The sequence below is a fragment of the Paenibacillus sp. 1001270B_150601_E10 genome (assembly GCF_015558675.1).
GTDB lineage: Bacteria > Bacillota > Bacilli > Paenibacillales > Paenibacillaceae > Paenibacillus_B.
In genome coordinates this window covers 147,384-203,149 of record NZ_JADMOL010000003.1, presented here as the reverse complement: position 1 = coordinate 203,149, position 55,766 = coordinate 147,384, and the positions used below count along the sequence as shown (strand labels likewise).

The following is a 55,766-nucleotide window of genomic DNA, read 5'->3' as shown; positions in this document are numbered from 1 at the left end:
TCCCATATCGAGATGGGCTCTGTGTGCTTCGTGTGAGGAAGCTTAATCACGTTGATAGGCTTAGAGTTAAAAGATGGGGACTTCATGGTGTTCATGCAGCTACCTCCCGTTAGGCTTATCATTACGCCTTCATTGTATAAGGAACGGGAGGCATCGTCTTTAAACAATTAAGCTCAGCTTTTGTACAATCAGGACATTTTGTTGGGGAATTGTTCTTTGCCTGATCGACCCTCGGCGAACTGGGAGCGCCGGAATTTTGCTGGAGACACACCAAGCTTCTGCGTGAAGATGCGAGTAAAGTAATGGACGGACTGAAAGCCGCACCGAGAGGCGATTTCTTTAATCGGCAAATTCTCATGAAGGAGCAGATGAGAAGCGAGCTGCACCCGTCTCTCCTGGATATAGTGAACAAAGGATTGACTCATATGCTCTTGGAACAGTCTTGTCAGGTGTCGAGACGAGATATGCAGGTGATTGGCTACCATCATAAGCGTCAGCTCTGCACTCAGGTTGTCATCAATAAACAGCTTTGCTTGCCTAAGCAGCATATTCTCTTCAAGCGGCTTGTCCGTTGTCTCATTGGCTTTCACAGCAGGACTTGAACCATGCAGCGCAAGGAATGAAAGAACGAGGGACATCGCAGCATGCTCCAAGATTGCAGGCCATGCAGGCTTCGTATCGTGAAACAGGGACAGCAGCGTATTCCATAGATGCCCAGTAGGCTGATGATTAACTTCATAGACGACAGGAGCACCATTGTCGATGAGCGCTCGGAAGGCTTGGGTAATCTTATGGCTAGTAGCCTCTTCATGAACCTCAAAGGCAACGTAGCATAAGGTGAGTCCTGTTTGGCTGCGAATCTGATGCCATGCTCCTGGCAAAGATAAGAACGAGGTTCCTTTGCATAGCGGATAAGAGACACCCTCTTCAATATAAAGACCTTCTCCATCCATGACATAACAGGCTTCGAAGAAGGAGTGGCGGTGCATTGAATTGTCATAGTGCTTCGGCATAAAGCCCCAATAGAGAATGGGGAAGCACAAATCAGGCGCTTTTAGCAGGGTGAGCTCGCGATTGCATATTTGATTGGCGCGACGAAAGCTTGCTTGATTCGTCATCTCAGGTCCTCCTACAGGTCATGCAAAGTTTATGAATAGCCATAAAAAAATCATGGCATGGATTTGTTGGTTTTCAAGTGATAAACCATATTAATCGTATTGTAGCGCATTCATCGCCATGTGCAAAATTTGTAAAACATTTCAAAAATTATTTCATGAGTTTACCAACTGCTCGCATGGAGAGAATAGTATCATCTCGGCGTGAGATGGGGTTCACAGCCTTGTCACATAGGGCGTGTAATGTTTATATTTTGTCACAGTTATAACATGTGAGCTGTGGGAAAATGGAAGTAGAAAGGGTATACAAACCATTTCACATAGATCGCACGGAGGGGAAGAAGATGCCAACGATGGAAGAACAAACTACTCAATGGAAGGAACAGGTTGTGGACCATTTAGAAATTCGTAAGGCTGCTTATCAACTGCTGGTTGATTTTCTGGGTGACACGCCTGCGCTAGAGAGTTTGGTTTCGTGGCGCAATCATCCGGAGCTTACAAGATTGTCTGAATTGTCTCAAGGCGCAAGACGGTTAAGAGAAGAGCTGAAGTCGATCGCCAATCAAGATCTTTATGATGAGTTTTCTTCGCTGCGTGAGGAGTATAAGCGTTTGTTCAGCAGAGGCGGGGAACTACCTGTAACACCATGCGAGACGATGTATCGTGCTTCTGAGCAAATGCTGCCGAAGTCCTACGCAGAGGAAGTGCGCGAGAAGTATGCGGATTTCAGCTTGTATTTTAAGAAAATGCATGGCGAACCCGATGATCATATTGCAGTTGAGCTGGAATTTATGGCGGTGCTTATCGAGAAGATGCTCGGCACCGTGATGACAGAAGAGCGTTATCAGCGTTATATCAATGGTCAGCGGGAATTTGTCCTGAAGCACTTAAAGCGCTGGGCGCTTAAGTTTGGCCAGGATCTTGAGTTGCATGCCGATCATCCGATCTATAAAGCGCTTGGCGTTATGCTGCAGGATTTCCTGACGAAGGAAGCGGAATGGGCAGAGAATCGGAATAGCCCTGAAATGAAACAGCTGCTTCAATAATAAGCTTTTATCAACAATGGATGACATTGATATGATTGTGCCTACAACTTCATCACAGCCACTCCTTGAAGCTCGGGAATCATTCCACTATGCTTAAGGGGTGGCTGTTGTTTTTGTATTCAACAGTTATTGGGAGTATCAGATAGAATAAACAAGGCATGAGCATAAGAGAAAACCATGAGAGCAGGAGTGAGAGCGATGAAGACAGAGAGGCAGAAGATGATAGCAGGAGAGCTCTATAACTCAGCAGATGCAGAGCTTGTTCAAGATCGGCTGCGTGCTAGAAAGCTGACGCGATTGTACAATCAAACCACAGAGGTAGATGATGAACAGCGTGCAGCGCTGCTAAAGGATCTGTTTGGTTCTGTTGGCGAGCATTATTACATAGAGCCTACTTTCAAGTGCGATTACGGCTACAATATTTACGTTGGCAATTATTTTTACGCCAACTTCGATTGTGTCATTCTTGATGTAAGTGAAGTACATATTGGAGATAACTGCTTTATGGCTCCAGGGGTGCATATTTACACGGCTGCACATCCATTGGACCCGAAGGAGCGCAACACCCAGATGATCGACGGACAGCTCGGAACGATGGAACTAGGGAAGCCTGTTCGCATCGGCAACAATGTGTGGATTGGCGGAAGAGCGGTCATTAATCCAGGCGTGACCATCGGAGATAATGTGGTCATTGCTTCAGGCGCAGTTGTCACGAAGGATGTGCCAAACAACGTGGTTGTAGGTGGCAATCCTGCACGAATAATTAAAGATCTGGATTTGTAAACATAAAGGGCTGGGTCTTCCTTCACGGAAAGCGAGGATAGACCAGCCCTTATTTTGTCAGCTTGAGTTTACGGCTTGCGGCTTATTGGATCAACATGAAAACAATCCAATTAAAATGCAAGATGATGTGCTGTTTTTGAAGACATTCTACTGCTCGACTTTCTCGACTTCAAATACTGGAACGACCAGAATGCTGTCATTGAGCTGGACGTCTGTATATTGATTCATTTTACCAGTTACCGTAACGGTTCCGACAGCTTGAGGAGATAGTCCCACCAATCCGATATATTGTCCTTCTTGGATCTCAGCAAACGCGATCTGATCGTTGAAGGCTGTGATATGAACCGTCATTCGAACAGTCTCGCCGATATGCTGAGTCAACTCCTCCGGCTTGATCTCTGCGATTCTCTTCTCATAACCCAAAAACTCAAAGCGCTGACCGACTAAACGATAATCGGCAACCGCATCTACATCCTCGTTTCCTTGCGGATGATACAGCTTAATATGATCGCTGCTTACTACCTCATACCGATCTCCTTCGAGGTCGAACAGCGTTTGAAGCTTATTGCCTACTGTCTCGAATCCGATAAATCGTCCGTTACGGCTAGCGGAGTCTGCTTCTGCAACCAGTACATCAGAAGTAAATCCGATTTGCTGTGGGGCTAGCTTAAGGCTTTGAATCGTTGAAGGAAGAGATTCGCTCGTATAGCGTTTAACTTGATCCTTGCCATCCCACACGGCTAAGACGATGCGACTGCCAAATTGAACCCCAACAGCGTACACCGTACCGCCAAAGCCGTTCTTTCCTCCAATGACATGCTCATAGGTTGCGTTGCTATCACCCTGCTGAAGCAAGCGAAGAGGGTCTGAGGCGGCTTGCTCCAGCTCAGCCTGCTTGATCTTCTCCTTCATATCGGTATATGCAGAGAGACTCTTGTAGATCTTCATCGCCTCGTCATAATCCCCTGCTTGAACGAGTCGATCTCCTTTGCGAATCCAGCTCCTCATTTGGCTGTCAATGGACGACTTTACTTTTGTTGTGTCTAACCCGAGGCTGCTCATATACTGCTCGTATCGTTTGGCAAGCGCAATATAGACTTCATATTGATCCTGCTCGACTGCCTTAGTAAGCAGCTGCTGAACAATCTCATCTGTCTTCTGAAGCACCCATGGCGCATCAAAAGGAAGAGCATCGTATTCTGCCTTCATCGCTCGTGTCGACACAAGCAGCGCTTCGGTATTGCCAGCGGCCCCCAGCTGTGCCAGCTTGCGTTCGTCATAGTCTTTGAACTGCTCTGTCAGCAGAGCTGTCTTTTTCTTCTGCCCGCCGTAAATATAGTCTGGAATTTCGATCAGGCTTTGCTTGAATGATTCATCCTCATATTGCTTCTCCTCCAAATTGCTAGCCATCTGACTGGCAAAGTGTTCGCGGAATGTGTTCCAGTTCTGGATAATCATTGGCGACAGCTGCAGACGCTCAGAAATCTCGCGGTATTCCTTTTCAAAGGGATGCCCTTGTCCGATGTATGGTCCTCGGAATTGCTGAAGCTCATCGACAACTTGCTTGTAGGAAGCGAAGTCCAGCTGCTCTGCAGCTCTCTTTGCTTCACGTTGAATGCGGTCCAAGGTTTCCCTTATTTCCCGAATCGGAGCAAGCTCTTGAAGACGATTCGCAATGTCTTGTTCCCGGTAATGAATCCAGCGATTGCGGTTGATCTTCTCATACCACTCCTCAGCCTCAATCCACTGCTTGTCGGCATAGAATTGTTCAGCTTTTTTATACCCTTCGATCTTCTCTGCAATATAATAGCCCTTGAATCCAATCAATACCAGCAGGATCAGGCATAGTCCAAGCAGGATATTTCGAAGGTTTATGATGCGAATGAACGTCATATTCATAGTCCTTTGCTACCGGATTGAAAGTCAGCGTCCCATTGATATCGTTCCTTATAGATGCGGAATACCTCGTCTGCCAGGTGCCCCCATTCGGCAGAAGGGGAAAGAGACAGCATGTTGTACAAGCGCAGGAAGCGGTCCTTAGGGAGATATCTGGCATATCTTGCAATGAAATTGGGGTTACTCGCCACATAAGGCTTCATGCGGACGGCAGCGCCGACAACATGAGAGAGAATTTGCTCACCCTGTTCCATTTCAAGTACTTCGATCTCATACTTGGATACGTACTTGATCGCACGCTCCTTGATCGCACTACGCTTGACCTTGGCGAGCTCCCCAATCAGCTCCGCCAGCATCGGCTCAAAGTGCCGGAGCATAAGCGGCTCCAGCTCAATCTCCATATCCTTTCGAAGGATGAAGGTATTAAGCAGGGCAACTTGCTGGATGCGAATCATTTCGCTGCGCTGAAGCGTGCTGATTTCTCTGAGCATCTCATAGGTTCGGACAGGCTCGGTCTTCCAGAGCTCGATGGCTTGCTCCCAATTGCGGAAGACGCCTTCTACGATGCGCTCTTCGTCCCGCGCGATCAGCTTGCCAAGCTCTTTCATGGCATAGAAGTGCTTTACTCTTTGCTGGATAAGCACATAGACGGCAACTGCAGCGATGCCGGCTGCAGCAGCGAGACTCATCTGAAGGAACGTCTGCCCGAATAGGACGCCGGCTAGGGCAATCAAGATTAAAAGGAGCACATGCACCGCTGTCGCACGATTCGCTTGCTGAGCGGCCTTCTCTTCAATCGAGATGAGGCGCTCTTTGCCGCAATGCGGGCAGGGCTCGTCTGGAATCATCGTATATTGTCGGCAATGGTTGCAAACTTTTAACTTCTGATAACGATGAGTCGTCTTATGATAGGAATGGAGCGTAACCGGCTGCTTCTTGTTCATCTTCCGTCGTCCTCCCGGTTAAGCGCGCGCAGAAGCTGCTGATCCATATCATCAGGCAGCGGCGTTTTTTTGTGGATGGTGAAGGCTTGTATTGCGAGATAGCCTAAAAATAGCAACATTATTCCGATGCAAACGTACGTAATCATAGCAATATCCTTTCTTACCTTTTGAATGGAGTATGATAGATTTAACTTGAATTGAGTGATCTGCTATTAAAAACGATGAATCTTATTCACGTTATCTCTCGTATATCCAAGCAATCGACATTATTTTAAGCTTTCTATAAGGTTCTTGTCATAGAATGTAATCATGTTTCTGTTTTATAATAGAAATGGCAGAATGTGTAAAGTTGCGTAAATCTCTATAAGGCTTTATACCTAAACTATAATAGAATCAACACCACTTTACAGAATCTTGTAGGGTTCGACAAGTACATTAAGAATTAGAGCTATTATCTCAGATTAGATAAAAGGAGTACAACCAATGGCAAATCGAATCACTCGAAGCATACATTTACCTTTAACCATCCTATGGATTGCTGCACTCCTGCTGTTACCCTTGGCAGAACAACTTCCTAAGTCGTATGCAGCAGCTCAAGCGCAGGATGCCAACATCGATGCCATGCTCGTGCTTGACGTCAGCAATTCGATGAGTACAAGCGACGTGAACAAGATCGGCAATGAGGCCATGAAGATGTTCATCGACATGCTGTCCCCAACAGGAGATAAGGTCGGGGTAATTGCTTATACCGATAAGATTGAACGGGAGAAAGCACTATTAGAGATGAACCAGCCTCAAGACAAGGAGGCCCTCAAGACGTTCATCGATGACTTGAACCGTGGACCTTACACGGATATTGCCGTCGGTCTGAATGAGGCTGTTAAGGTGCTTGAGCAGGGGACAACTTCCGGCCATGAGCCGATGATCGTTCTTTTTGCAGACGGCAACAACTATCTGAACAGCAAGGGCAGCCGCACGCAGGAGCAATCCGATAAAGAGCTGAATGAGGCGGTTGAGATTGCGAAGAAGATTGGCGCTCCAATCTATACGGTGGGGCTTAATGCCGATGGACAGCTTAATGCCTCCATACTGGAGGATCTGTCTAACCGTACGGGGGGGAAATCCTTCGTGACTTCCTCTGCTGAGGATCTTCCTCGGATCTTAAGCGAGATCTTTGCAAGCCATCAGAAGCTGAAGGTCGTGCCTGTCGATACGATTACGGCAAACGGCGACTATCAGGACGTTGTGATCGATGTTCCAAATGGCAATGTAAAGGAAGCCAATATCTCATTAATGTCCAGCCAGCCCGTTGATGTCCGTCTGAAAGATCCGACAGGAAAAGAGGTTGCCGTCCCTTCAAACGACGTGCTGCTTTCGCGTTCGAAGAGCTATTCCCTAGTGAAGCTGCTGCAGCCTGCAGAAGGAAAATGGACGCTTCAAGTAAAGGGCGTACCAAAGGATAAAATTGATATCAGTCTCGTATTCAACTATGACCTGGCTCTCGTCCTAGAAGATATCCCTTCCAAGAGCTTAAAGCCAGGCGATAAGGTAGACATCAAGGCGTATCTTGCGAGCAATGGTGCGAAGCTGCCGAGCGACGAGCTGTATCCTGAAATGAATGCGGTATTGAAGGTGAAGGATCTGGATACCGGAGATACGTCAGAAGTGAAGCTTGATCTGAAAGGCGATCACTTCGGCGGCACATTCAAGATCGCCGACAAGCATGACTATGAGCTGGTTGTGCGGGCTGAAGGAGACAGCTTCTACCGGGAGACCGCACCAGTGACGGTGAGCGGCAAGTCAGGGGCAGGCAGCGAATCAGCAGCATTAGAGGAGCCGTCAGTGCCAACGTGGGTATGGATTGCAGCAGGCATTGCGCTAGTCCTGCTTGCTGTTGCAGGATTCTTTATTTTTGCAGCTGTTAAAAAGGCAAATCGCGGCTTCGTCGGACAGATGGTCATCGAGATTCGCGACGACAATACAGGGGAGAAATCTTCTCCGCAGTATAGGAAGCTGACCGCCTTCCGCGGCAAGTTCAATCTGCATCAGCTGCTTCAGCTCGCACCTGAGATGAAGGAGACAGAAGGCATTGTGTTCACGCCGGGAAGCGAGGATCGAGTTGTCCTGCATAACAGCTCTCCTGTCGTCGTTGAAAAGTCCGGTCGTGCGGTAGATGCAAGCCGTGGCCATGAACTGAAGAGCGGTGATCGGCTCACGATTCCGTTAACAAATGTAGATAAGACGATTACACTTGAATATCTCAAATAAGAGGAGTGCAGCAAAATGAAACCAATCGTAAGAGAGCATATCCAGCAGCTGGACGTCTCCCTCGGCGGAGGGATTGTCAGCGAGAAGATACGGGTAGACACCATAGATAATCCGATTCTAATCATCGGACTGGGCGGTACGGGGATTGACGCTTTGCTTCGTCTCAAATACCAGATCAATCGACGCTTCAAACTGCCAGAGGACCCGTTGTCCAAGAAAAAGTTGGAGAAGCCTGACAATGTAGAATTCCTTGCCTTCGAAACGAACGAACAGGACAAAGGCAAGCGATATAAAGGGATCGGGCTTGACCCGATCAATGAATTCGTGCTGCTCTCGAATGCAGAGATCGGCGGACTGCTACAGAACCGCCGCATCCTCGAGCCTTATATTACCGACTGGCTCTCGCCTGAGCTGAGCATTACAGACGGAATGAACGGTGCAGCCGGGGTTCGCCAAGCAGGGCGCTTGCTGCTCTTCACGAAGATCAATCAGGTTGTTCAAGCGATCGACAAGAAGATCAAGACGCTGTCGGTCGGTACAAACAAGAAGCTGATGGTATTCCTGCTGACCGGGTTGTCCGGTGGTACGGGCAGCGGCTGCTTCCTGGACATTTCCTACATTGTGCGAGGGATTATTGAGCGTGATTACGGCTCTGCAGGTATCGATCGCGTAAACATTCTTGGCTATCTGTTTACGCCGGACGTGAACCTGTCAAACAAGTCGCTCAGCGAGCATACGCGTGAGTATATCAAGAAGAACGGTTACGCAGCGCTCAAAGAGCTTGACTACTGGATGAACGTCGATAGCCGCGGGGAACGTTTCCAGCAGCGCTACGGCAATATCCTTACGGTTAATTCGCCGCTTCCACCGTTCAATCTATGCCATCTGATTTCGGCTACGAATACAGAAGGCAAGCTGCTTGAAAGCGCGTATGACTACTGCATGAACGTGACGGCAGAGAACATTACGAACTTTATGGCAAGCGAAGAGAAGCAATCAGGCGAGGAATTCGCGATTCATGATTACATCAGCAATATTCGTACGAACATCGCACAGATGAATAAGATGTATCCAGCCAATTATGAATACAACATCATTGGTGCATCTTCTGCCGTTCTTCCGATCGAGGAGATGACCACTTATCTTGGCTATCGCTTATTCAACAAGATGGAGAAGATGTTCGTCAAGGCACCATCCCAAGAGGACGTCGAGAAGTTTGTTCGCAAGCTTGGGCTGGATCTGGACACGATGATTAAGACCTTTGAATCCCGCGTGCCTGAGCCGCTGCCGGGCTATGAGAACAGCGAACGTTTATCCTACAGCAATGTTGTCAAGATGCAAGTCGTGAATATGGATACGGAACTTGAGCAGGGCTTCCTGACACGCGCCCGCGAGGAATACATCAAGATGAAGAAGCAGCTTCCTGGCGAAATCATGGACCAATTCGCCGATCAGCTTCGTCGGATGTTCCTGCATCCAGAACAGGGGCCGTTCTATGTATCCCGCATGATCTATACGGAGAAGGGTTTCTGTATTCTAAAAATGCTGCTCTCCTATATCGAGACGCTGCGTGAGAGCCTTCATCGTATTCCGCGAGATATTGAAGCGGCTGCTGATCAAGCCGAACAGCGCCTCGGGGATGCGAAGAGCGCCTTTGTTTCGAAGGATAAGAAGAAGAACTTCTACATCGAAGCAAAGATCAACGAATACTGGCTGCGTGCAGATGTGGAGCGCACCGAGCAGATGATCGAGTTCTATGAGGATCTGTACCAGCTCCTGAACAGCGAGAACAACCGCATTTATAGCGTATTTACGGAGATTCTAAATGCACTAAACAGCATCTTCGAGAAAAACGGCGATATCCTTATTAATGGGGATGAGCAGCTTGATCATAAAGGCAACAAGACGTACTACTGGAACATTGTCAGCGTTCCGGATGTAGCGAAGGTGATCTCCAAGGTCATGGAGCAGAGGGAAGTCGATGATCTCATTCGCGACTTTACGCTTGAGCTCTTGAACCACTCGAACCAGTGGGTGAAAGAACAGGAGATCGATATCGTAAGCTCTATTTCCGAATTCTTGACTGAGAAGTTCGGTGACCTGATTACGCAATCGATGGAAGAGTTCCTCATTATGAAATATGGCGATGAGGAGCCACTTGAGAAGTTTGTTGAACGCAAGATCGCAAGCAAGCTTGATGACGAGGCAGTGGCTGTGTTCCATCTAAGCAATAGCGCTGGCAACCTGCACTTCCCATCATGGGGATTCGTATCGGTGCCAGTACAGGCGCCAAGCATTCTGAAAGGCATCAAGAACTACCAGAACAATGCGATCGGCAAGTCCAACTTTACGATCAAGGAAAGCCAAGTCAAGAACCGGATCTTCTGGCTCAATACGAAGAATGGTGTGCCGCTCTTTGTGTATACGCCGCTTAAAGTGTATGAGGAGAGCTATGAGCGCACGATTCTGGATAAGGAAGGCATTGGACGCCATTTGGTTCAGACCGAGCGTGATAATTGGACATACCTGCCTTCTCCAATCCCAGAGAAGTCCTGGGGGGATACGTATCAGAACGAGCGTGTTCAGCGCTACAATGAGCGTGTGCGCGATGAATTCAATAAGGCGCTGCAGTGGAAAGTGGTTGTAGAAAAGCACATCGATGAGAATACAAGCAATCGCTATGCGCTGACAACCACAAAGGCATTTGACCTGGATTCCTTCTTAGCAGGGTATGATCTCTCCCTTCAAACGGCTAAGCCGAATCTCGGGGAAGTGAAGCGCGCTGTCATGGATATGAAGCGCATGCTGGCAGAAGGGCTGGAGCCTGTCTCAACGAAAGACATCTTTGGCAGCATCAATGAAGATATGGCCAAAGAGAACCTGATCCGTACACCGAAGAGCATTGATCGCATGCGTGAGGAGTTAAGCAAGTATGAAGCGATCGCAGCGAAAGTAGCCGAGCTTGAGCAGGTGCTCAGCCTGCATCAGGATGAAGAAAAGGTGCTGGATCAATTTATCGAGGCCTTGTACACCGGAACGATCACGAAGAAGGGCGCTCTCTTCGTCTACGACCGAGACGAAGAGGAGGAAGCATGGGAGCCGTTTGCGAACGTGATGAAGAGCCGCGACTTCGTCGAGTATGAAGTGTTCCAAGTATTCCGCGGCCTTGATGAGAAGCGCCGCAGCACCTTGATGCGCAAGGCGAATCGCCGCGATACGGAGATGACTGCCTCCGAGGATGTATCTGCGCTTCTTGATCGTCTAGGCGAAATGTACGAGGTATTCCTCGAAGCTCGCGATCGTTTGGAATATGAGAAGATCGAGCTGGAATATGGCGAAGATGCGTATCGTTTCTATAAAGAGGTTACCTCCAAACTCCATGCTATTCGCAGAAAGTTGAGATAAGATGAGAACGCTACTGGAACGATTCGCAGCACAATATGCATATGAGGAAGACAAGCTAACCGGGCACGATGATGACCAGAGCAGCATTCATTACCCATCGGTCTATCTTTTTGTTGGTGATAAGACGGAGACTCTCATTCAGCCGATGATGGACATTCATCATCGGCTGTGGGAGAACAGTGCAGGTGTTATGTATGTGCATGTCGGTACGAAAAGAAATGCCGACGGCCGATCTCCTTCCAGCCCGAGCCATTCAACATCCCGTCATGCTAATGGATATTCTGGCATGTTAGGAGAGGCAAGTGCAGAGGAGCAGGATCGAACGACTAGGATTGCTTTGCAGGTGGAAGCCGAGCAGGGTCAGAGCAAGACCTATCGGCATGACTTGTATCAAGAGCTGAAGCGGGATGCCAAGCATCTCTATCAGCTGAATCGAGAATTGCGTCTCGTTAGTATGAACATAGCGGAATATGGGAGATTGTATGCATCCTTTGATCGCATCCATCTCCATGTCATTACGCGGGTCGATGACCCGCTTAATGTGTTCCTGCCAGAGCTATCGATCTTAGCCAACACGATATTTGGACAATCCTTCAAATCGGTTCAAATGGATCTGCATGTGCTCATTCGAGAGCGCGAGCAGATTGATTCCTTTGGGTACACGAGCGCGGTAGGCATGGCCTTTTTGCGAGAGCTGGAGCTGATGCAAAGTCCAAATTATTCCTTCAAGGCGAATCTTCATATGACCGAGGATGGCATCGCTATCCCAGTGAGTCATGAGGGAAGATCGCTGTTCGATCTCGTCTATGTGCTGTCTGATAAGGACGAGCGTGGGATCTCGCTTGGTAATGACGCGGAGGATGATGCGGAACTGATCTCTCATATTGGCTTGCTGAAAAATCGCAAGCTCCGCGAGGAAGGATTAGATGTAAGCAGCGGTGTTGGACAGTACAATAATACATCCTTTAAAAACAACTTGATGAACGAATCGGGAGAGCAGGGCTATGTGTCAGCTGGGTTCTCTAAAGTGAAGCGTCCGAATGTCTCCATTGCTTTGACCGTACTTTATCATTTCTTCTGCGGGCTTGAGGCTAGAATGTCAAGACCACTGGATGGTAGTGTAAGGGAAAAGCTGGCGTTGCTTGGCGTTGATACGACGCTTTCGTCCTCGCCTATTCTCGAAGCACTCCCAGGTCCTGAAAGTCTTGAACATATGAACAGCATGATGACTCATCCCGTAAGCTTTGGAGCATTGAAGCGCATGTCGCTTGCGGAAGCGGAAGAGGCTCTATTTGGACAAGGCTGCGAGATGTACTTTCAAGACAATATAGCGCGTGAGGCACAGCGCCTCCTGACACAGTACGATGCTTCTGCCGAGCTTAAGCGAATGCAAGCAGCAAGGCTTGCGGCCGAGCCGGATATCAGCTTCTACCATCTCTATGGTTGGACGGACGAGCATCATGATGCAGAGAGTGTGATGAAGGAACTGCAAAGCTTGCGCTACAAGACGAGCAAGGAGCTTGATGATGCCAGAGCAGGGCTTGACCAGCTGTATGCCATGCGCGTAGAGGATTTGTCCTTCCAGCGACTGCCGCTTATGGACAAGCACAATGTGCGAAGCTTCATTAGAGCGTTCTTTGATACGGTATATGTCAAAAAGCTTGAAATCGTCAGGCTGGAAACCGAGCTTGCGCTGCTGCGAGACTATGAACATGCCTTGATTCGCCTCCATGAGGAGTACAAGCATCAAGTGAAGCAGATGGAGCTTCTTCGACTTACAATCAAGGAGCGAGCCATCTGGAGCATTCGTCAGGCGGACGATTATATTGGCCAGAACTTGATGGAGTATTATGAGAAGGTTACGGCTGCCGTGATGGAGGAGATTGAGAAGAAGCGCGGACCACAAGCTTTCTTTGATGAACGTTTGATGGGTAATGTAACGCTGCTTCTGCAGTCAGGAACAGAAGCCTTGCTGGAGCGCCTGATGCTGGTGTGCAGAAGGGAGATTCTAACCCAAGCTCCATTCAAGCTTACCTTTGAAGAGGAGCTTCTCCAGCGTGCGAACGTTGCGGTTGACTATGATAATCGAGAAGTGCTCGCCAAGGATGATCTGTTCAAAAAGCTGTATCGCACTCTGGAAGATCATGCTGGCATTCGAATCCGTCTGCTAGACTATACCCATGAGCATCGTTATGAGGAAAAGTATTTCTTTGGCGATACGGAGAGCGAATTTGTACGGTTCGCCTTGCATGCGGATGAGACAAGCCGCATTTATAAGCTTGGCGCTGTACACGAGAATCGAAAGAGCGGAGTAGAAAAGCTCAATCTGATGGGCGGCTTCCAGCTTTCCGACCTGTTGTTCTACCGCAACGGCAAAGTTTATTATGATTCCTACGAGGAGCACGGGTATCAGCTTCACGGAGTTGAGCCAGAGGAGCTGCCTCGGCTTAGGTAGAACGTAAACAACCTGTTAGAATCCATATAGATAGACATTTTTATACTTGTTCAAGGGGAGAAAGGAGGCGAGCTTATGCAGCGGAAAATCAATGGTCTTCTTGTGCTGTTCAGCTTGCTTGGTGGGGCGTTAGGATTTGTGCTTGGAGAGATTCTCCTTCATCAGCTAGAAGGCAAGACACCTCACATATTAAATATAGGCTTGTATTTTGGGGTATTAGCTCTATGCATCGGGCTTGGCTGCTTGTTAGCGGAGATGATCTCACCCAAGCTTAATGGTGCGTCGTGGCGCCAGATGTATATGGGCACTTCGTGGAAGCTATGGATTCCAGCGACGCTTGTACTCCTTCTAGTCGTTGGAGCAGCGCTGGAATTTCTCTATGAAGTCGACATGGGAAGCCAGCGTCAAGTTAGAAATATTGTGTTTGTCATCGATAATTCAGGCAGCATGCAGCAGACAGATCCAGATAATGCCCGATATGCGGCGGCAAAGAGTCTGATCGGACAAATGGATTCCGCAAAGCAGGTATCTGTCGTTGCATTTGGCAATGAGGCTGAAGTGATTCAGCCCTTCGTCAAGGTTAGCGATCAGGACGCTAAGCTAGCTATCTATGAAAAAATCGATAGTCTCGCACCTACAGATGATGGAACCAACATTGAAGGAGCGCTTAATCAAGCGATGCAGCTCATCCGAGAGGAAAGCACCAAAGGCACGCTAGTGATCCTGCTATCGGACGGTGTTAGCGATGTGAATGTGGATAAGACGCTTCGCGACTACATCGATCAACATATTGCCATTCATACAGTGGGATTAAGTTTAGTGGATCCATCGGGCACGCAGCTGCTCGAAACCATTGCGAATCGCACGAATGGCCAATATTACGACGTGGAAGAGGCGAAGGATATCTCGCTTGTCTTCCAGCAGATCTATAATACGGTCGGCGATCGTACGCTCTTAACAGAGAGAACCGGGTCGCTTGAAGGCAGCAGCCTCTACATGATTATGCGCATCCTCGCGATCACGATCATTGGAGCAGCAATCGGGATAGCACTTGGCATCGTTTTCGATAACCGATATCTGGCGAAAAGCTTTGCCATAGGCGGAGCAGCCGCAGGGCTTCTTGCTGGCTGTGTGCTGGAGTTTGGGCTGTCCGGCTCAACATGGCTCGATGGCATCGTACGTCTCATCGCAGCTCTAATCCTGGCGCTCGTGACGACCCTATTTACGCTCATCGTTCCAATCCAGGAGCATGGAGCAAGATCCTATTCTCGCTCGTCACGCCCTGTCCGTACAGATGCTGGTCAAGCCTTTGATCAGCCAAAGTCTGATCGGACTAGCAGAGGATTCAACAAGTAGGGGGCGCATGAAGATGAGAATAGACGACCAAGATACACCATCCCGTTTGATTCGAGGGCTGACAGGCCAAGTCAAGGATAACCGCTGTACACTCCAATGGCTGTGGCCGGCGGAGGTGCAGGCTGTATATATTCATAAGACAAGAGCGGACTCTCCTGATGTGGAGCCGCAGTCTGCTCAGGGCATGAAGCTCTACACGAAGGATGAGTATAAAGCCAATAACGGCTATCATGATCGACTCGATGAGATCGGCGCGATTCGCTATACGGTATATGTCACAGAGCAGCTTCATGGAGAGGCCGTGCTGTATCGACAGACCGACGGCAGCAATCAGCATACCGTTCGGGGAGCGAAGGCGAAGATTTACTATTCGATTCAATATAAGTCAGGCTTATTCAAAAAGCATAAGACGGTCCACATCCAAGTCATGAGCGAGGTTCCGCTTGCCAAAGAAATTCTTTGCTATGTGAAAAAACAAGGCGGGCCTCCCGCTCGTGTAGAGGATGGTACGGTATATCCCTTTGTTGAGGACTTTGCGCCGGGACGTACCGTGCTTCCAGCAATAGAGATTGGGAAGGACGAGATGATTCGTCTCTTCTTTACAGATGGCCGCCATTACGGACAGCTCTATGAGATGATACCGGAATAAGGAGGGATTATGGTGGGACTTTTTGATCTGTTCAAACGAAAGAAGGATGAGGCGCCTAAGCCTTTATTTTACGATATTGTATGTCCATACTGCTTCAATAAGTTCTCTCCAGAGGAGGTCGTATTCCGTGCGGCCCACTCACGGGAAGATGATGAGGATTATGCGCTGCAAGAGGACGAGGCGCTAAACCGATATCGCGATCGGTTTGGCTTGGATACGGTGTATGAGATGGAAGCCGTTCTTTATCCTCAGGACATACCTGAGGAGCATCGTATTTACTCCGATCATGTGCTTGTTGCGCTTCACGATCGCTATGGGGTGACAACAAGGAAGCGCCTTTGCCCGCATTGCCACAATGAGCTTCCTGTTACGGCAGGCAAGGTGCCAAGCAATATCATTTCCATTGTAGGGGCTTCACAGGTAGGGAAGTCTGTCTACATGACGTCGCTTATTCATACGCTCCAGCATATGACTGCGGATCGATTCGATGCAGCCTGCATGCCGCTTACGACGGAGATCAGCCGCAAGTTCCGCACGATGTATGAGGAGCCTTTATTCGAACGCGGAGATCTGCTCGCATCGACCCAGAAGGAGAAGATGCAGGAGCCATTTATATTCCAATTTGTATTCCGGGATGAATCCAAGCCGCCGCTTACGCTTGTCTTCTTTGATGTAGCGGGCGAAGGCATGGTGGATCAGGACTATCTAGGTCTTCATGGACAGCATATTAAAAACTCTGCTGGTATCTTATTTATGATTGATCCCGTGCAGATCCGTTCCATTCGTGAGAAGATTCGTATCAAGTATGGCGATCAGCCTGGCGAATGGACGCCTCAATATGATGAGCCGCGTGATGTTGTACTTACGCTCTTTGGCGACTTTATTGCCTATGAGGATAACGGCAAGACGGATATTCCAACGGCTGTTGTGCTCACAAAGAGCGATATGCTGAACTTCCTGAAGGAAGAAGACGGCGATTATATTAAACCAAACAGCAACATTTTCAACAATGTTGTGCATGAAAAGTATTTTAACTTAAGTGAGTTTGAAAATATTGATGGCGAGGTTCGACGGTTTATTGAGAAGGTGGATCGGCCATTCAAAGGAACGATGGACGTATACTTCTCCAATGCAGCGTACTTTGCGGTATCTGCGCTTGGCAGTAATCCGGTGAACCAGAAGCTTCAAGGTGTTGTGAGTCCGATTCGTGTTGATGAGCCGTTCATCTGGCTTCTATACCAGCTTCAGTATATTGAGGGGAGAGATTGATCATGCGCCCATCATCCTCAGCATGGATTGAACAGCAGATGTATACAAGAGAGCGGCGCGGTATCTTCCGATCCAATGAAGGTTACGATACGATTGCGATATCCAAGGGACTGGACCCTAATTTTGTGAAAAAGGTGCTGCATCCGTTCTGCGTGTACGATGCGCCTGCGGAGCTTACGGCTGCAGGCGAGAAGGACGGCAGCCAATACCCGGAATCGATTCACCTGTATCATACGGAACAGGGAGCCTTTATCCTTGGCCGCAGCATCTATCAGGTTCAAGACTTTACCGGTCTTCGCAGCGCCTTCTTTACCCATCATTACGTGGTTCCGCCAGAGCGGAGCGAGGAAGCTGTCACAGATTATCGCAGGTGGCTTCATGCTGCGTATGCGGATCACTATGATGTAGAAGAAGGAACAGGGCTTCCTCAGCTAAGCGAGATTCCGACTCGTCAAGTGACACAGATCGAACCTGTGGAGCTGTTGTCCGCATTGAAGATGGACGAGCGGATGTACAAACAGCTGCTGTTTGCCATTATGAATGCTGCGACAGGACGGAAGAAGGTATACGTAGCCTTGGATGTTCCGATTCAGGACATCTCTAAGAGCGCAGCCTTGCTGCTCGAGCTCGTGTATCAAAGCCTTCCTTATGCTTATCGACGCATGCTTGGGTATATGACCTACAGCAAAGAGCCGGAGAGCAAGAAAGGCATTCATATCATGTTCGTCGAGAAAGGAAGCCTTCGTTCGAATGATCGCAATATCGAACGGGAATTCACCTTCGACCTGGTAACAGGAAAAACGACGAACCTGGATATTGAACTCGAGAATCAGCCTTATCTCGACTTTGCTTGGAAGCATCTGACGGATCCAGATGGAATGGACACCTTCTATCGATATGCAGACCAACTGCTGGCAGGTACCGACCTGCATAAGCAGATTGCGATCCTTAGCTACCATGAGCTGTGCATCTTCTATCAGCTGGAGCAAGGGGAGCAGCATCATTATATGGAGCACAAGCTTCCGATTCTCCGAGCATTGCTTGCTCATATGAGCCAAGGGGAGATGACCCCTACCAAGCAGCGCTTACATACGCTTTTCCTTAAGCTGCTCGACAGTGAATTGGAGGAGGTAAAGCGTGGGGGACAGCCAGAGCCCGAGCTGCTGGATTGCTTTAAGGACTATTGGAATCTAGCTGACGCCTACGAGCGCGGCAAGACACAGCTCGTGCCGCTGTTTATCCATTCCATCCATCAGGCGATGGTGAGCGGAGATCAAGCTAGGGCAGATCGATATTACCATGTGTTAGTGAGTCATCAGGCGTTAAGCTTGGCGTTTTTTGACACGGTATTGAACCGCGGCCTGTCAGAGACCTTATTTGATCCGTATGTGACGAAGCAGTTCCATGACGCCCCGCGAGCTGGAGATGTGATCGACTTCGTATGTGAATGGGGGAGCAAGCATAACCAAGTGCTTAAGCTGGCTTCCTTCCGCACCTTGGCGCAGGATGCCGTTCTTCAGAAGCTCCGCAAGGAAGCTGAGCCGCTTAAGATTGCAAATGCGATTCTGGAGCAGCTCCATCGACTGCCACGAAGCCGTGCCGAGGAAATCGAGCTTGCTGAATCTGAGCTTATGGACACGCTCATCTATGCCGTGAACTGCTTCTTGCTCTTTGAGTCTGATCTTCATACGATCAAGAAAGCAGATCTGCTTCAGATCGGATTCTTGAAGCAGCCCAAGCAGTTCCTGCAGTGGGTTCGCCGCTTTGAGGACGACATCCAGTCTAAGGCAGAGAAGATGGTGGCTTTGCATGAATGGCTCAGCACGGCTTCACCAGACGTGAATATCTTTGATCGCTTGTCCCAGGAGGAGCTGGAGGATGCCCAGCGAATTGGTCAGCGCTTGCTCTCGCAGGAGCTTGGCGAGGCCCAATTCCCAAGGATGGTCCTTGCCTTCTATCGCGATACGGAGTCAAGACAGGTTGAGTATGGGGCTCTGCTCCAATACCTGCACCAGCACGCAAATAATAAAGAGATGATCTACGACTTCTTCCGTTGGTCGGAGCAGCATCACGACTTCGTGCGTTCGAAGAAGCCGTCTCCTGCCTATGCAGCTGCGCTTGTTCATTATTTTAAAAAATACGATAGGGATGCATTTAAACACAGAGCGTACCGCAAGCATTATTTTGAAGCGGGTACAGCTTTGACGCCCGTGTATAATAAAGCAAAGGCGGAACTGTCTTCTCCACTGATGAGAATGCTGTCTCGCAATAAGAAGGCATTATGGAGTCTGGGCTTTATTGTGGTCATTGTCGCAGGAGCGATATTTACCCTTCAAGCAACGGGTATTATGGGTGGTGGAACAGAAGCAAAGCCGCCAGCTGAGGAAGAGATCAACAAGCCTGTAAACGTGAAGCCAGAACCTGAGCTGTCTGCGACGCCAGTAACGGCAGCCGTTATCCGTACGCCAGTGGATGGAGCCGAGAAAGAAGTCACAGCACTCACGTTTTCCTTTTCAAGCAAGTCAGAAGCAGACGGATTTATTCCAGAATCGATTATTGTGAATCCAGGTCCTGCACAGGAGACCTTATCGATATTGAAGCGCGAGCCATCTTTGAATCAGGCCGATCCTAAGGATACGGATGCCAATCAAACGGATGGAACCGAGGATAAGAATGATCCTTCCGATCAGACAGAGGCACCTGATACAACGGGGACGCAAGATGTGACAAGCAGCGAAGAATCCCAAAACGACACTAATCGCACGGACACAGAGTCACCGCAAGATAAAGAGAATGTGGAGACAGGACCTTTTATCGTTAGACTGCTCTTGACAGACAAGACAGAGCTCAAGGCAGGGACAGTCATTCAAGCACAGAATAAAAAATATACCATTAAGGACCAAGCTTAGTCTGTTCAATGGAATCGTATTGTAGCAGTCATACTGTACAATTTGTATCGGAGAATTTCCGATTTATCAGGAACGCTTTCACCTTCATCGGTGTGGAGGCGTTTCTGTTATTTTCATACAGATATGTCGAAGGGAAGTCGCTTCAAATGAGGGTCTAATGGGTATTAAACCCTTAAGCTCCAGTAAAACCGCATCAAAAAGCCATATGGCTTTGGTAATAGAATCAACATTCGGGCAAGGATATATACGAACCGAAAAACAAGCAAGGACGCTATATAAAGAGAACGCGCGTCTATACAATACAGTTCAACACATGGTTTGAACAACCTCACAGTCACAAAGTTCTAGGGGAGAGAGGAAAACAATTATGAGAAGAGCGGTCCAAGTTAGCATCTTTGTTATCTTGCTCTTGTTTCTCGGTTACTACGTAAACGATACGTTTGGCAAGTCTATTACCGGAGTCTTAAGTGTGATGACGAGCCTTGCTGTGGTTACGATTGCAATCATTATTTTTATGGAAAATAGGCACCCATCCAGCACAATGGCATGGATGCTTGTCCTTGCCCTCGTGCCAGTGGCAGGCTTTATTTTCTATATTTTATTCGGTCAGAACTACTACAAGCGTCGGTCCTTCGATAAGAAGAAGCGGCGCGACAAGTTCAGCTACGCTTTTGTAAGCAAGGAGCAAGTGCCGGTTCATCCCGAGCTTGCATCCTATACCGATGATCAGCATTTAATGTTTCAACTCACTCAGCGTATGAGCCGTTGTCCGGTGACCTTCAACTCGGAAACGGTGGTGCTCACGAATGGTCAGGAGACGTTCTCTGCGCTGTTAAACGAACTGAAAAAAGCAAAGCATCATATTCATATGGAATATTACATTTACCGCGATGATGAGATTGGCAGAGACATTCAGCGCATTTTGATTGATAAAGCCCGCGCTGGGGTTGAAGTTCGCTTTATGTATGATGCCGTAGGGAGCCTTCACTTGAAAAAGCCGTTTCTAGAGGAGATGCGGAACGCAGGCGTGAAGGTTGCTGCATTTGGTCCTGTGAAGCTTCGTATGTTCTCTAACCGGGTCAATTACCGCAATCATCGTAAAATTGTCATTGTCGATGGTTCCATCGCCTTCATGGGTGGACTTAATGTCGGAGATGAATATTTAAGCCGGAGTAAAACGTATGGCTTTTGGCGAGATACACATATGCTTGTTCGCGGGGAGGCCGTTCAGACTCTGCAAATGATCTTTTTGCAGGATTGGCGCTACCTGACTAAGGAGCATGTGATTGGCTCACGTTACTTTGTAAGCATTGCGCCTGACCGCGAGCATAAGGGCGCTGTACAGATGATTCCAAGCGGCCCTGATCAAGAGTTTCAGACGATGAAAAATTTATTTTTCTCCATGCTGACCTCTGCTAAGGAATCGATTTGGATTGCGACGCCTTATTTTATTCCCGATGAGGATATCTTTACAGCATTGAAGGTTGCGGCTCTTTCGGGAATCGAGGTCAAGCTGCTGTTCCCTGCGAAGCCGGACAAGTGGATTCCTTTTCTCGCCTCTCATTCGTACTTCCCTGGGCTTATTGAGGCAGGTGTTAAGATTTATGAGTATGAAAAAGGCTTTCTTCACTCCAAGCTCGTTATCGTTGATGGGGAGATGGCAACCATAGGTACAACTAATATGGATATGCGCAGCTTCTATTTGAACTTCGAGGTAAACGCTCTTCTGGTTCGAACGGAAAGTGTGGATCGCCTGATTCAGGACTTTGAACGAGATCTCCAATCGGCAACGCGCATCCAAGAAGAACAGTTTCTGAAGAGAAAGATCCGCATTCGATTCCTGGAGTCGGCAGCGAGGCTACTATCTCCATTGCTCTAAGAATGTGTTGATATGCGAAAATAATTTGTCTCCATATGGAAGACAACTGTCCATTTGTTCAGATGGGCAGTTGTCTTCTTTTTCATGCATAAAATAGGTGGTTAGAGTCTTGACTTTCCATTAATAATTTCGCATGCTTTACTTAAATATGTCTTTGGTAAGTGGACACTTTCTGGCGTACAATAGGAAGAGCGAGTTAAGCGACTTGGAATGATTTAGGATGGGGGCGGAGCGGATGAAATACCGCAGTGTATTCGATATTATCGGGCCAATCATGGTGGGGCCCTCGAGCTCGCATACGGCAGGAGCGGCGAAGATTGGCCGTCTTGCACGCAGCATCTTCGGTCGTCAGCCGAAAAAGGTGCACATTTCTTTATATGGCTCCTTCGCTGAGACCTACAAAGGGCATGCGACGGATGTCGCTTTGATCGCTGGCTTGCTGGATTATGATACGAATGATCCGAGACTTCCTGAAGCTCCGAAGTACGCGGAGGAAGCAGGAGTCGAGATCGAAATTACAACCGAAGAGGCGGTTCCAGAGCATCCTAACACGGCTCGAATCCGCATGATGGATGGGGCAGATGAGATGGAGGTTGTTGGCATTTCGATCGGCGGAGGCAAGGTGGAGATCTGTGAGCTGAATGGCTTCCAGCTTAATCTGTCCGGGCAGAGCCCAGCAATTCTTGTCGTGAATCATGATCGATATGGTGTTATCGCTAGCGTAACGGAGATTCTCAGCAAGGAGAAGGTCAACATCGGCAACATGCGTGTTTCTCGTAAGGAAAAAGGAAAAATGGCGCTCATGGTCATTGAGACCGATGAGACGATGGATGAATCGATCTTAGCCGAAATTCGTGTTCTGCCAGGCGTAGAGCGCGTGCTTCGAATGGAAGACTAATGAGTCTAGCCTCCTGAAGGTTTGGGCTTAGATATAGAACGTTAGTGGATAAAGGACCTGTGCAATTGGACATAGGTCGCGAATAAAGGAGGGAGCGCTTACATGTTTCGGAACGTAGCAGAATTAGTGGCGCTGGCGGAGGAGAAAAACTGTTCGATTGCCGAAATTATGATCGAACAGGAGATCAAGGTGACAGGGCGGAGCCGCGAACAGATTCGCGAGCAGATGGGCCGTAATCTTGATGTAATGGAGCAGGCGGTTGAGCGTGGTTTGCAGGGGGTGAAGTCTCATTCAGGGCTGACAGGCGGCGATGCCGTGAAGCTTCATCATTATATTGCTCAGGGAAAAGGATTAAGCGGAGACACCATTCTGGATGCGGTGAGCAAAGCAGTGGCAACCAATGAAGTCAATGCGGCGATGGGAATGATCTGTGCAACACCAACTGCAGGGTCAGCTGGCGTTGTACCGGGGGCATTGTTTGGGCTTCGCGATAAGCTGAACCCGACACGCGACCAGATGATTGATTATCTATTCACATCTGGAGCCTTCGGCTTCGTCGTAGCGAACAATGCCTCCATTAGCGGGGCAGCCGGTGGCTGCCAAGCAGAGGTAGGCTCGGCTGCAGGAATGGCAGCCGCTGCGATCGTAGCGCTGGCTGGAGGAACGTCGGAGCAATCCGCCCATGCGATGGCGATCGCCTTAAAGAATCTGTTAGGGCTCGTATGCGATCCCGTAGCAGGTTTGGTGGAAGTACCTTGCGTGAAGCGGAATGCGATGGGAGCCGCGGTAGCGATGGTCGCAGCCGATATGGCCCTGGCCGGCATCACAAGCACGATTCCTTGTGATGAAGTGATCGAGGCGATGTTCCGCATTGGGCAGACGATGCCTACTGCGCTTCGCGAGACGGCGCTTGGTGGCCTTGCAGCAACACCGACAGGCAAGCGCCTGAAGAAAGAAATTTTCGGCAAGCAGCAGGAGTCTTCAACATCCTAAAGATGCAAGTGAAGCTTGTGGCATAAGGCGTAAGGATATCATCTTAGTTATTTTTATATGAAATAGATATACAGTAAAAGCAGAAAGGCTGCCCTTGAAGGAGGATGAAGATCCGGTAGGGCAGTTTTTTTGTTGGCTTATAGGCTCATTTAGTTTATATAGGCTCATTGAGAACGTGAAAATGAATGCTGTTCACGACTTGTCGTCTTTAGATATGTAATAGCCTTGAGGAGATTGAGTCATTTCCATCACAGCTTTTGGAGCCTTTCCATTATCGCAAAATTTTCAAACAATGGTTCGTTTCAATCATGCACTTATGATATGCTATGCTGAGATATAAAAAGGAAATAAGATGAATTTTTGTTTGCAGTACGAGAGCCTGGGCCGATAGCGGGATTGATTCACTGTATATCGGTTAACGATAGGAATAGATGATTTCGCAGCAGAAAGGAGAGTTGCAGGATGCCGCAGCATGAAGGGACGAACCCATCCCATGAAGAAGCGTTGGGACAGATCGAACGACGCAAAGCGGACCATATTCGCATTTGCCTAGAAGAAACCGTACAGGCTGCAGGAATTACGACAGGGCTGGAGCGTTATCGATTTATGCATCAGGCCTTGCCGGAGCTTGATTTTCAAGAGATTGATATTAGCAGTTCATGGTTTGGTATTCCTGTAGATACCCCATTTCTGGTTAGCTCCATGACAGGCGGCAGCGAAGGGACGGATCGAATCAACCTCAGACTAGCTGCTATTGCAGAGGAACGAGGCTGGGCCATGGGGGTAGGCTCTGTTAGAGCTGCTGTTGAGAACCCGTCGCTCGCCTCTACTTTCAAACTAAGAAATGTCGCGCCGACGATTCCGTTATTCGCGAACATTGGCGCGGTGCAGCTGAATATGGGAATGGGAGTAAAGGAGTGCGAGCAGGCGGTAGATATTGTAGAGGCGAACGCCCTTATCCTTCATCTTAATGCGCTGCAGGAAGTATTCCAGCCTGAAGGGGATGTGAACTTTAGTCAGCTCCTTTTTAAAATAGAAGAAGTATGCCGCAAGCTATCCGTACCAGTCGGCGTAAAAGAAGTGGGCTGGGGCATCGCAGGCGACACAGCAAGACAGCTGGCGGATGCAGGCGTATCCTTTATTGATGTTGCCGGAGCGGGAGGAACCTCGTGGAGCCAAGTGGAGAAGTTTCGCAGCCATCATGCCGTGCAGCGTCGTGCGGCAGAAGCCTTTGCGGATTGGGGCATTCCTACGGCGGTCAGTGTACAAGCAGTTAGACAAGAGCTGCCTGACCTTAAAGTGGTTGCAAGCGGTGGCATTCGCCATGGCGTGGATGCAGCGAAGTCTATTGCTCTTGGAGCCGATGCGGTTGGCTTCGGGCGCTCATTGCTTCAAGCAGCCGTATCGTCTGAGGAAGAGGTTAATGATGTGCTGAAGCAGGTGGAGCTTGAGCTTCGCATTGCAATGTTCGGAGTTGGTGCTCGAACGATTCGCGAATTGCAGCAGACCAAGCGGTTAATCAAGATTTAACCGATGGTCAGATCATTATTAAAAATGAAGATGACACTGGTCCATTTTGATTTTACGGATGGATAAATGATCGAGGCTGTTCCTAGAACAGTTTCTTTTTTGGACAAATCCTCATTAATTAGGTATGAAAACAATGATTTTATACTAGTTATAGTAGAAAGCGTTTGTTTTTAAGTAAATATGTAAAATAAAACCTGTATCCATAGTATGGAAAAACGATTATATTATCTGTATATTATAATCCTAACCATGCTAGAACGTTCGGATTTATAGGGGGGAGATGACGTTCATGTCTAATTCTAAAATTAACTTTTCAACGAAGACGGTCGTTGCGATCGGCATCGGCGCGGCCTTATACGGCCTTCTTGGAAGCATTTCGATTCCGGTATTTACGCAAACCGCCCTTCGTCCAGCCATCGCGATCCTGACTATTTTCGGTGCGATGTTTGGTCCTGTCGTGGGGCTCTTGAGCGGTGCAATCGGACATATTATTACCGACCTCATCTGGGGTGGCGGTACGATTTGGTGGACATGGGTAGCTGGATCTGCGCTTTCTGGACTTGGGATGGGTCTTGTGTATATGAAGGCTTCGTTCAATGTAAATGAAGGGCGATCAAAGAGCTCTGATCTGTGGTTCTTGGGGATCGCAGGTTCTCTTGCCATGGCTATTGGCTATGGCGTATCCAGTATTCTTGATATTTATTTGTATGGAGAGCCGCCAGTGAAGATGCTTGCACAGTTCCTTTGGGCAACAGGAGCTAACGTTGTTGTGCATCTCGTGCTTGGTGTTCCAGCAGTGGCGGGGTTAATCAGCCGCAATCGTAAAAATTCAAATTTGAAAGTGTTGAAATAAAGGGTTAACAGTTTGGACTGCAAGTAGATAGGAGCGATGAGAAAGAACATGACTGAACCGATTATTTCGTTTAAAAACTTCTCGTTCCAATATCGCAGCTTGTCGGAGCCCACGTTAAAGGACATCAATCTCGAACTTTTCCCAGGGGAAAAGATCTTGATTGCTGGTCCGAGCGGTTCCGGCAAGTCTACTCTAGCCCATTGCATCAATGGGCTAATTCCATTTACGTATACAGGAACGATTACAGGGGAGTATCAACTGAAGGGCAAGCGTCCTGACGAGCTGAGCATCTTTGAGATTAGTCAGAGTGTCGGCACGATCCTACAGGATCAAGACGGGCAGTTTATCGGATTGTCGGTAGGCGAGGATGTTGCGTTTGCTTATGAAAACGAATGCATGCCTACGTCTGAGATGAAAGAGCGTGTTGTCTCTGCGCTGGAGATTGTCGACATGCTGGACTTTGTCGATCATAGTCCGCATGATCTATCAGGTGGGCAGAAGCAGCGCGTATCTCTTGCAGGCGTTCTATCTATGGACGTGGACGTGCTGCTCTTTGATGAGCCGCTCGCGAATCTTGACCCGGCTAGCGGCAAGCATGCGATGGAGCTGATGGAAGAACTCCATCAGCAGCACAATCAGACGATGATCATTATAGAGCATCGAGTGGAAGATGTGCTGGAGCAGCCGATTGACCGCATTATCGTCATGTCGGAAGGACGAATTGCAGCAATTGGCACACCGGACGAGCTGTTGTCATCGTCCGTTATGCAGGAGTACGGCCTTCGTGAGCCGCTTTATATTTCGGCTCTTAAATATGCAGGCGTCCACCTTCAGCCTGAAGACCGTCCTTCTGAACTAGAAGGACTAAGTCAGCGCATGGCAATCAAGGACAAGCTCGATACATGGCTTGATACCGCTGATCATAAGACGGATGATACTCATCCGTCGCCATTGATCTCTATGCAGGATGTCCGCTTTTCCTATGACGGGGAAGAGGAGGTCATACGCGGGATCACGCTTGAGATTGGTCAAGGTGAACGCATTGCACTGCTCGGCAACAACGGTGCAGGCAAGTCTACGCTTTCGCATCTCTTGACAGGCATCGTGAAGCCAAGCGCTGGCGAAATCTATTTTCGTGATGAGCGCATTAACAAATGGTCGATTAGGCGAAGAGGCAAGCACATCGGTTATGTGATGCAGAATCCCAATCATATGATTACGCAGCAGATGATTGCCGATGAGATCGGCCTTGGCCTTCGCATGAAGGGAATGCCTCAAGATGTGGTGCGAGCGAAGGTGGAGGACACGCTGCGTATTTGCGGCTTATACGGTTATCGGAATTGGCCTATCTCGGCTCTAAGCTATGGACAGAAAAAGCGAGTGACGATTGCTTCCATTCTTGCCATGGAGCCTGAGCTTATGATTCTGGATGAGCCTACTGCCGGTCAGGATTATAAGCACTATACAGAGTTTATGGACTTTATCGTGTCCTTGGCGGACAGAGGGATGTCGTTCATGTTCATCACACATGACATGCATCTTGCCTTGGAGTATACCGACCGTGCCTTCGTGCTGCATGACGGGACTTGTATTGCAGAAGGGGATACCTCATCCGTGCTAACGAATCTAGAGGCGATTCAACGGGCCAACCTGAAGGAAACATCCTTAGGGATTCTTGCGCGGGAAGCAGGTCTACAAGCTCCTGAAGCTTTCGTACGTCGATTTATTCAGCATGAAAGGAAGGGAAGACGTACATGAGCAAGTCAGGAATGCTGTATGTGGACAAGGACACGCTGTTCCATCGCATGGACGGAGCGGCCAAGCTGATCGTGTTTGCGGTATGGACGGTCATTGTATTTTTATTCCAAGACTTAAGAGTGTTTGTTCCGTTATTTTTTGCTGGTCTTATTTTGTTGTTTACCGCGCAGATTCCTTATAAACGGATTCGGTTGTTAGTGTGGGTTATGATCGTGTTCAATCTGTTTAACTCGATCTTTACGCTATTGATAACGCCGTCGTACGGCAGTGAAGTGACAGGTACAACCACGGTTGTCATGGACCTTGGCTACAATGTTCTTACGCTGGAGACGATTTTTTATGTGCTGACCTTAACGATGAAATACATGTCGCTCATGCCGATCACGGTGCTGTTCATCTTCACGACACACCCTACTCGATTTGCGAGCAGTTTGAACCGCATTGGCGTTCCATACAAGATAGCTTATGCATTCAACATCGCATTTCGCTATGTGCCCGATTTGCAAGCAGAGTTTCGGAATATCTCCAATGCGATGCAGGCGAGAGGCATGGGCTTTGGCAAGGGAGAAGGAAGCATTGGCGATCGGGTGAAGCACTTTATTTCCATTGCAATCCCATTGGTTCAGTCCTCCCTCCACCGTATCGAGGTGGTATCGAATGCGATGGATCTAAGAGGCTTCGGACGTCATCGGAAGCGTACATGGTATTCTTCGACGACGTGGCGTCGTGCAGATTATGTGATTGCTTTGCTTAGTGTTGCAGCCATTGTTGCGGCAATAGCGATTAGATTAAGCGGCTTTGGACGCTTTTGGTATCCGTATTAAAAGATCCAGATCATTGCATAAAAGGATCATTTCGAATAGTCTGGTGTCAGCATAAGCTGGCACCTTTTTGCCGTATAGGCATTGAAGAAGGGGAGGATTGATTGCATGAATCCCCCTATTAATTCCATTGATTAATGGTGCACAATCTGTGAAAAGACCTGATGATATTGAAAGGAGTTAGATCAAAAAGTGTAGAGGTAAGACATATCCTCGTTTGTTCATACCATTCTGAAACGGGTATTGAGCTTATCAGCTAGAACGTGTACATCATAGAAAGGATGACGGATATGAAGCAAATACATAAGGGAATCGACTATATGGTTCAGCGTTCCATTAAGACTAAGTTTATTACGCTCATGCTGATTTTGGTTTTTGGTTTTACCATTACGGGAGCAGGGTCCTACATCCAATCCACGAAGCTCATTGGTGGCCTGAATGAGCTCTATCACGAGCAGATGCAGTCTGTCGTGCTTACAGAGAAGATGATGGTATCCTTCAAGCAGGCATCAGTGTTCTTGGAACGCATCTTGGAGACCGAAGATGCTTCAGCGGTCAGCTGGCATCGAGATGATTATCGCAAGCAGATGGATCAACTGGATAAGACTTATGCTCAATTTTTGGAGGAGCATCATGATCAGAAGCCTCAGCTTGAAGAAATGCAAACAGCGCTGACCTCCTTTAAGAACGTTGCTGATCGATTAATTGAATCGATGGAATCCAATCATATTCAGAAAGCTAAACGGCTGTATGATGAGGAAGGCCGCTCGCTTGAAAATGTAGTCTTTCGCCATATGGAGAAACTGGAGAAGGATAATTTGGACCAAGCTTCTCTTATGCACGACAAGCTGACAAATGATGCAGGCGGTCGCCGCTTCATTATTATTATCCTCTATGTTTTGCTGCTCCTTCTTAGTGCAGGGGTGTGCTACGGCATTATGCTATCCATTGAAAAGCCGATTGATGCTTTGCGGTCACTAATGGCGCAAGCTGCCGCTGGAGACTTGACAGCAGAGAGCCGTCGGTTTGTCCATCATGAGATGGGGCGAATCTCGACAAGCTACAATCAGATGCTGGGAGGTCTTCGTCAGCTCGTCCTGCACTTGAAAGGCGCTACCGATCAACTCATCGATGGGATCGGCAGTATTGCGGAATATACGGTGAAGTCCCACTCTGCTTCAGAGGAAACGGTTCGAACGATGCACCAGGCTGAGCAGGGTGCGGTCAAGCAGCAGCAGGCCACGGAAGAAACGAGTCGTGCGATGGAGGAAATGGCAAGAGGCATTCAGGACATTGTATATGCCTCAGGCGCCATCATGGAGATCACTAATGAAGCGAGTGACCATACGGAGAGCGGAACGGGCCAGATGCAGCAGGCCATGAATGAGATGGAGGTGATGAATGCTTCCGTTCAGGCCGCTGTGGAGAAGGTGCGGCAGCTTCATGTCCATTCCGATTCGATCGGTAAGATTGTATTGATGATCAAGGACATCAGCTCACAGACGAACCTTCTCGCAATTAATGCTTCCATTGAGGCTGCACGAGCTGGCGAGCATGGGCGAGGTTTCAGTGTAGTGGCAGATGAAGTGCGCAAGCTTGCGGAGCAATCTCATATTTCCACACAGCATATTGAAGAGCTAATCAAGCAAATCCAGCAAGATACGAACCAGACCGTTGAAGTGATGAAAGATGTTCATGCGCACGTCCTTACGGGACAGCAGGCAGTGGTATCCGCAGGAGACACCTTCATGGAGCTCAAACAGCGGATGAAGCACATCGTGGAGCAGATGGAGAATGTATCCGCATCGACGGAGGAGCTGAGTGCAGGATCAGAAGAGGTAGCAGCCTCGGCTGGAGAGGTATCCATAATAGCGAGTCAATCCTCTCAAGATATTCGAGAGGTGACGAATAAGACGCAGGATCAGCTGGACGCAATGAGCATGATCTCTCAAACAATGGACGAGCTTTATGAGCGTGTATACAGCCTTGAGCAGTATGTCAATCAATTTCAAATGGAATCCACAACCTCAGGGGATAATGAACAAGTAACGCCAGCAGAAGGAGAATAGCAGTAAGAAATTACCTTGGAACTCGAACCCCTTCGTTGTTTAAAATGGGTGTTATATTTATGCGGAAAAGGTTATAAAACACCAAGCCAGAAGCAAGCCTAACTTAACATCCAATTTACTGGGGAGTGGAAAGAAAACAACATGTCTAGTCAGAAATCATTGGAGCAATCAGCCAGCAAATCGGGTTCTCCGGAACGCTTTAGTTCTGCTGGTTTTATACTGGCCGCAATCGGAAGCTCGGTCGGTCTTGGTAACATGTGGAAATTCACCTATGAGACAGGCGCTCATGGCGGAGGAGCCTTCTTCCTGCTGTTTGTGATTTGCTTGCTGCTCGTCGGTCTTCCTGTGCTTTTGGGGGAGCTTGCCATCGGCAGGGCTGGACGCGGAGATGCCGTTCATTCCTTTGCCAAAGTTACGGACAAGAAGTGGTGGGGAGTATTCGGGTTTATCGGCGTCCTGGCAGCCTTTCTCATTATGACCTATTACAGCACTATTGCTGGATGGACGCTTCATTACACCGTCCAATCGTTGACTGGGGCGCTATATGAGAATGCGGATTACACAGCGACCTTCAATCAATTTACGGGCAGCATGGCGCCGATCTTTTGGCAGATCGTAGTGATGCTGATAACAGGCTTCGTTATTGCTCGCGGGATCTCTAGCGGCATTGAGCGCTTCAACAAGATTGTGATTCCCGGTCTTTTGATCATCCTAGTCATTATGCTTGTCAGAACGCTTACGCTCGACGGGGCAGCAGAAGGGATTCGCTATTTTCTTTACCCGGACTTTTCAGAGCTTGACTTCAAATCGGCCTTGTCAGCGCTTGGTCTTGCCTTCTTCTCGCTATCGCTTGGGATGGGCGCTATGCTTACGTATGGTGCATATGTAGAGAAGCATCAATCGCTGCCTGCTGCAACGCTTGCGGTTGGAGCGGGGGATCTGGCGTATGCCCTTATCGCCGGCTTGATCATTTTCCCGACGATCTTTACCTTTGGCATTCAGCCAGATGTCGGACCAGGCCTTGTCTTTGTAGCACTGCCTGCCGCATTCGCCTCGATGCCGCTTGGCAGCTTGTTCGGAGGTTTGTTCTTTATCCTGCTTGCCATAGCTGCGATCACGTCTTGTCTTGCTCTCATTGAGGTGCCGGTTGCCTTTGTCATGAGAAAATGGAAGCTTACTCGTCCGAAAGCAACTATCCTAATTGTTCTACTCATGTACGTCATAGGCCTTCCTTGTACGCTCGCTGCGGGCGGTGTCTTGTCTGATGTGCTGGTGGGCGGCAAAAATTTGTTTGACTGGGTTGATTTCATCACGATGAATATCATGCTGCCGTTAGGCGGATTATTCGTGACACTCGTTGCAGGTTATGTGTGGAAGCAAGCTGGAGAAGAGACGGGGCTTAAGCGTAAGTCCTTAAAGATATGGGCTTTTATAATGAGATTTCTAGCCCCGATTCTCATCGTGCTGATCTTCTTGTCCTCGATTGGACTGATTTAACGGGTGAACGGTGAATGCCTCCTTGCTCTGATTAAGAGCTTAAGAGAGGCATTTTCCTATCATGATGGGTGCTATAAAGGAATGGTTGCAAACGGAAGCAACCCTAGCCGTCCGGTCAGTAACAGCTAGGGTTGCTTCTTCGTTTATCAATGAAAAAGGGGAGAATGTCATGCTACTTACTATTCACCACTTTAGAGCGGCATGAAACAGCTCTCGCGAAAACTTTTTGAATCGTATAGCGTACAATGGACATAGACATTATAATGGAAATTAAAACCACGCCAGCATGGCGCGTAGCTGGGGGATTGAAGGAATGGGCATAACGGATCGTATCGTTATGGAAGGTCATATGTTTGCAGTGAATCTTCCAGAACTCTTTACCATTATGGAGAATGGAACAAGAGAACAATCCGCAGAAGCGGCTCATGCATGCTTTGATGATCTCATGATGGAGGAAGCTCGTGAGAGCAAGGCTACATACTTGATTGAACCGCTGCTTAACATGTTGTTTATTCGCGGCAAGTCGATTGCAAAGGCGGAGATCCTGTGCAGAATGAATGGCTTGCTTATTCAAGATATTGCAGCCGTTCAACGAAGCTTTAAGGAGCAACCATCCATTTATCATGAGTTTCACCCATGGGGCGAGCGGCATTTGTTTGGCGTTGCACCGGTATTTGCAGCTCCACATGTACAGTCGAGCTGTCGCTTTAGTGTATGGAGAGCAGCAATAGAGGAGCATAAGTCCCAGCTTCTATCGCTTTTGGAAGAGGAAGAAGAGACCGCCATTCAGACGATCTATATGCTGCATCTGCTTCAATGTCAGGACGGTGAGATTGAACAGGCACTGCTAGATAAGACGCTTCATACCCCTTCTTGGCTGTTGCGGGCAAATGGCTTGCTTGCCCTAGCGGATCTAAGAAGACGTGCTCATAAGCCTTATGAGCCTACGATTGCTTTTGGCCAATCTCACCCAGAGCCTTTATATGAGGCGATGCGGGCGGTATGCATGTGTCTTGTGGAAGGCAACACCCCTAGACCGCATGATTGGGACGCACTGATCAAAGGCGTTGCCCTGCCAAGAATGGAGAAGCTCCACTTTCCATGGATGGATGGCTCCCCCGCAGCCTGTTGTGCTCAAGCGGCGCGCTTTGCGATGGAGGAGAAGGACTGGAAGAAGCCAGAACGTGCATCTTGGTGGCAGGCGTGCTTGGACCAGACTGTGAAGTTTCACGATATGAGATCCAGAATGGTAACCTTTGAATTTGAACAGAATGAGCTTAAGCTTGACGAGGAATGCTTGCAGTGGGCTTGGAACAGTCCTATGCTGGTCGCGGATAATATGCTTATGTCCTTGTTCGGTAATGAGGAAGCAATAGGTGAGTTCCAGGAGCAGGATCATGAAGTGCGTGAAGCCTTGAGGGTTATTGTCGAGCATGCAATAGAAGTGCCCCATGCTTCAAAGTACGGCATGAGGCATCTGCTTCATCCATTACACTACTTCCGTTAACGGGGAGGAGTCGAAGCGAAGCGCATTGTCAATGAAAGAATAGCAAGCAGGCCTGACGGACGAAGAAGGTTAGTCGGTCTTCTTTTTTTGCTGTTGGAACGGTACCGCGGTCTTGGCTTGCTCCACCGTATCGTTGACGAAGGCCATATCCTGATTTTTCGCATGCATGTTGGTTGTGCCTTTGTAATTGCCCTTGTGCGTTTTATTTTCCATGGAGCCTCATCCTTCCAATATAGATGTTTAGGTGTTCGATGTTAGTGTGGAACCAATGCCAAAGAAGTATGCGGCGGCGGAAATTTCCTGCTGATCCAAAGCCGGAATAACGACAATAAGGGTCATTATCTGCTATAATAGAACTATCACAACCGATTTATGAGATCTAGGCTTAAAAATCTAGTCAGCGGCTAGGTTTTTTTCATGTTGTTGGTTATAATGAGTAAGGAATTTTAAACAACTTATTTTTTTGGACGCATTCGGACACGTCTGGTTGCGTTGTTCATAATGACTGATGGTTGAACGAAGAGCGGTTCGCTGGGACGCGCTCTGTTGATGCGTAATGGACCATATATGAGATCAACTAAGGGAGATGGATGCAGAAATGGCACTAAAAGCAGGTATCGTAGGTTTGCCAAACGTGGGCAAATCCACACTATTTAACGCAATTACACAAGCAGGAGCGGAATCCGCGAACTATCCGTTTTGTACAATTGATCCTAACGTGGGTGTGGTTGAAGTGCCGGATGAGCGCTTGAACAAGCTTACAGAGCTGGTTACGCCTAATCGTACGGTTCCTACTGCTTTTGAATTCGTAGATATCGCAGGTCTTGTTCGCGGCGCGAGCAAAGGCGAAGGGCTTGGCAACAAGTTCCTTGCGCACATCCGTGAAGTCGATGCGATTGTGCATGTGGTTCGCTGCTTCGAGGATGAGAACATCACGCATGTTGATGGCAAGGTTGATCCTATCAGCGATATTCAGACCATTAATCTGGAATTGATCTTGGCGGACCTGGAATCCGTTGAGAAGCGTCTTGACCGCACGAAGAAAAACATGAAGAGCGGCGACAAGAAGTATGCTGCAGAAGCAGCAGTTCTTGAAAAGATCAAGGAAGCCCTCTATAACGATATGCCTGTACGCAGTGTCGAACTGAGCGATGACGAGCGCGCATTGATTCGCGAGCTGCATTTGCTTACGGTTAAGCCTGTGCTTTATGCAGCGAATGTGAGCGAGGATGAGGTGTCCTCCGCAGACAACAATCCGTATGTCTTGAAGGTGAAGGAGTTTGCGGCTGAAGAAGGAGCCGAGGTGGTGCCGATCAGCGCCAAGGTAGAGGCAGAGATCGCAGAGCTTGAAGGCGAAGACCGCGATATGTTCTTGGAAGAGCTCGGCTTGGAGGAATCCGGTCTGAATCGTCTGATTAAGGCTGCTTATCGCCTGCTTGGTCTGTATACGTACTTTACAGCAGGGGTGCAGGAAGTGCGCGCTTGGACGATTCGCAAGGGAATGAAGGCGCCGCAGGCTGCGGGTGTTATTCACACGGACTTTGAGCGTGGCTTTATCCGAGCTGAGGTTGTATCCTATGATGATCTTGTCGCTGCAGGTACGATGGCTGTAGCTAGAGAACAAGGCAAGCTGAGACTTGAAGGCAAGGAATATGTAGTGAACGACGGAGACGTCATGCATTTTAGATTCAACGTATAGCCAAGCTCAATCGCTTCTGACTGAGGGTTGGGGGCAAGCGTTGGTTGTTGAATCGATTGAAGCTGGAATGTTGCTGCATGATGTTGCGGACGTAATAGACTTGCAGCTTCATCCTGCTGATTAATCGTGCAGGTGCTGGGCAGATGCACCTCCTGCACATGAATACGTACTATAGATGGAGAGGTGAACGCATCATGATGGATCGTTTGCAAGCGCTGGCAGATCGATACGAGAAGCTAAGCGAGCTGTTGTGTGACCCGGACGTAGCGAATGACACGAAGAAGCTTCGTGATTATTCGAAGGAGCAATCCGATCTCCAGGAAGCCTATGAGACCTACATGGAGATGAAGACGGTCACAAGTGAATTGGAAGCAGCAAAGACGATGCTGCAGGAGAAGCTTGATGATGAGATGCGCGAGATGGTGAAGATGGAGATCGAGGATCTCAGCGCGCGCAAGCAGGATTTGGAGGAGCGTGTTCGTATTCTGCTGCTGCCTAAGGACCCTAACGATGATAAGAACGTTATCGTTGAGATTCGTGGGGCAGCAGGTGGAGATGAAGCGGCCCTCTTTGCAGCAGACTTGTACCGCATGTACAACCGTTATGCCGATATGCAAGGTTGGCGCACAGAGCTGCTGGAAGCCAACATTAGCGATCTTGGCGGCTTCAAGGAAGTAATCTTCATGATCAGCGGCAAAGGCGCGTACAGCAAGATGAAGTATGAGAGCGGCGCTCATCGCGTTCAGCGCATTCCGGCAACGGAATCTGGCGGCCGTATTCATACATCGACGTCTACAGTGGCAGTTATGCCGGAAATCGAAGACTTTGAAGTTGAGATTATGGATAAGGACATTCGCGTAGACACGTTCTGTTCCTCTGGTGCAGGCGGACAGTCCGTCAATACGACAAAGTCAGCGGTGCGCGTAACGCATATTCCGACAGGCATCGTAGCGACATGTCAGGACGGCAAATCTCAAAACGATAACAAGGCGAAGGCGCTTCAAGTATTGCGCTCTCGTATTTATGATATTAAGCGTCAGGAAGAAGAAGCAAAATACGCTGGCGAGCGTAAAAGCAAAGTGGGAACAGGGGACCGCAGTGAGCGGATTCGCACCTATAACTTCCCGCAAAGCCGCGTAACCGATCACCGCATCGGCCTTACGCTCCACAAGCTTGACTATGTAATGAACGGTGAGCTTGAAGACATCATCCAAGCACTCACGCTCACAGAACAAGCAGAGCTGTTGGAGAAGGAGAATCAAGTATGATGAGAACCTGCGATGGAGATGGCTCAAACGAGCCGTTCCACCTCGTATGGCCGCTCACTGTAAGGGAAGCCTGGGTACAGGCTTCTTCTTATTTATCCAATAGTGGTGTCGAGGATGGAGCGCATCATGCAGAACTGCTGCTTCGGCATGTGCTGAACTGGGATCGTGCGGCTTATTTGCTCTATCTTGCAGAATCGCTCCCAGAAGAAGCCGCTGCAGCCTTTGAGGATGCCATTTCCCGTCGGTCCCAAGGGGAGCCGACACAATATGTGATGGGTGAGGCTTATTTCTATGGCCGGCGCTTCGAGGTGTCGAAGGACGTGCTGATTCCTCGCCCGGAGACCGAGCTCCTGGTCGAGGCTGTATTAGAGGAAGCAGGGCGCATGTGGGCCTCCGAGACACCTGTAATAGCTGCGGATATTGGGACAGGCAGCGGAGCAATCGTCTGCACGCTTGCACTGGAGCGACCGCATTGGAACATGATCGGCGTCGATATTTCTCCAGATGCGCTAAAGATGGCTCAGCATAATGCGGAAGCACTAAGCGCAGCTTCCTCGATCGAGTGGCTGGAGGGAGATCTGCTGCTCCCGCTAGAAGGCCGGCGCCTTGATATTCTGATATCGAACCCACCCTATATCCCGGAAGAAGACATGTCAGGCCTTCAACGCGAGGTAAGAGACTTCGAGCCTCACTTAGCATTAGTTGGAGGCAGGGATGGACTAGACCCTTATCGCCGTATGATGGACATGATGAAGGGCTGGAGTGAGCTCCCGTCAATGATTGCTTTTGAATTGGGACAAGGGCAAGCAGGAGATGTGGCAAGACTTATCGAGGAGCACGGTCATTGGACGAGCGTGCGCATCGTAAAAGACTTGGCTGGAATTGAAAGGCATGTGCTAGGAATCAAGTCGATCGATCGCGATGAACGATAGCATTCGTGACGACCACATCGCAGGTTTATCTTTTTATCACGTTTGCTTATGTATCTCATTGAAAATTGGATCACAGATCTAATGCCGAAATGAATCATATTCCAAGGTGGACTATCATCCTTAAGATGGTGTACTCACATCGAACAACCCCTGTGGTCCTGCATAGGGGTTCTTTTGTACTTATTTAGAATCTAAGTTGCGGAGACTACCATTCTTTCAATTTGTAAGAAGATTCATCCTTTTTGAATTTCATAGATTGATAGGTTTAGCTTGAGAGCGCTTCGGACATAATGATGGCTAAGAGGCGCGCCCAACCTCACAAGGAGTTACCTATCATGAATATTCGTAAATGGATGAACATGGTGCTGCTCAGCGTCATTCTCGCAGCAGCAGTGATGAGTTGGGATCATACAACGGCATTTGCAAAGGAAGAGCAAGGAGCAACGCAACAGGCTGAACAAGGCAGTATCCCGGAGGATGCGATTCGGCTTCGGATTCTTGCCAACTCTGATTCTGAAGAAGACCAAGACTTGAAGCGCAAGGTTCGCGATCAAGTTGTTCAGCAGATCAATACATGGCTCCGTGAGCAGGCACAGCCAGCAAGCAGAGAAGAGGCAAGAGCTTTTATTGAAAGCCATCTGGAAGAGCTTCAGGAAACAGCTGAGGCTGTCGTTCAACAGCACGGCAAAGGCTATAATGTGAAGGCAGAGCTAAAGGTCGTTCCGTTTCCAGCAAAGCTGTACGGTGGAGAGGTGTATCCTGCCGGTGATTACGAGGCGCTTCGAATTACGTTAGGCGAAGGCTCAGGTCAGAATTGGTGGTGCGTATTATTCCCGCCGCTATGCTTTGTAGATGGAAGTGAAGGTACAGCAACAGCAGCTGAGACGTCTGATGATAAGAAGGAGCAAGACAAAGGCTCTAATGAATCCGCAAGCAAGCAAAGTGCGGGGACAGGGGAGCAGGCTGCATCGGAGCACGAAGGCGGTCAAGAGAAAGAGGTTCGTTTTTTCCTAGTAGACATGATGATCACATTGATTAATTGGATCATGGATTTGGTGAAATCGTTATTTGGATAAGAGATTAAATTCAGTCGTGTCGTTTACTCTAATAAAAGTCGAAACTAGGAAACATCGAGGAAAACATGCCTTTCCGATATTGGAATATCGAAGATTGAGCTATTATCGTGTATAATTCATATATAGAATCGATGTACGAAAGATGTCGTAAGCAATGCTCGGCATCTTTTTTTACCATAGTAGAAAAATTAGTGAAGGTGTGCAGCCTGTATAGGTTCCTATTAATAGGGCAGCTGGTGAAGCCATGGAGATCATTCGAGGAATCTCTGGTCTATGACGGGGGGGACAAGCTGTTTCAATATCGCACCTTTGATGTAGGACGGATGGTTGATGAAGAATAACAAGTATGATTCGGCATGTTCAGCGCATGGTGAACTGAATACTAGAGTATGGAAGATGGATATGCTCTCAGATGCGGATCAGCAAACAGCGCTTGCAGAGGCAGCGGAACTGCTCCAGCAGGGGGAGACGGTGGCGTTTCCAACTGAAACCGTATATGGTCTTGGAGCAGATGCGACTTCGTCGGAAGCTGTGGCTCGCATATTTGCTGCCAAAGGAAGGCCTTCGGATAATCCACTTATCGTGCATATTGCAGATCGTGAGCAGCTTGGGGCTCTCGTTGACAGCTGTCCTGCTATTGCAGAGCAGTTAATGGATGCCTACTGGCCGGGGCCGCTTACCATTGTGCTTCCGGTTCGGCAAGACGCGGTATCAAGCAGTGTAACAGCGGGCTTATCTACCGTTGGCATTCGCATGCCTGATCATGGTCTAGCGCTGCGATTAATCCGATCTGCAGCCAAGCCGATTGCCGCTCCAAGCGCCAATCGTTCAGGCAGACCGAGTCCAACGCGTGCTGTGCATGTGCTGGAGGATCTTGGCGGTCTTATTGCAGGGATTATGGACGGCGGTGCAACTGGAGTAGGACTTGAGTCTACGGTCGTCGAAGTAAAAGAGAACCATATTCATGTACTCCGGCCTGGCGGAATTACCGTTGCGATGCTGAAGGAAATATGCCCTAACGTTACGGTAGACCCAGCGGTCGATCCGGAGGGAGCGATGGCAAGGCTGTCAGAGACATCGAGCTCACTTGATCAGCCTAGTAAAGAGGCTTCAACGATGTCGTCTGCTACTGCGCCAAGGTCGCCGGGTATGAAGTACACCCACTATGCCCCAAAGGGCAAGCTCCAGCTCGTGCAGGGAGATTCGGATGCACGGGTCTCCGAGTATATTCAGCAGGATATGAAAAGAGCTAAGAGCCGTGGAGAAAAGACAGGCATACTTGCTTTTCACGAGCATATCGATCGATATGAGGCGGATGTCGTGGCTGAGCTCGGAAGCTTGAAGCACTTAGAAGTGGGTGCCAATCGATTATACGATGCGCTTCGACACTTTGATGAAGCGGGCGTCACTTACATCTTGGCAGAGGCTTGCTCCTATGAAGGTCTCGGGCTTGCGTTAATGAATCGGTTGTTGAAGGCAGCAGGCCATCAAGTTATTTTTGTATAACAAATCACATCGCACCTCTCAAGTAATTAACTTCGTTGATAGGGCACGATGCCTGCTCAACAGGAATGTCAGCCTCCTTATGGCGAGGTGCCGCTAGTCATGTTTCAAGCCTTGTCCGCATACGCTCAGATAGATGCATGGACAAGGGGAGAGCCGGATGATAGGAACATCCATATCTGTTGGGGAGTGGCTAACGGTTATAATGATGGCTGTGGCATTAGGCTTCGATGCTTTCTCATTATGCCTTGGCCTTGGAATGCGCGGAGTCGGTCGATGGTACATGTTTCGCATCAGCCTGTTGATCGCTTGCTTTCATATGGTTTTGCCGATTATAGGCGTACAGGCAGGAACTTATATGAGTTCTTTACTTGGTCAGATTACGATCTTTGCTGCCGGCGGCTTATTAGTCCTCCTTGGCGTTCATATGATCTACAATGCTTTTAAAGAGGAAGGGCCTGAATGGAGAGCGATGGATAGTGTGGCGGGCAGCCTGCTGTTCTCATTAAGTGTAAGCGTGGACTCTTTTTCTGTCGGTGTCTCGCTTGGCATGTTCCATACCAACCTGATGCTGACGATTCTAGCGTTTGGCATATTCGGCGGAATGATGTCAGCCGTTGGTTTGATGCTTGGTAAACGAGTTGGCTCACGCCTGTTTGGTGAGTATGGGGAAGCCGTTGGCGGTGCCATTTTGTTTACGTTTGGCCTGCTGTTTTTAATATAAGCAATGTGGTGAAAAGATCGTAACGGCTAAGGACTATTGAATGATAGGTGCGGCTAACAGTGAAAGAGATGGAGGGATAGCATGACAAACATTCTATTCATATGTACGGGTAACACTTGCCGAAGTCCGATGGCGGAATCCATGCTTCGCCATATGGCAAAGACGCGAGGTGTCTCGATAGAGGTTCAGTCAGCCGGCGTATCTGCGTGGGAGGGCACGCCGATGTCAGAACATGCGAAGCAGGTGCTAAAAGATCGTCAGATGGGCAACGAGGCATTTCGTTCACAAGCACTGAGTGGACAAGCCGTGTCTTGGGCGGATCTGATATTGACCCTGACACTTGGACACAAACAGCATGTTCTTCAGCGGTTTCCGGAAGCGTCGGACAAGACTTTTACACTGAAGGAATACGTTCATGTGGATGAGGATCAGCATAATATCCAGGGAGCCTTGAATGCGTTGGTTACTGAGCTTCAATTGAAGCTGGCTCTTGGCGAACAACCTACTACGGAAGAGATGGAAGAACTTCATCGGCTGCAGCTGCAGCTTCCGGATATGGATATCGGGGACCCGTACGGAGGTACGCTTCAACAGTATAAGCAGACGGCAGAGGAAATTGAAGAAGCGTTGAGTCAACTACTGCGACGTCTTTCTGAAAAATAGATTGATTTCTTTCATCAAATACGATATGATTCAGCTACATGAATAAGACTCTAGTGTAACTGGCGACAAGAGTGGGATACCACGATGGAGCACTAGAGCTGCGGCCGGTCGCCTGGGCAAAAGAGCAAGGTATGCAATAAGCATACTGTGCTCTTTTTTTGTTTATTTCCTCATGGTTATGTCCACTAACTGGAGGCTAAAGGAAGTGCGCTGAAATGATTTCAACCGCTTCCGCCATTTTTTCGGCAAATTAGCTATAATAGAACTATCACAGAACGAACCTGATGTAAAACGTCAAGCCGTTTGAAGATAGCATCGAATATGCTGGAAAATGAATGGTGTTCAACCACCGAATTAGAAGCGGGGGGAATCACGTGTTAATCGCGATTGGAGCGGATCACGCTGGAGTGAATTTAAAGGATGACATCATCTCGGTTATCAAGGAGATGGGTCATGAGATTATGGATCAGGGCTGTCATTGCAACGATTCAGTAGACTATCCCGATTATGCGCTGCCTGTAGCAAAGCTTGTTGCAGAGGGTACTGCAGATCGCGGGATCTTAATATGCGGAACTGGAATTGGCATGTCCATCGCAGCCAACAAGGTTCGAGGCATTCGCTGTGCCTTGGTTCATGACCTGTTCTCCGCACAGGCTACAAGAGAGCATAACGATACGAATGTGCTTGCCATCGGAGAACGCGTAGTTGGCCCTGGGCTGGCAAAAGAGATCGTGCGCACATGGCTGTCTACTCCATTCAGTGAGGGAGAGCGCCATATCGGGCGTTTGAACAAATTAAAGGAAATCGAAGAACAACATCGATAAGAACAACATCACGGTTTAATCTTTCAAAAAGTAAAGGGGATTAGAAAGAATCGTGCAGGAAAGGGTTGGGTAAGATGACACAGCCATGGATCGAAACGGTTCGCGAAGAAGCCGCCCAAGCCGCACATGTGTTGGCAGAGGCTGCAAAATTAAAACCGGGACAGCTTGTTGTCATTGGTTGCAGTACAAGTGAAGTGCTCGGAGAGCGTATTGGAACAGCGGGCACGATTGAGGTTGCTGAGGCTTTATTTGAAGGGCTTGCTGTATTAAGCCAAGAGTACGGTGTTCATTTGGCCTTTCAATGCTGTGAGCATTTGAATCGAGCCTTGGTTGTAGAGCGCAAGGTGTGCGAGCAGCTTGGCTTTACCGAGGTCAGTGCGGTTCCTGTTCCGAGAGCTGGAGGCTCGATGGCTGCTGCGGCTTATCAGAAGCTTGCCGAGGCTTGTCTTGTTGAGGAAATTACGGCGCACGCCGGCATCGATATTGGGGAAACCTTGATCGGCATGCATTTGCGTAGAGTGGCTATTCCACTTCGTACTTCCATTAAAACGATCGGTCACGCACATGTGGCGATGGCCGCAACAAGACCGAAGCTGATAGGCGGAGCGCGTGCTGTATATGAAGCGCCTGTCATTCAGGACAGCTCCATGAATTGCAAGTAAATTCAGTTTGTTGAATATACCCTGCACTTTTAAGAGCAGCTCTACTTTGTCTAATCGAAGAATGCTCCGGCATTCCGATTTGAATATTACAATAACCGGGGAGGACGAAACGTCTATGGTTGATCATTTGAGACAGCAGGATCCAGAAGTATTGCAGGCAATGAATCTTGAGCTTCAGCGTCAACGTCACAACATTGAGCTTATCGCATCCGAGAACATTGTTAGCGAAGCCGTTATGGAGGCCATGGGCACCGTTCTAACGAATAAGTATGCAGAAGGGTATCCAGGCCGCCGCTATTATGGTGGTTGTGAGCATGTTGATATTGTTGAGGATCTTGCTCGCGATCGCGCGAAAGAACTATTCGGTGCAGAGCATGCAAACGTTCAGCCGCACTCTGGCGCACAGGCGAATATGGCGGTTTACCTTGCCGCATTGAAGCCAGGAGATACCGTGCTCGGAATGAATCTTGCTCATGGCGGCCACTTGACGCATGGAAGCCCGGTGAATGCTTCAGGGCTCTTGTATAACTTTGTTGCCTATGGCGTAAATGAAGAAACGTTCCGCATCGATTATGATGACGTGCGCAAGGCAGCATTCAAGCATCGCCCGAAAATGATCGTAGCAGGAGCAAGTGCATATCCTCGTATCATCGACTTTGAAGCGTTGGCTAGCATTGCTAATGATGTTGGCGCCCTCTTCATGGTGGATATGGCACACATTGCAGGACTTGTGGCTGCTGGACTTCATCCAAACCCAGTTCCTCATGCTCACTTTGTGACAACAACGACGCATAAGACGCTTCGCGGTCCTCGCGGTGGCTTGATTCTTTGCCGCAAAGCATGGGCGCAAGCGATTGACAAAGCAGTCTTCCCAGGAACGCAAGGCGGCCCTCTCATGCATGTGATTGCATCCAAAGCGGTTGCATTGGGTGAGGCGCTTCAACCGTCCTTCAAGACATACGCTGAGCAAGTGGTGAAAAATGCCCAAGTGCTTGCGGAGTCCTTGCAGGCAGAAGGTTTGAACTTAGTATCGGGCGGTACAGACAACCACCTTATGCTCATCGATACTCGCAATATTAACATTACGGGTAAAGATGCAGAAAAGGTGCTTGATGAAGTAGGCATTACGGTCAATAAAAATGCGATCCCATTCGATCCAACCAGCCCGTTTGTAACGAGTGGTATCCGTATCGGTACACCTGCCGCTACTTCTCGTGGCATGGATGAAGATGCGATGAAGAAGATCGGCGAGATCATTGCCTTGACGTTGAAAAATCCAACCGACGAGGCAGTATTGGGCCAAGCTCGCTCTATGGTCCGTGAATTGACAGATCAATATCCGTTGTATTCTGAGCTGAAATACTAGCATTAGGGTGCAGGGCATCTTATAGAGTACAGAACCACCCTGTCATACACCAAGACCTCTCTATTCTTAGAGAGGTCTTTTACCTCGTAAGAAGTACATGTTTCTTCTATTATCATGTGCAGTATCCACAGAGAACGATAAATCATCAGACTGAATTTTCTATGAAAATGAATGTCGTTTGCTTTCCTATTTTCCGAATGTAATGAAAATTTTTGTGAGGATCCTCCCTTTTCAAAATTTTTTGTGAACAGACTCATGTTTTTCATAAGACTGCCGATAATAAAGCTGATTTGCCGACTGTTATTGGCTGAAATTGATCCGAATCGATCCTTGTAAGAGGAATGTATAACCAACAGAAGGAATGTTTACAAATATTTTGGATAGCTTTTTACAGTTTTTCTAAAAACATTTTATGGCTAAAATGTTTTTCATGATTGAGTTAATGTGCAGTTCTGAACAAGGGATGTTATAATAGGGGCTGTTTCACACTGATCAACCATTAAACAACGATATGAGTCAGCAAAGAGTATAAAGCGGAGGGACAATTTTTTATGAGCAAACTGATCATTTGCGATCACCCATTGATTCAACACAAAATTACTTTGATTCGGGATAAGCGGACAAGCACCAAAGACTTCCGTGAGCTTGTGGATGAAGTCGCTACCCTGATGGCTTATGAAATTACGCGTGAATTGCGTCTTGAGGCAATTGAGGTGGAAACCCCTGTAGCGAAGACACAATCCAATATCATTGCTGGGCGCATGCTTGGCTTGATTCCGATTCTTCGTGCAGGTCTTGGCATGGTTGAGGGCGTTGTTAAGCTGATCCCAGGCGCTAAAATTGGACATGTTGGCTTGTTCCGTGATCCAGAGACATTAATGCCGGTGGAGTATTACACGAAGCTTCCTACGGATGTCCAAGAGCGTGAATTGATCGTTATTGATCCGATGCTTGCAACAGGCGGCTCTGCAATTGCGGCCATCGATGTGCTGAAGAAACGTAACTGCACGCAAATTAAGCTCATGTGCTTGATCGCCGCTCCTGAAGGCGTAAAGGCTGTTCAAGAAGCGCATCCGGATGTAGATATCTATCTGGCAGCGCTTGATGAGAAGCTTGACGATCATGGATACATTATTCCTGGTCTTGGCGACGCAGGCGACCGCTTGTTTGGAACCAAGTAAGGATTCGTACGTACGTAATTAGTATTCTTCTTTCCTTCAAGAACGAAAGTCTTCTTTACTCTTGTTGGAAAGAAGAGTGCTATAAGCGTCAATCGCTCTTTAAAAAAAGGGTTTTGTGAGAGTTTACTATGAAAGGCTATCCTTTCCTTTTGTAAATACAAACTTCTAGATGTGCTTGAAGCGATCTATAAAGAGCATGTTTGAGAAACACGTAATTTTAATCTATAAGCGAGGCCGTCCTGTTCCATAAGGATGGCCTGTTATAGTAGATATCAGGACAGAACGGGGGCATCTCTATGCGCAAGTTAAAAGTCATGACTGTATTTGGCGTACGCCCGGAAGCGATTAAGATGGCACCGCTCATTCTCGAATTGGAAAAGCATCCAGAAGAGATCGAGTCCATCGTATGCGTGACGGCGCAGCATCGCCAAATGCTTGACCAAGTGCTAGAAGTATTCAACATTAAGCCAGATTATGATCTTGATATCATGCAGCAGCGTCAAACGCTCAATGATATCTCCATCCGAGTGCTGCAAGGGCTAGAACCAGTCCTGCGAGAAGCGAAACCGGATATTGTGCTTGTTCACGGGGATACCCTAACAACCTTCTTGGCAAGCTATGCGTCCTTCCTGCAGCAAATCAAGGTAGGACATGTAGAAGCAGGGCTTCGTACATGGAACAAGATGTCTCCATATCCAGAAGAAATGAATCGCCAGCTTACAGGTATCATTGCCGATCTTCACTTTTCACCAACGGATTGGTCAGCGAACAACCTGAGAAAAGAAAATAAATCAGAGTCATCGATATATGTCACAGGCAACACAGTCACGGATGTGTTTCAATATACAGTACGTCCTGATTATTCCCATGAGGTACTGGACTGGGCAAAGGGTAAGCGCATGATTCTTATGACTGCCCATCGCCGTGAATCTCAAGGGGAGCCGCACCGTAATATCTTCCGGGCTGTTCGACGCATTGCAGACGAATTTGAGGACGTAGCGATCGTTTACCCGGTTCATCCTAGTCCTGCCGTTCGTGAGCCTGCTCACGAGATGCTTGGCGACCATCCTCGTATTAAATTGATTGAACCGCTCGATGTGGTGGATCTTCACAACTTCTATCCGCACACCCATCTTATCTTAACGGATTCCGGCGGTCTTCAAGAGGAGGCACCATCCTTTGGCATTCCGGTGCTTGTTCTTCGCGAGACAACAGAGCGACCAGAAGGTATTGATGCAGGAACACTTGAATTGGTAGGAACAGATGAAGCTCGTATTTATGAGCGAGCGAAGCTCCTTTTAACCGATGAAAGCGTCTATTCAAAAATGAGCAAGGCTGCGAACCCTTACGGCGACGGAAAAGCGTCGGAACGTATTGTCAGTGCGATACTTCACAGTTTTGGCCTACAAAAGGAAAAACCGTCCAGTTTTCACACAATGTTCACAAAATAACTAACTCTCTGCTTGTAACTTAAAGCCTCAGAGTATACAGTGTTACTGTACAGTTGGAACGTTTTCACAGACCAAAAAAGTACCGCAAATAACAGCTAACATTCGTTGACAAATGTTTTAATTCTTCGATAAAATGATATGGGAAAAATATCCTATGAAGAAAAAGGAAGCGAATTCAAGTGCATGGCGTATGGCTCTTGCTATTGGTGGAGCCGGTTTTACGTTAATCGGGTACATTGTGGTTGGCTTTTTGCTAGGAAAGTGGCTTATGCATATATATGAAGGGCCAAGACTGTGGATTGGTCTTGGGGCTATCATAGGACTTTTGCTAGGGATTGTGAACATCGTTTGGCTAGTTAGAAAGTTCTTGGGGGAGCAACATGAATGAGATGCACGCCATCGTAAATGGCACGACAAGAGTAATCTTCCTTCTCATGTCTCTGCTGCTCTTTGGATACGCGTTGTTGCCTGATTACCGAGCCTACACGCTTGGTATGACCTTGGGGTTAGCAGCTGGACTTATTAATGTGCGCTATTTGTCGACTAAAGTCAGTCAGGTCACCGAGATGGCGACACAAACTGACAAGAAAAGATTCAGTTTTGGTTTCGTCACCAGACTATGCATTGGGCTGCTTGCAATTATGATTGCCGTAAAGTTCGAGCAAGTTTCTCTGGTGTTTACGATAATAGGGTTATTCTTGGCCCAGCTTTTGATTTTGGTTGTGGCCCTTGTTTTCAGTATGAAGAATAAGCATTAACCATCTTATCGGAAAGGGGTGAACACAACGACATGCATGATTCGCCGATAATTGTATTGGGAGGATTGCGCTTTGATTTATCCGCTATCGGTATGCTGCTTGTCACGATTATCGTGGTCATGGTGCTTGCTAGATTAGCGGTTCGCAATCTATCTGTTGAGAACCCAGGCAAATTGCAGAACTTTATGGAATGGGTTGTGGAATTTGTTGAGAATCTGATCTCAAGTGCAATGGATTTGAAGCATGGACGCAAATATATTTCCCTAGGGCTGACATTGATGCTCTTCATCTTTGTTGCCAACTTGCTAGGATTGCCGTTTGCGGTCATTACGGAGGCTCATGGCGTCCAAAACATTTTTGGACAGCCGATTCAGGCTACTCTTACCAATGAACATGCTCATATTCTATGGTGGAAGTCGCCAACTGCGGATCTATCGATCACTGCAGGTCTAGCTTTCATGGTATTCGTACTTGTAAACTTTATGGGTCTTAAAGACAATGGCAAGCACTATCTGAAGCACTATGTACAGCCATTCTGGGTTTTCCTACCACTTAACATTGTTGAGAACTTGGCGAAGCCAATTGCTCTCGCAATCCGTTTGTTTGCCAATATCTTTGCAGGTGAGGTTATTCTCTCAACCTTGATCAAGGCAAGTGTATTCGGACTCCCGTTTGTTGCCGCATGGCAGGGATTCAGTATTTTCGTAGGTGCCTTGCAGGCCTTTATCTTCACGATGCTGACGATGGTTTACATCGCTCAAGCTACCGTGCACGAGGAACATTGATTAACTCTTCCGATAGATACCTAGAAGTATCGAAGGTGAGATCAATAGCAATACCCACTATATTATGAATGATAATTTTGAGGAGGATTTAACTCATGGAAATGTTAGCAGCAGCAATTGCAGTAGGTTTGGGCGCATTGGGCGCTGGTCTTGGTAACGGTATGATCGTAAGCCGCACGGTTGAATCGATCGCTCGTCAACCTGAAGCGAAAAGCGTTCTTCAAACAACGATGTTTATCGGTGTTGGTATCGTAGAGGTTATTCCTCTTGCTGCAACACTTATCGCGTTCTTGATCATGTTCTCTTAATTTATAGACAACGGTCTGGCGGGGAAGGCCGATGCCATCCGCGCCTTACTTTTATGCAAGAACGTATGTGAATGAAGATTCCTGAACAAGTAACCATAGATTGTCCATATGCGAGATGCTTCGATCATGTCTAGCTTTTGCTAGACTGGCTTAATGATGGAGCGCACCTACTGGTTGCCTCGCGTGATGTTATCGGAAAGGAGTGACTGCATTGAGTTTTGTATGGGAAAATTTCGTGTGGGCTATCGTTGCATTTGGTATTTTGTACTTATTGCTTTCCAAATACGCATTCGGCCCATTATTCTCCGTTATGGAGAAGCGTCGTGAGCTAGTCAAGCAACAGCTTGATGAGGCTGCAAGCAGTCGCACGCAAGCTCAGCAATATATCGATGAGCAGAAAGAAGCCCTTGCTACGGCACGTAAAGAGGCTCACGATATTATCGAGCAGGCGAAGCGCAGCTCTTCCCTTCAAGCTGATGAAATCATCGAGAAGGCGAAAGAAGAAACAACTCGTCTTAAGGATAGTGCAGCTCGTGATATCGAGAATGAGAAGGAAAAAGCTATTGCAGCGCTGCGTGGTGAAGTGAGCAGCATGTCCGTCGCGATCGCATCCAAGATCCTGACCAAAGAAATCGATGAGAAGGATCAAACGGAATTGGTTGACCAATACCTGAATGAGGTAGGGGGCAAACAATAATGAATCGTGAGACCGCTGTTGCAAAACGATATGCGAAGGCCCTGTTCGAGCTTGCTCAAGAGAAGAACACGGTGTTGGAAACCGAACAGCAGCTTGAATCCGTGGTCCAAGCGATTACTTCTAATCATGATCTACAAGTGCTATTAACGACGCCGAAGATTGATACCAAGGGCAAAATGAATATTTTGCTTGAGACATTCAAGGATCAAACTTCGGATACGGTTCTAGATACAGTTCAGCTCCTTATTGAACGTGGGCGCATTCATGTGTTGAATGAAGTGCTTAATAGTTATGTTCAGATTGCTAGTGCTGCACTTGGTGTAGCAGATGCGATCGTGACATCGGCAGTGCCGCTTCCTGATGCGGAAAAGGAATCTGTTGCAGCTACTTTCGGTAAGCAGCTTAATAAGAAGATTCGCATTAAAAACATTGTCGATCCTTCGATTATCGGCGGACTTCAGGTTCGAATCGGAGATCGTCTCTATGATGGAAGCTTGTCCGGCAAGCTGAAGCAATTGCAAAAATTAATGAAATAAGCAAGGTAGAATGGGGTGAAGCGAATTGAGCATTAGACCTGATGAAATCAGCACGCTGATTAAAAGTCAAATCGAGAAATATAAAGCCGAGATCGAAGTATCCGAGGTCGGCACAGTAATCTATGTCGGTGACGGTATTGCTCGCGTATATGGTCTCGAACAATGTATGCAGGGTGAGTTGCTCGAATTCTCTAACGGCGTTATGGGTATGGCCCTTAACCTTGAGGAGAACAATGTCGGTGTCGTTATTCTCGGACCTTACACAGATATTCGCGAGGGTGACGAAGTTAAACGTACTGGACGCATTATGGAGGTTCCAGTTGGTGAAGCAATGCTTGGCCGCGTCGTGAACCCGCTCGGTCAACCAGTGGACGGCAAAGGTCCAATCGAAGCGTCAGAATTCCGTCCTGTTGAAGCAAATGCTCCGGGTGTTATCGATCGTAAATCGGTACATGAGCCAATGCAAACAGGTATCAAAGCGATTGATTCCATGGTTCCAATCGGCCGTGGTCAGCGCGAATTGATCATCGGTGACCGTCAGACAGGTAAGACGGCAATCGCGATCGACACAATTCTCAACCAAAAGGGTAATGGCGTAAAATGTATTTACGTTGCTATCGGTCAAAAACAATCTACTGTTGCACAAGTTGTGGAAACACTTCGTCGCAACGGTGCGCTTGAGTACACAATCGTTGTTACAGCTGCTGCTTCTGAGCCATCTCCGCTTCTTTACTTGGCTCCGTACGCAGGTTGTGCTATGGGCGAGTACTTCATGTACAAAGGCGAGCACGTGCTCGTCATTTACGATGACTTGACCAAACAAGCGGCTGCTTATCGTGAGCTTTCCTTGCTGCTTCGTCGTCCTCCGGGCCGTGAAGCATATCCAGGGGATGTTTTCTACTTGCACTCCCGCTTGCTAGAGCGTGCAGCGAAGCTTAGTGACGAGCTTGGTGGCGGTTCCTTGACTGCCTTGCCATTTATCGAAACGCAAGCTTCCGACGTATCGGCGTATATTCCAACAAACGTAATCTCTATCACGGACGGTCAGATCTTCCTTGAGTCAGACTTGTTCTACTCTGGTCAGCGTCCAGCGATCAACGTTGGTATCTCTGTATCCCGTGTTGGTGGTTCCGCTCAAATTAAAGCCATGAAAAAAGTAGCAGGTACACTGCGTCTTGACCTGGCTCAATATCGCGAGCTTCAAGCGTTCGCACAGTTCGGTTCCGACCTTGATAAGTCCACTTTGTCTCGTTTGAACCGCGGTGCTCGTCTGATGGAAATCTTGAAGCAAGGCGTACACCAACCGCTTCCGGTTGAGAAGCAGGTTGTCAGCTTGTACGTCGCAACGAAGGGACATATCGATGAGATTCCTGTTCAAGACGTCACTCGCTTTGAGCATGATTTCTTGAAGTTCGTTGAAACCAACTACAAGTCCGTGCTTGATGGTATCCGTGAGACGAAAGATTTGTCCAAGGAAATCGAAGACGGTATTGTAGAAGCTGTGAATCAGTTCAAGAAGGGCTTTGCTGTATCAGCTTAATAATAGAGCGTGAGTAGGGTATGGTCAGATGACCTGCCCAAACTCACAACCGGAACGAGAAGTTTGCTTTGCCTCATGCAAAGCGCTTAAGGCAGGTGAAACGTAAGTGGCTAAAGGAATGCGCGAAATTAAACGCCAAATTAAGAGTATTCAAAGTACGAAGCAGATCACGAAAGCGATGGAGATGGTTGCAGCTGCAAAGCTACGCCGTGCTCAAGAGCAAGCTCAAGCCGCTCGTCCCTATGCGGATAAGCTTAAAGAGGTTGTGGCAAGCATCGCATCCGGAACAAGAGGCGTGTCTCATCCGATGCTCGTGAAGCGTCCGGTGAAAAAGACAGGCTATCTCGTTGTGACTTCCGACCGTGGTCTTGCGGGCGGATACAATGCCAACATTATTCGTTTGGTAATGGATACGATTCGTGAGCGCCATACATCGAAGGATGAATACGCACTGTTTGTAATTGGACGTAAAGGACGTGACTACTTCCGCCGTCGTGGTTTACCGATTGTGGAGGAGATTACGGAATTGCCAGATTCGCCTACCTTTGCGGATATCAAAACGATCGCCTATAAAGCAGTTAAATATTTCGACGAAGAGCAATATGACGAATTGAATATCTTCTACAACCAATTCGTTAACGCCTTGACCCATATCCCAACGGAGAAACGTCTCCTTCCATTGGAAGACGATGCTACAGCTCATCATGGTGATGGACTTACTGCATCGTATGAATTTGAGCCGTCTCCTGAGGTTGTGCTTGAGCACTTGCTGCCGAAATATGCAGAAACACTAATTTATAGCGCCGTCTTGGATGCAAAGGCAAGTGAATTTGGAGCGCGTATGACGGCTATGGGTTCTGCAACGAAGAACGCTTCGGAGATGATCTCCAGCCTCACGTTGACGTACAACCGTGCTCGTCAAGCGGCCATTACGCAAGAAATTACAGAAATCGTAGCCGGAGCGAACGCACAAGGCTAATTCGGTATATGCGAGTTTTGATTTAGTATGAATCGATGAGCGTTTTTTGCTATCGAATTCATCAGAGGAGGGAACAAGATGAACAAAGGACGCGTGATAAGCGTTATGGGTCCGGTTGTCGACATTGAGTTCGAACGTGGTCAACTTCCGGAAATTTTGAACGCAATCAAGGTTGAGCACAAATCAACCACTCCTGGCGCGCCTGACATCAGCCTGACGCTGGAAGCAGCTGTGCATTTGGGTGACAACACTCTTCGTTGTATTGCGATGTCTTCTACAGATGGTATGGTGCGCGGCATGGAGGCTGTTGACCTTGGTGCTCCAATCTCTGTACCAGTGGGTAATATCACACTTGGTCGTGTATTTAACGTATTGGGTAACCCAATCGATAACGTTGGTGAAGTGGTCGCTGAGCATCAAAGCCCCATTCACCGCGAAGCACCGAAGTTTGAAGAACTTTCCACTCAAGCAGAGATGCTTGAAACGGGTATCAAAGTTATCGACTTGCTCGCTCCTTATGCGAAGGGCGGTAAGATCGGTCTCTTCGGTGGTGCTGGTGTAGGTAAAACCGTTACGATTCAGGAATTGATCAACAACATCGCGCAAGAGCACGGCGGTATCTCCGTATTCTCCGGTGTTGGTGAGCGTACTCGTGAAGGTAACGACTTGTACCATGAAATGAAGGATTCCGGCGTAATCAACAAGACGGCGATGGTATTCGGTCAGATGAATGAACCACCTGGTGCTCGTCTTCGTGTAGCCTTGACAGGTCTTACGATGGCGGAATACTTCCGTGATCAAGAAGGCAAAGACGTGTTGCTCTTCATCGATAACATCTTCCGCTTTACTCAAGCAGGTTCCGAGGTATCCGCGTTGCTTGGCCGTATGCCATCTGCGGTAGGTTACCAGCCGACGCTTGCTACTGAAATGGGTCAGCTTCAAGAGCGTATTACATCGACGAAGAAAGGTTCTGTAACCTCTATTCAAGCGATCTACGTTCCTGCGGATGACTATACGGATCCAGCGCCAGCAACAACGTTTGCTCACTTGGATGCAACGACGAACTTGGAGCGTAAGATCTCCGAGATGGGTATCTTCCCAGCGGTAGATCCACTCGCATCTTCTTCTCGTATCCTCACTCCAGACGTTGTCGGAGAAGAGCACTATAATGTAGCTCAAGGCGTTAAACGTCTTCTTCAACGTTACAGAGAGCTTCAAGATATCATTAACATCTTGGGTATGGACGAGTTGTCTGAAGAAGATAAGCTGACCGTTGCACGTGCACGTAAGGTTCAGCGCTTCTTGTCTCAGCCATTCCACGTTGCGGAACAGTTTACAGGTCTTGCTGGTAAGTATGTACCTGTTAAAGAAACCGTACGCAGCTTTAAGGAAATCCTGGATGGTAAACATGACGACTTGCCAGAAGCGGCATTCTTGTTCGTTGGTTCGATCGAAGAAGCTGTGGAGAAAGCGAAGACGCTGTAAGGCGTTAGCGTGACGTGATACGGTCTGCATCTTGTAACAGATGTGGAACGGAAGGAGGAAACCGCAGTTGAGTACCTTTTTGTTAGAAATCGTTACTCCTGAACGCAAAGTATTCGCTGAACAAGTGGATATGGTTGTCGTAAAAGGCGTTGAAGGTGATCTTGGTATTATGGCGGGTCATATTCCTTTAGTAACGCCGCTTCGAATCTCACCAGTTAAGATAAAGATGAACGGCAAAGAGCTTTGGCTTGCGGTTCATGGCGGCTTCATTGAAGTTGGCCAGAACAAGGTCGTCATCCTTGCTGAAAGTGCGGAGCTGCCAGAAGATATCGATCTAGATCGTGCGAAGGCAGCGATGGTTCGTGCGGAGCAACGCCTGAAGATGATTGAGCGCAGCAAGAAAGACCACGTCGACTTCCGTCGTGCTGAAGTGTCTCTTCAACGTGCGCTTACGCGTATCGAAGTGTCGAAGCATATTAAGCGCTAAGGCGCATAGATACAAAAGAGACGGTATGTCTATCGATAAGATAGAAATGCCGTCTCTTTTTTGTTACATCATTTTGTTCATCAGATGAAGCTAGCAAACAATCGTCATGAAATAGCTACCGATGCGTTTCGCAGTAGAAACACACCCTATTATTGTTTCATAATCGTTCGAAGCTGGTACATGTTAATAAGTATTGTTATGATACTGACTTACCGCCATACACCCATTAAGGCTTTAATTGTACCTCTGCCTCTTTTTTCTCCGCATGCATCCTATAGAAGGCATCCCCGATCGACTTTGAATCAAAAGGTGTTCCTTCTTGAACAAAGCCGCAGACCGTTAAAGTTCCCGCGTATAAGCCATGAGGCTTCAGCTCATCATGAAGACTGAGTGCAAGACTGCGAAGTCCTGATTTGCCAATGCCGAGCGATGCGAGCGTTGCTGTGGGATGCAGAGCTTGTCCGCCTCCAGTAAGCAGGATCGAGCCCTTGCCCTGTTCCTTCATCTTAGGAAGTACAGTCTGCACAGAGGCTGCGGCTCCAAGCACATTCACTTGGAAATCTTGGAGCATATCCTCGGTCGACACTTCCGAAGGGTAGCCAGGCGTATGAGCCGATGCATTGTATACCAGTACCTCTGGAGTGCCTTGAGCTTCCAAGAGTTCAGTTAAAGCAGCAGTTAATCCTTTGACATCTCCTGAATAAGCGACTATACCTGTTGCCTCAATGTTATGTTCGAGCAAAGCTTGTTTCATGTGTTGAAGATTGTCTTCATCCTTCGTAATGAGAACAGGCGCATAGCCGCGCTTGCCAAATGATTTGGCAATGCCTAAGCCAATTCCGCATCCTGCTCCAACAATCCAGATCGATGATGAGTTCACTAAATTTCAACTCCCTGCAATTAGACGTGATGTATGGATTTATTGTAAACGATGCCTGATAT

The 55,766-nt window shown here is 48.1% G+C and carries 46 protein-coding genes and 1 riboswitch; of the genes, 41 read left to right on the top strand and 5 right to left on the bottom strand.

Annotated features, from left to right (window positions below):
- Positions 1–188: 188 nt before the first annotated feature.
- Positions 189–1,118, bottom strand: coding sequence for a helix-turn-helix transcriptional regulator (locus I2H74_RS09590; protein ID WP_195573741.1), 930 nt, complete (start codon positions 1,116–1,118; stop codon positions 189–191).
- Between the two features lie 341 nt (positions 1,119–1,459).
- Here I2H74_RS09590 and I2H74_RS09585 point away from each other — a divergent pair, with 341 nt between their 5' ends.
- Complete coding sequence (locus tag I2H74_RS09585) at positions 1,460–2,161, top strand: TorD/DmsD family molecular chaperone (RefSeq protein WP_195573740.1); 702 nt, start codon at positions 1,460–1,462, stop codon at positions 2,159–2,161.
- A gap of 198 nt (positions 2,162–2,359) precedes the next feature.
- A complete protein-coding gene (locus tag I2H74_RS09580) occupies positions 2,360–2,944 on the top strand; it encodes a maltose acetyltransferase domain-containing protein (RefSeq protein ID WP_195573739.1) in 585 nt (194 codons plus the stop codon).
- Positions 2,945–3,091: 147 nt separating this feature from the next.
- Here the strand turns inward: I2H74_RS09580 and I2H74_RS09575 are convergent, their stop codons facing one another.
- Entirely contained in the window at positions 3,092–4,837 is a 1,746-nt protein-coding gene (locus I2H74_RS09575; RefSeq protein WP_195573738.1) for a hypothetical protein, read from the bottom strand.
- Between the two features lie 2 nt (positions 4,838–4,839).
- Positions 4,840–5,784 (bottom strand): hypothetical protein, encoded by a 945-nt coding sequence (locus I2H74_RS09570; protein WP_195573737.1) that lies wholly within the window; start codon positions 5,782–5,784, stop codon positions 4,840–4,842.
- Between the two features lie 483 nt (positions 5,785–6,267).
- On the opposite strand from I2H74_RS09570, the gene I2H74_RS09565 reads away from it, so the two are divergent.
- From I2H74_RS09565 to I2H74_RS09485, 17 genes are all read left to right on the top strand, one after another.
- A complete protein-coding gene (locus I2H74_RS09565; RefSeq protein WP_195573736.1) occupies positions 6,268–8,052 on the top strand; it encodes a vWA domain-containing protein in 1,785 nt (594 codons plus the stop codon).
- Positions 8,053–8,067: 15 nt separating this feature from the next.
- Positions 8,068–11,457 carry a tubulin-like doman-containing protein gene (locus tag I2H74_RS09560; RefSeq protein WP_195573735.1) on the top strand — a complete coding sequence of 1,130 codons (3,390 nt, stop codon included), beginning with the start codon at positions 8,068–8,070 and terminating at the stop codon, positions 11,455–11,457.
- Between the two features lies 1 nt (position 11,458).
- On the top strand, positions 11,459–13,912 hold the full coding sequence (locus I2H74_RS09555; protein ID WP_195573734.1) for a transcription initiation factor TFIID: 2,454 nt from the start codon (positions 11,459–11,461) through the stop codon (positions 13,910–13,912).
- A 75-nt stretch (positions 13,913–13,987) separates the two neighbouring features.
- The gene (locus I2H74_RS09550) at positions 13,988–15,268 is read left to right on the top strand and encodes a vWA domain-containing protein (protein ID WP_195573733.1); all 1,281 of its coding nucleotides are present in this window, start codon (positions 13,988–13,990) and stop codon (positions 15,266–15,268) included.
- A 13-nt stretch (positions 15,269–15,281) separates the two neighbouring features.
- A complete protein-coding gene (locus tag I2H74_RS09545) occupies positions 15,282–15,917 on the top strand; it encodes a beta-mannanase (RefSeq protein ID WP_195573732.1) in 636 nt (211 codons plus the stop codon).
- Between the two features lie 9 nt (positions 15,918–15,926).
- Positions 15,927–17,186, top strand: coding sequence for a TRAFAC clade GTPase domain-containing protein (locus tag I2H74_RS09540; protein WP_195573731.1), 1,260 nt, complete (start codon positions 15,927–15,929; stop codon positions 17,184–17,186).
- A gap of 2 nt (positions 17,187–17,188) precedes the next feature.
- Positions 17,189–20,095, top strand: a complete 2,907-nt coding sequence (locus tag I2H74_RS09535) for a glycosyltransferase (protein WP_195573730.1) — start codon at positions 17,189–17,191, stop codon at positions 20,093–20,095.
- 367 nt (positions 20,096–20,462) lie between these two features.
- Positions 20,463–21,974 (top strand): cardiolipin synthase, encoded by a 1,512-nt coding sequence (gene cls / locus I2H74_RS09530; RefSeq protein WP_195573729.1) that lies wholly within the window; start codon positions 20,463–20,465, stop codon positions 21,972–21,974.
- 235 nt (positions 21,975–22,209) lie between these two features.
- Positions 22,210–22,872, top strand: a complete 663-nt coding sequence (gene sdaAB, locus I2H74_RS09525; RefSeq protein WP_195573728.1) for an L-serine ammonia-lyase, iron-sulfur-dependent subunit beta — start codon at positions 22,210–22,212, stop codon at positions 22,870–22,872.
- 102 nt (positions 22,873–22,974) lie between these two features.
- The gene (gene sdaAA, locus I2H74_RS09520; protein WP_195573727.1) at positions 22,975–23,865 is read left to right on the top strand and encodes an L-serine ammonia-lyase, iron-sulfur-dependent, subunit alpha; all 891 of its coding nucleotides are present in this window, start codon (positions 22,975–22,977) and stop codon (positions 23,863–23,865) included.
- A gap of 462 nt (positions 23,866–24,327) precedes the next feature.
- Positions 24,328–25,395 carry a type 2 isopentenyl-diphosphate Delta-isomerase gene (gene fni / locus I2H74_RS09515; protein ID WP_195573726.1) on the top strand — a complete coding sequence of 356 codons (1,068 nt, stop codon included), beginning with the start codon at positions 24,328–24,330 and terminating at the stop codon, positions 25,393–25,395.
- Between the two features lie 289 nt (positions 25,396–25,684).
- Complete coding sequence (locus tag I2H74_RS09510) at positions 25,685–26,248, top strand: ECF-type riboflavin transporter substrate-binding protein (protein WP_195573725.1); 564 nt, start codon at positions 25,685–25,687, stop codon at positions 26,246–26,248.
- 48 nt (positions 26,249–26,296) lie between these two features.
- Positions 26,297–28,006: an ABC transporter ATP-binding protein gene (locus I2H74_RS09505; protein ID WP_195573724.1), complete on the top strand. Its 1,710-nt coding sequence runs from the start codon at positions 26,297–26,299 to the stop codon at positions 28,004–28,006.
- Positions 28,003–28,830, top strand: a complete 828-nt coding sequence (locus I2H74_RS09500) for an energy-coupling factor transporter transmembrane component T family protein (RefSeq protein WP_195573723.1) — start codon at positions 28,003–28,005, stop codon at positions 28,828–28,830. Before I2H74_RS09505 ends, I2H74_RS09500 begins: the two co-directional genes overlap by 4 nt.
- A 287-nt stretch (positions 28,831–29,117) precedes the next feature.
- A complete protein-coding gene (locus tag I2H74_RS09495; protein ID WP_195573722.1) occupies positions 29,118–30,896 on the top strand; it encodes a methyl-accepting chemotaxis protein in 1,779 nt (592 codons plus the stop codon).
- A 141-nt stretch (positions 30,897–31,037) separates the two neighbouring features.
- A complete protein-coding gene (locus tag I2H74_RS09490; RefSeq protein WP_195573721.1) occupies positions 31,038–32,393 on the top strand; it encodes a sodium-dependent transporter in 1,356 nt (451 codons plus the stop codon).
- Positions 32,394–32,706: 313 nt separating this feature from the next.
- Entirely contained in the window at positions 32,707–33,900 is a 1,194-nt protein-coding gene (locus I2H74_RS09485; RefSeq protein WP_229106537.1) for a hypothetical protein, read from the top strand.
- Positions 33,901–33,969: 69 nt separating this feature from the next.
- On the opposite strand, the gene I2H74_RS09480 is transcribed toward I2H74_RS09485, so the two are convergent.
- Entirely contained in the window at positions 33,970–34,113 is a 144-nt protein-coding gene (locus tag I2H74_RS09480; protein WP_195573719.1) for a hypothetical protein, read from the bottom strand.
- 385 nt (positions 34,114–34,498) lie between these two features.
- Between I2H74_RS09480 and ychF the strand changes: the two genes are divergently transcribed.
- The 22 genes from ychF to I2H74_RS09365 all read left to right on the top strand — a co-directional run bounded on the left by ychF (position 34,499) and on the right by I2H74_RS09365 (position 54,824).
- Positions 34,499–35,599, top strand: coding sequence for a redox-regulated ATPase YchF (ychF, locus tag I2H74_RS09475; RefSeq protein WP_195573718.1), 1,101 nt, complete (start codon positions 34,499–34,501; stop codon positions 35,597–35,599).
- A gap of 194 nt (positions 35,600–35,793) precedes the next feature.
- Positions 35,794–36,867, top strand: coding sequence for a peptide chain release factor 1 (prfA, locus tag I2H74_RS09470; protein ID WP_195573717.1), 1,074 nt, complete (start codon positions 35,794–35,796; stop codon positions 36,865–36,867).
- Positions 36,864–37,799: a peptide chain release factor N(5)-glutamine methyltransferase gene (prmC, locus tag I2H74_RS09465; RefSeq protein ID WP_229106536.1), complete on the top strand. Its 936-nt coding sequence runs from the start codon at positions 36,864–36,866 to the stop codon at positions 37,797–37,799. Before prfA ends, prmC begins: the two co-directional genes overlap by 4 nt.
- 335 nt (positions 37,800–38,134) lie before the next feature.
- Positions 38,135–38,875, top strand: a complete 741-nt coding sequence (spoIIR, locus tag I2H74_RS09460; RefSeq protein WP_195573716.1) for a stage II sporulation protein R — start codon at positions 38,135–38,137, stop codon at positions 38,873–38,875.
- Between the two features lie 330 nt (positions 38,876–39,205).
- On the top strand, positions 39,206–40,381 hold the full coding sequence (locus tag I2H74_RS09450) for an L-threonylcarbamoyladenylate synthase (protein ID WP_195573714.1): 1,176 nt from the start codon (positions 39,206–39,208) through the stop codon (positions 40,379–40,381).
- Between the two features lie 157 nt (positions 40,382–40,538).
- Complete coding sequence (locus I2H74_RS09445; RefSeq protein ID WP_195573713.1) at positions 40,539–41,102, top strand: manganese efflux pump MntP family protein; 564 nt, start codon at positions 40,539–40,541, stop codon at positions 41,100–41,102.
- 81 nt (positions 41,103–41,183) lie between these two features.
- A complete protein-coding gene (locus I2H74_RS09440) occupies positions 41,184–41,765 on the top strand; it encodes a low molecular weight protein arginine phosphatase (RefSeq protein ID WP_195573712.1) in 582 nt (193 codons plus the stop codon).
- A 45-nt stretch (positions 41,766–41,810) separates the two neighbouring features.
- Positions 41,811–41,890, top strand: a riboswitch (ZMP/ZTP riboswitch).
- A gap of 249 nt (positions 41,891–42,139) precedes the next feature.
- Positions 42,140–42,589 carry a ribose 5-phosphate isomerase B gene (rpiB, locus tag I2H74_RS09435; protein ID WP_324254040.1) on the top strand — a complete coding sequence of 150 codons (450 nt, stop codon included), beginning with the start codon at positions 42,140–42,142 and terminating at the stop codon, positions 42,587–42,589.
- A 74-nt stretch (positions 42,590–42,663) separates the two neighbouring features.
- Positions 42,664–43,251 carry a TIGR01440 family protein gene (locus I2H74_RS09430; RefSeq protein ID WP_195573710.1) on the top strand — a complete coding sequence of 196 codons (588 nt, stop codon included), beginning with the start codon at positions 42,664–42,666 and terminating at the stop codon, positions 43,249–43,251.
- 115 nt (positions 43,252–43,366) lie between these two features.
- Positions 43,367–44,617: a serine hydroxymethyltransferase gene (gene glyA / locus I2H74_RS09425; RefSeq protein ID WP_195573709.1), complete on the top strand. Its 1,251-nt coding sequence runs from the start codon at positions 43,367–43,369 to the stop codon at positions 44,615–44,617.
- A 551-nt stretch (positions 44,618–45,168) separates the two neighbouring features.
- Complete coding sequence (gene upp / locus I2H74_RS09420) at positions 45,169–45,798, top strand: uracil phosphoribosyltransferase (protein WP_195573708.1); 630 nt, start codon at positions 45,169–45,171, stop codon at positions 45,796–45,798.
- Between the two features lie 296 nt (positions 45,799–46,094).
- Positions 46,095–47,249, top strand: coding sequence for a non-hydrolyzing UDP-N-acetylglucosamine 2-epimerase (gene wecB, locus I2H74_RS09415; protein ID WP_195573707.1), 1,155 nt, complete (start codon positions 46,095–46,097; stop codon positions 47,247–47,249).
- A gap of 154 nt (positions 47,250–47,403) precedes the next feature.
- Positions 47,404–47,637, top strand: a complete 234-nt coding sequence (locus I2H74_RS09410; RefSeq protein ID WP_195573706.1) for an ATPase F0F1 — start codon at positions 47,404–47,406, stop codon at positions 47,635–47,637.
- Complete coding sequence (locus tag I2H74_RS09405) at positions 47,630–48,007, top strand: ATP synthase subunit I (protein WP_195573705.1); 378 nt, start codon at positions 47,630–47,632, stop codon at positions 48,005–48,007. The genes I2H74_RS09410 and I2H74_RS09405 overlap by 8 nt, the downstream gene beginning before the upstream one ends.
- Positions 48,008–48,039: 32 nt before the next feature.
- Positions 48,040–48,792 (top strand): F0F1 ATP synthase subunit A, encoded by a 753-nt coding sequence (gene atpB / locus I2H74_RS09400; RefSeq protein ID WP_195573704.1) that lies wholly within the window; start codon positions 48,040–48,042, stop codon positions 48,790–48,792.
- Between the two features lie 95 nt (positions 48,793–48,887).
- The gene (gene atpE / locus I2H74_RS09395; protein WP_195573703.1) at positions 48,888–49,100 is read left to right on the top strand and encodes a F0F1 ATP synthase subunit C; all 213 of its coding nucleotides are present in this window, start codon (positions 48,888–48,890) and stop codon (positions 49,098–49,100) included.
- 211 nt (positions 49,101–49,311) lie between these two features.
- Complete coding sequence (atpF, locus tag I2H74_RS09390; RefSeq protein WP_195573701.1) at positions 49,312–49,797, top strand: F0F1 ATP synthase subunit B; 486 nt, start codon at positions 49,312–49,314, stop codon at positions 49,795–49,797.
- Complete coding sequence (locus tag I2H74_RS09385; protein WP_195573699.1) at positions 49,797–50,333, top strand: F0F1 ATP synthase subunit delta; 537 nt, start codon at positions 49,797–49,799, stop codon at positions 50,331–50,333. The genes atpF and I2H74_RS09385 overlap by 1 nt, the downstream gene beginning before the upstream one ends.
- A 25-nt stretch (positions 50,334–50,358) precedes the next feature.
- Complete coding sequence (gene atpA / locus I2H74_RS09380; RefSeq protein ID WP_195573697.1) at positions 50,359–51,873, top strand: F0F1 ATP synthase subunit alpha; 1,515 nt, start codon at positions 50,359–50,361, stop codon at positions 51,871–51,873.
- Positions 51,874–51,979: 106 nt separating this feature from the next.
- A complete protein-coding gene (gene atpG / locus I2H74_RS09375; protein WP_324254039.1) occupies positions 51,980–52,852 on the top strand; it encodes an ATP synthase F1 subunit gamma in 873 nt (290 codons plus the stop codon).
- 78 nt (positions 52,853–52,930) lie between these two features.
- Entirely contained in the window at positions 52,931–54,337 is a 1,407-nt protein-coding gene (atpD, locus tag I2H74_RS09370) for a F0F1 ATP synthase subunit beta (RefSeq protein WP_195573695.1), read from the top strand.
- Positions 54,338–54,404: 67 nt separating this feature from the next.
- Positions 54,405–54,824: a F0F1 ATP synthase subunit epsilon gene (locus I2H74_RS09365; protein WP_195573693.1), complete on the top strand. Its 420-nt coding sequence runs from the start codon at positions 54,405–54,407 to the stop codon at positions 54,822–54,824.
- Between the two features lie 226 nt (positions 54,825–55,050).
- Here I2H74_RS09365 and I2H74_RS09360 read toward each other — a convergent pair whose 3' ends face one another.
- On the bottom strand, positions 55,051–55,704 hold the full coding sequence (locus tag I2H74_RS09360) for an SDR family NAD(P)-dependent oxidoreductase (protein ID WP_195573691.1): 654 nt from the start codon (positions 55,702–55,704) through the stop codon (positions 55,051–55,053).
- Positions 55,705–55,766 lie beyond the last annotated feature (62 nt).

Coding starts and splice junctions, on each gene's coding strand:
- I2H74_RS09535 (WP_195573730.1), top strand. CDS start 17,189: ATGCGCCCATCATCCTCAGCATGGATTGAACAGCAGATGTATACAAGA.
- I2H74_RS09560 (WP_195573735.1), top strand. CDS start 8,068: ATGAAACCAATCGTAAGAGAGCATATCCAGCAGCTGGACGTCTCCCTC.
- I2H74_RS09510 (WP_195573725.1), top strand. CDS start 25,685: ATGTCTAATTCTAAAATTAACTTTTCAACGAAGACGGTCGTTGCGATC.
- I2H74_RS09490 (WP_195573721.1), top strand. CDS start 31,038: ATGTCTAGTCAGAAATCATTGGAGCAATCAGCCAGCAAATCGGGTTCT.
- I2H74_RS09430 (WP_195573710.1), top strand. CDS start 42,664: ATGACACAGCCATGGATCGAAACGGTTCGCGAAGAAGCCGCCCAAGCC.
- I2H74_RS09550 (WP_195573733.1), top strand. CDS start 13,988: ATGCAGCGGAAAATCAATGGTCTTCTTGTGCTGTTCAGCTTGCTTGGT.
- I2H74_RS09540 (WP_195573731.1), top strand. CDS start 15,927: ATGGTGGGACTTTTTGATCTGTTCAAACGAAAGAAGGATGAGGCGCCT.
- I2H74_RS09545 (WP_195573732.1), top strand. CDS start 15,282: ATGAGAATAGACGACCAAGATACACCATCCCGTTTGATTCGAGGGCTG.
- I2H74_RS09565 (WP_195573736.1), top strand. CDS start 6,268: ATGGCAAATCGAATCACTCGAAGCATACATTTACCTTTAACCATCCTA.
- glyA (WP_195573709.1), top strand. CDS start 43,367: ATGGTTGATCATTTGAGACAGCAGGATCCAGAAGTATTGCAGGCAATG.
- I2H74_RS09385 (WP_195573699.1), top strand. CDS start 49,797: ATGAATCGTGAGACCGCTGTTGCAAAACGATATGCGAAGGCCCTGTTC.
- I2H74_RS09410 (WP_195573706.1), top strand. CDS start 47,404: ATGAAGAAAAAGGAAGCGAATTCAAGTGCATGGCGTATGGCTCTTGCT.
- I2H74_RS09555 (WP_195573734.1), top strand. CDS start 11,459: ATGAGAACGCTACTGGAACGATTCGCAGCACAATATGCATATGAGGAA.
- I2H74_RS09440 (WP_195573712.1), top strand. CDS start 41,184: ATGACAAACATTCTATTCATATGTACGGGTAACACTTGCCGAAGTCCG.
- fni (WP_195573726.1), top strand. CDS start 24,328: ATGCCGCAGCATGAAGGGACGAACCCATCCCATGAAGAAGCGTTGGGA.
- I2H74_RS09570 (WP_195573737.1), bottom strand. CDS start 5,784: ATGAACAAGAAGCAGCCGGTTACGCTCCATTCCTATCATAAGACGACT.
- I2H74_RS09495 (WP_195573722.1), top strand. CDS start 29,118: ATGAAGCAAATACATAAGGGAATCGACTATATGGTTCAGCGTTCCATT.
- sdaAB (WP_195573728.1), top strand. CDS start 22,210: ATGAAATACCGCAGTGTATTCGATATTATCGGGCCAATCATGGTGGGG.
- upp (WP_195573708.1), top strand. CDS start 45,169: ATGAGCAAACTGATCATTTGCGATCACCCATTGATTCAACACAAAATT.
- ychF (WP_195573718.1), top strand. CDS start 34,499: ATGGCACTAAAAGCAGGTATCGTAGGTTTGCCAAACGTGGGCAAATCC.
- I2H74_RS09505 (WP_195573724.1), top strand. CDS start 26,297: ATGACTGAACCGATTATTTCGTTTAAAAACTTCTCGTTCCAATATCGC.
- I2H74_RS09480 (WP_195573719.1), bottom strand. CDS start 34,113: ATGGAAAATAAAACGCACAAGGGCAATTACAAAGGCACAACCAACATG.
- I2H74_RS09500 (WP_195573723.1), top strand. CDS start 28,003: ATGAGCAAGTCAGGAATGCTGTATGTGGACAAGGACACGCTGTTCCAT.
- prmC (WP_229106536.1), top strand. CDS start 36,864: ATGATGAGAACCTGCGATGGAGATGGCTCAAACGAGCCGTTCCACCTC.
- I2H74_RS09590 (WP_195573741.1), bottom strand. CDS start 1,118: ATGACGAATCAAGCAAGCTTTCGTCGCGCCAATCAAATATGCAATCGC.
- I2H74_RS09580 (WP_195573739.1), top strand. CDS start 2,360: ATGAAGACAGAGAGGCAGAAGATGATAGCAGGAGAGCTCTATAACTCA.
- sdaAA (WP_195573727.1), top strand. CDS start 22,975: ATGTTTCGGAACGTAGCAGAATTAGTGGCGCTGGCGGAGGAGAAAAAC.
- I2H74_RS09445 (WP_195573713.1), top strand. CDS start 40,539: ATGATAGGAACATCCATATCTGTTGGGGAGTGGCTAACGGTTATAATG.
- cls (WP_195573729.1), top strand. CDS start 20,463: ATGAGAAGAGCGGTCCAAGTTAGCATCTTTGTTATCTTGCTCTTGTTT.
- I2H74_RS09585 (WP_195573740.1), top strand. CDS start 1,460: ATGCCAACGATGGAAGAACAAACTACTCAATGGAAGGAACAGGTTGTG.
- I2H74_RS09405 (WP_195573705.1), top strand. CDS start 47,630: ATGAATGAGATGCACGCCATCGTAAATGGCACGACAAGAGTAATCTTC.
- I2H74_RS09485 (WP_229106537.1), top strand. CDS start 32,707: ATGGGCATAACGGATCGTATCGTTATGGAAGGTCATATGTTTGCAGTG.
- I2H74_RS09450 (WP_195573714.1), top strand. CDS start 39,206: ATGAAGAATAACAAGTATGATTCGGCATGTTCAGCGCATGGTGAACTG.
- prfA (WP_195573717.1), top strand. CDS start 35,794: ATGATGGATCGTTTGCAAGCGCTGGCAGATCGATACGAGAAGCTAAGC.
- I2H74_RS09575 (WP_195573738.1), bottom strand. CDS start 4,837: ATGACGTTCATTCGCATCATAAACCTTCGAAATATCCTGCTTGGACTA.
- spoIIR (WP_195573716.1), top strand. CDS start 38,135: ATGAATATTCGTAAATGGATGAACATGGTGCTGCTCAGCGTCATTCTC.
- atpB (WP_195573704.1), top strand. CDS start 48,040: ATGCATGATTCGCCGATAATTGTATTGGGAGGATTGCGCTTTGATTTA.
- atpD (WP_195573695.1), top strand. CDS start 52,931: ATGAACAAAGGACGCGTGATAAGCGTTATGGGTCCGGTTGTCGACATT.
- wecB (WP_195573707.1), top strand. CDS start 46,095: ATGCGCAAGTTAAAAGTCATGACTGTATTTGGCGTACGCCCGGAAGCG.
- atpE (WP_195573703.1), top strand. CDS start 48,888: ATGGAAATGTTAGCAGCAGCAATTGCAGTAGGTTTGGGCGCATTGGGC.